Below are 56255 nucleotides of genomic sequence, written 5' to 3'. Positions count from 1 at the left end.
TGCACCGCAAGGGCATTCACCCGGTGGTGGCGTTTGAGCTGGAGTTCTACCTGTTCGACAGAAAACTCGCCGACGGCCTGCCGCAATTTGCCCGCGACCCATTGAGCGACGACCCCGACGACCAACCGACCCTGCATATCGAGCGGCTGTCGCGTTTCGCCCCGGTACTCGATGACATGGTGCAGACCGCCCAGGCGCAGGGGATCGACATTACGGTGATCACTGCCGAGTTGGGCCCTGGCCAGTTCGAAATCAATTTCGGCCACCTCGACGACGGCCTGCGCGCCGCGGACTGGGCCGCGCTGTTCTGCCGCAGCACCCGTGGCGTGGCGCTCAAGCATGGCTATCGCGCCAGTTTCATGGCCAAGCCCTACCTGCAACATCCCGGCAGTGGCATGCATGTGCATGTCAGCCTGTACGATGCCGCCGGCAACAACCTACTGGCAGCGCACCAGCAGCAACCACTGCGTCACGCAGTGGCGGGCTGCCTGGAACTGCTGCCCCATTGCATGCCGATTTTCTCGCCCAACCACAACGCCTTCCGCCGCCTGGGCGGTACCGTCAATGCGGCTACCAAGGCCTGCTGGGGCTATGAAGACCGGGATGCCTGCGTACGCATTCCCGAGTCCGACCCGCGCAACCTGCGAATCGAACACCGTCTGGCCAGTGCCGACGCCAATCCGTACCTGGTGCTGGCGGCGATCCTGGTCGGGCTTGAACATGGCCTGGATGCAGCGCGTGAACCTATCGCACCACTGAACGAGGACCGCGACAGCGGCCACGACTTCCCCCTGGAAATGCTCGAAGCCGTACGCGCCATGCAGCAACAACCGGCCCTGCGCGAAGGCTTGGGCGCGGAGTTTGTCGACGTCTATTGCGAAAACAAACGCCAGGATCACCTGGCTTTCCAGCAGGAGATCAATGCGCGGGAATATCGCTGGTATCTCTAGCGACCGTCCCTTTGTAGGCGCTGGCTTGCCAGCGATGGCCATAGGTATCGACACAACGCTCAGAAACTCACGAACTCCCCTGTGGCAAGCCCGCTCGCCACAGGGGAGTTCTATCGCTTCATGCCGGCTCCTGCAAAGCTGTTACCTTGCAAAGGTCTTATGACCACCCTCTCCTGCGGACTACCCATGACCGACCAAAGCCCCCCTGCCCTCAAGGAAATCTTCAACCTCCAGCGCCTGCAGCACATCGCCGATGAGATGAGCGCGGTGTACCCGCCGTTCGATGCCAAGGGGTTTCTCCAGCACGCCAGCCAGGACCTTGCCGGGTTGTCGGTGATGCAGCGCATGGCCCGCGTCAGTGAAAGCCTGCACGCGGTGATCCCCCTGGACTATGCACAGACCCTCAAGCTTCTGTATGCCCTGGCCCCGCGCCTGAACAGTGGTTTTGTCAGCCTGTTCCTCGGGCACTATGTGGCCAGCTACGGCCTGGATGATTTCAAGCGCTCGATGGCGGCGCTCAAGTACTTCACCACCTTTGGCTCTGCCGAGTTTGCCGTGCGGGCTTTTCTGCTCCAGGATTTGCAGCGCACGCTGGCGGTGATGCAACAGTGGTCGCTGGACGATAACGAACACGTGCGCCGCCTCGCCAGCGAAGGCTCGCGGCCCAGGTTGCCGTGGTCGTTTCGCCTGGCGCAGGTGCAGGCCGACCCGCGTCTGTGCGCATCAATCCTGGACAACCTCAAGGCCGACAGCAGCCTGTATGTGCGCAAGTCCGTGGCCAACCACCTCAACGACATCACCAAGGACCATCCTGAGTGGGTGCTGGATGTGATCGAGAGTTGGTCCCTGGACAACCCCCACACCGCCTGGATCGCCCGCCACGCCCTGCGCAGCCTGATCAAGCAAGGCAATAGCCGCGCGCTGACGATCATGGGCGCCGGCGCCCGGGCCGAGGTGAAGATCCATCAGTTCAAGGTCGAGCCAGCGGCGATTCGCCTGGGCGAGCGGATCAATCTGTCGTTTACCCTCGAATCCACGACCAGTGCCCCACAAAAACTGGTGGTGGACTACGCCATCGAGTATGTAAAAAGCGCCGGCCATAGCGCCGCCAAGGTGTTCAAGCTCAAGGCGTTCACCCTCGGCGCGGGTGAACGACACACCGTGCTGCGTGGCCAACACATCCGCGACATGACCACGCGCAAGCATTACCCCGGCCAGCATACGGTGCACGTACTGGTGAACGGCGAGCGCCTGGCGAGCAGCGGATTTGAGCTGATCGGCTGACCCATCCTACCGAACAAAAGGCTCTATCTCGGGCCTTTCAGCGATATTTATTGTCCTACAATGCTGGTTTTTGGTGTTGCGATCCATTATCATCTGGCGCCTCTTGGTACCCGCACGGGTATCTGTGTCAACGTTCCACCTGAGGCGCCCATGCACCGTTTCTCGTTTTACCGCCCTTTGATTTGCGCCAGTCTGGGGCTTGTTTCGCACACTGCTCATGCCGCGTTGCAACCCATGGCCGAAGCTGCACTTGCCAACGAATCCGAGCTGCACTGCCACTTCAACCGTGACGCCAGCACCGATTGCACGACCACCTACCGCTACACCATCCTCCAGCCCAGCGGCCGGGAAATACTGTCGCGCATCGACTTCAACTACGCCGAAGGCGATGGGTTTGAAGTGCTGCACGCCGAGTCCACCCAGCCCGGCGGCAAGCCGCAGGCCCTGGCCGAGTCGCAGATCGATACGCGCACCGCGCCCAACCCCGACCAGGGCTTTTCCCGCGTGAAACAGACCTCCCTGGCCTTCCCCAACCTGCGGGTCGGCACACAGATCCGCTACACCGTGCGCGAACATCACCCGGCCAAGCCGCTGATGACCGAGTTCCACTACGCCCTGCAGTTTGGCCCCAGCAACGCCCGTCGCGACCGGCTTAAGGCGCGCTTTACCGCTGAACGGCCAATCGAGTGGCGCGCGGAGTTGATGGACGGCTTCACCATCACCCCCTCGGTCAATCGCAAGACCCTGGATATCGAGCAAAAAGCGCCGAGCTACCTCAACTACATCAACGAATCGGGTCATGCCTATATGCGGCTGATCCCGCGTATCGAAGTGGGCAGCAGCCTTGATGTGCAAAAGCACTTCGGTGGCTTTGCCCAGCGCTACAACCAGATCCTCGCGGCCAAGCTGCCGGCGGGCAGTGCCGCCGCCGTTGCCGCCGTGAAGGGGCTGGCCCCCGCGCAGCAGGTGGCGGGGCTGATGCAGCACATCAACGATCACTACCGTTACCTGGGTGACTGGCGTGCCACGGATCGCGGCTATGTACCGTTTAACCTGGCGGAGATCGAGCAGCATGGTTATGGCGACTGCAAGGACCTGGCGATCCTCCTGACCGCCATGCTCAAGGCCAGCGGGATCAAGGCCGAGACCGCCTGGGTCAGCCGGGGGGATGTGGTGGACTCATTGCTGGTTCCGGGCACTGGCGCGCCCAACCATGCCATCGTGCGTGCCGAGGTGGCCGGCCAGGTGTGGTGGCTGGACCCGACCAACCCGGTGTTCGCCCCGGGCCAGACCATGCCCGATATCCAGGATCGCTGGGTACTCGTCAACGATGCGCAGGGCCAGGTGCGCGAGGAACATATCCCCCTGGCGCGCCCTGACACCAGCATCCGCCTGGACAAGCAGGTGCATTACGACAAACAGGGCAACGGCACGACCCGCGCCAGCGTCACCTTCAGCCGCCTGACGCTGATGCAGTTGAGCATGGCTGACCGTGAACAGGGGGCCACCGCCACTGACCAGAACATCTGCGACAACTTCGGCCGCGAGATCAGCGATTGCCAGGTGACCCGCCAACCCACTGGGTTCGTGCAGCCCGATAGCTACACGGTCAAGGCCAGCATGACCGACCTGCGCGCCCTGGAAAAACTCGATGAAGGCTACGTCTACACCGACCAGTCGCTCAAGGAGAAATGGGACGGCCTGCTCAACTACCGCCGCAATGGGCAACGGGGCGACCTGTACCTGGGCAACCCGGACACCGTCGACTACACCTTTACCTTGACCGGCGGGAAGATGGACAAGCCGGTCCAGGGCTGCAAGATTCACTCGCCTTGGTATGACCTGGAGCTCGATGGCGAACAGCTCAAGGATGGCTTGCGCTACCACTACCGGTTGACCCAGAAAGTGCGCTGGTTGGGCCATGACGAAATCGTCAGTGCACCGTTTGAAAAGATGATCAACGATGCTCGTGCATGTGGTGAACAGGTACACCAGACGGTAAAACTCTAAACCCACGCACAGTCCCATGTGGGAGCTGTCTCGCCCTGCGAGGCTGCGATGACGAAGGTATTGCCAGCATTGAGTTGACTGACCTGCCGCCATCGCAGCCTCGCAGGGCGAGACAGCTCCCACATTTGATCTCTGTAGACCCTCACACCTGATTGGCTCCCCCGGCTTGAGCGTTGTACATCCTCCTCATTTTGATCATCGCGCCCTTCGCTACTCGCCCAACAGCAGCCCCTGCTCCTTGGCGCACAACTCCACCACGTAATCCCACAACACCCGCAACCGCACCGACTTGTGCAACTCGCGCCGGGAGCTGATCCAGTAGCTGCGCTGGATGCTTTCCTCCGGCAATAACGGCACCAGGTCCGGGTCGCCTGCGGCCATGAAGCACGGCAACACCGCAATTCCCAAGCCCGAACGCGCTGCCTGTTGCTGGGCAATCACGCTGGTGCTGTGGAACACCACCCTGGGGTTGCGACAAAAACTGCTGAGCAGCTTCAACTCCTGACTGAACAGCAGGTCGTCGACGTAGTCGATCCAGGCATGGGCAGCCAGGTCTTCGCGCTTCTCGATGGCGGGCGTGCGCGCCAGGTAGCTGCGGCTGGCATACAGGGCCAGGCGGTAGTCGGTGAGTTTGCGCGTGACCAATTGATCGACGCTGGGCCGCTCCAGGTGGATGCTGATCTCGGCCTCGCGGTTGAGGATGCTGACAAAGCGCGGCACCGCCACCAACTCCACTTCCAGCCCCGGATAACGCTCGAACAGGCCGCCCATGCGGCTGGCCAGGAACATCACCCCCAGCCCTTCGGCCACTCCCAGGCGGATCTTGCCCAGGGGCGCGGCGGAGTGGGTCAGTTCTTCTTCGGCCAGCAGCGCAACGTTCTCCATGGCTTCGGCATGTTTGAGCAATGCCTCGCCCGACGGCGTCAGTTCATAACCCTGGGCGTGCTGTACAAACAACGCGGTGCCGAGGCTTTTCTCGATGGCCTCGATATGCCGGGCCACGGTCGCATGGGTGGTCTTCAGGCGCTGGGCAGCGGTGAGCAGGCGCCCGCTGCGCTGCAACTCCAGAAAATACCGCAGGTCATTCCAGTCGAACATGTCGCCTCCCCTCCCGGCCATGAGAACAGCGCTGTTTAAAAACGCACAGCAGCTGGGTAAAAACTAACATTTTTAAGACGAAAACTAACAACTAGGATGGAGCCAATAAGAAAAACAAGCGAGACCCCAGATGACTATTGCACCTGCGCAATACGATTACGTGGTAGTAGGCGCCGGCCCTGCGGGCTGCCTGCTGGCCAATCGACTGTCCGCCAACCCCGCCCATCGCGTGCTGCTGCTGGAAGCCGGCGGCCGCGACAATTACCCCTGGATCCACATTCCCGTCGGCTACCTGTTCTGCATCGGCAACCCGCGCACCGACTGGTGCTTCAAGACCGAAGCCCAGGAAGGCCTGCAAGGCCGCGCCTTGAGCTATCCACGGGGCAAGGTGCTGGGCGGCTGCTCGTCGATCAACGGCATGATCTACATGCGTGGCCAGGCCAACGACTACGACGGCTGGGCCGCCGAAGGCAACCCGGGCTGGGCCTGGGACGATGTGCTGCCACTGTTCAAACAAAGCGAAAACCATTTTGCCGGCGCCTCGCCCCTGCATGGCGACAGCGGCGAGTGGCGCGTGGAGCAACAGCGCCTGAACTGGCCGATCCTCGACGCCTTCCGCGAAGCCGCCAAGCAGAGCGGGATTGCCAGCATCGATGACTTCAACCAGGGTGATAACGAAGGGTGTGGCTACTTCCAGGTCAACCAGAAAGGTGGCGTGCGCTGGAATGCGGCCAAGGCGTTTCTCAAGCCCATCCGCCAGCGTGCCAACCTCACGGTGCTGACCGGGGTCGAAGTCGACCGCGTCCTCCTTGAAAACGGCCGTGCCAGTGCCGTAGTGGGCCGCCAACTGGGGCAAGCGGTGACGTGGAAAGCGCACAAGGAAATCATCCTGTGTGCCGGCGCCGTGGGTTCGCCGGGCATTCTGCAACGCTCCGGTATCGGCCCTTCCAGCGTCCTTGGGCCACTGGGCATCGAGGTGCTGCACGAACTGCCCGGGGTCGGTGGCAACCTGCAGGATCACCTGCAACTGCGGCTGATCTACAAGCTGGAAAACGCCCGCACCCTGAACCAGATCGCCGGCTCCGTATGGGGCAAGATGGGCATGGGCCTGCAGTACCTGTATGACCGCAGCGGCCCGCTGTCCATGGCGCCCAGCCAACTCGGCGCCTTCGCCCGCTCGGGGCCGGAACAGACCTCGGCCAACCTCGAATACCACGTGCAGCCGCTATCGCTGGAGCGCTTTGGCGAGCCGCTGCACGCGTTCCCGGCGTTTACCGCATCGGTCTGTGACTTGCGCCCGCAGAGTCGCGGGCGCATCGATATCCGCTCGGCCGATCCGTCTGCGCCGCCGCTGATCCAGCCCAACTACCTGAGTCATCCAGAAGATTTACGCGTGGCCGCCGACGCCATCCGCCTGACCCGACGGATTGTCGGCGCCCAGGCCCTGCGCCCGTTCAACCCGGTGGAGTACCTGCCCGGTGAAGCGTTGCAGAGCGACGAACAATTACAGGAAGCCGCGGCGCGGATCGGCACCACGATCTTTCATCCGGTGGGCACCTGCCGCATGGGCCAAGACAAAGACGCCGTGGTCGATGCCCAGTTGCGTGTGCACGGGGTTCCCGGCCTGCGTATCGCCGACGCCTCGATCATGCCGCGCATCACCTCCGGCAACACCTGCTCACCCACGCTGATGATCGCGGAAAAAGCCGCGCAACTGATCCTGTCCCCTTCAACGAGGAACCTCACCCCCCAACGAGAACAGACAACACCGGCATGACCTGTAGGAACGAGCTTGCTCGCGAGAATCGCCAACGATAACGCGGGCATTCTGGATAAACGCGTTGCTCTCAGGCTTTTCGCGAGCAAGCTCGCTCCAACAGGGTAAGAGCGGCGCTGAAGTTGGCGCCGACAGTGGAACAACAATAAATAATCACTGTGAGGGCTACCCCATGTCAGAACGTGCTCAACCCCTGGACGCCACACCTGGCGCCACTGTTACCAGCAAGGAGTCGCAAAAGGTCATCTTCGCCTCGTCCCTGGGGACGGTGTTCGAGTGGTATGACTTTTTCCTCTATGGCGCCCTCGCGGCGGTGATCAGCAAGCAATTCTTTGCCGGGGTCAACGACACCACGGCCTTTATCTTCGCCTTGATGGCCTTTGCCGCCGGCTTTGTGGTGCGGCCGTTCGGCGCGCTGGTATTCGGGCGCCTGGGCGACATGATCGGGCGCAAATACACCTTCCTCGCCACCATCGTCCTGATGGGTGTGGCGACCTTCTGCGTGGGCCTGTTGCCCACCTACGCCAGCATCGGCATCGCCGCGCCAATCATCCTGGTAGTGCTGCGCATGCTCCAGGGCCTGGCCCTGGGTGGTGAATACGGGGGTGCCGCAACCTATGTCGCCGAGCACGCCCCGGCCGGCAAGCGCGGCTTCCATACCAGCTGGATTCAATCCACCGCCACCCTCGGCCTGCTGCTGTCGTTGCTGGTGGTGCTGGCCTGCCGTTACTTCACCGGCGATCAGTTTGAAGTCTGGGGCTGGCGCCTGCCGTTCCTGCTGTCCATCGTGCTGCTGGGGATTTCCACCTGGATCCGCATGAGCCTGCACGAATCACCCGCGTTCCTGAAAATGAAAGAGGAAGGCAAGGCCAGCAAGGCGCCGATCCGCGAGTCGTTCGGCAACTGGGAAAACCTCAAGGTGGTGTTGATCGCGCTGTTCAGTATCAACGCCGGCCAGGCCGTGACCTTCTATGCCGCGCAGTTCTACGTGCTGTTCTTCCTTACCCAGTTCCTGAAGATGGACCCGGCCCTGGCCAATATGCTGCTGATCATCAGCGTGGTAATTGGCGCGCCGTTCTTCATCTTCTTCGGCTGGCTCTCGGACAAATGGGGGCGCAAGCCCGTACTGATGGTGGGCCTGTTGCTGGCCACTGCACTGTACTTCCCGATCTTCAAGGGCCTGGCCCACTACACCAACCCGGCAATGGACCAGGCCAGCCGCCAGGCTCCGATCACCGTACTGGCGGACCCGGCCACCTGCACCTTCCAGTTCGACCCGGTGGGCAAGGCGCGGTTTGACAGCCCCTGCGACAAGGTCAAGACCTTCCTGGTCAAACAGGGCCTGCCCTACAGCAGCGAAGCCGCACCGGCCGGCAGCGCGGTACAAGTCAGCATCGGCGATGTGCGCATCGACGGCTACGACGAAGACGCCCTGCGCGGCGCCGTGACCCTGGCCGGCTACCCGAAATCGGCGGACGTGGCCCAGGTCAACAAAACCATGGTGGTGGTGCTGATCGTCGCCCTGATCCTGATCGCTGCAATGTGCTACGGCCCCCTGGCCGCGTTGATGGTCGAACTGTTCCCGACGCGCATCCGCTACACCTCCATGTCCCTGCCCTACCACATCGGTAACGGCTGGTTTGGCGGGTTCCTGCCGACCGTGTCGTTTGCGTTGGTGGTGTATACCGGCGATATCTTCTACGGGCTGTGGTACCCGGTGGTGATTACCGGGGTGAGCCTGATTGTCGGGCTGGTATGCCTGAAGGAAACCAAGAACGTGGACCTGGATAACAACTGATATCCCCTTGTGGGAGCGGGCTTGCCCGCGATGACGCTGTGTCAGTCACTAGATGTATTGACTGATCCACCGTTATCGCGGGCAAGCCCGCTCTCACATTGGTTTGCGGCGCCCACACAAATTGCTGTATATCCATCCAGATAAAGGTTGCTCAATTCCCTTCTTTTGCCCATCCTTCTCCCATTCAACTGCGTAACGAATGGGCTGACCATGCGGCTGTTCCTCTGTGAAAAACCCTCCCAGGCCAAGGATATTGCGGCCGTGCTCGGTGCCAGGCGCCGGGGCGATGGGTGCTGGCTGGGAACCGACGTCACAGTCACCTGGTGCATCGGCCACCTGCTGGAAACCGCCCCGCCCGATGCCTACGACGCCAAGTACAAGCGCTGGGTGCTGGCCGACCTGCCCATCGTCCCGGAAAAATGGAAGATGACGGTAAAACCCAAGACGGCCAGCCAGTACAAGGCGGTCAAGCGCCTGCTGGGCGAAGCCCGGGAACTGGTGATTGCCACCGACGCCGACCGCGAGGGCGAGATGATCGCCCGGGAGCTGGTGGAGCATTGCCGCTATCGTGGGCCGATCCAGCGTTTGTGGCTGTCTGCACTGGATGACGCCTCGATCCGCAAGGCCCTGGCTTCGTTGAAGCCGGGTGCGGACACCTTCAGCCTCTATCATTCGGCCCTGGGCCGTTCCCGTGCCGATTGGCTGATCGGCATGAACATGAGCCGCCTGTTTACGTTGCTCGGCCGCCAGTCCGGCTATCAAGGCGTGTTGCCGGTGGGCCGGGTGCAAACCCCGACCCTGCGCCTGGTGGTGGACCGTGACCGCAGCATTGCCGACTTCGTCCCGGTGGCGTACTGGGCAATCGATGTGCAATTGCTGCATTCGCAGATGAGCTTTATCGCGCAATGGCGCGCCGCCGACGATATCTGTGACGACCAGGGCCGCTGCCTCAACCATGAACGGGCACGGCAGGCGGCGACCGCCATGAATAACGCGGCCAGCGCACGCCTGGTGAAGCTGCGCACCGAACGCATGCGCGAAGTGGCGCCCCTGCCCTTTGACCTGGGCACCCTGCAGGAAATCTGCTCGAAGAAACTCGGCCTCGGCGCCCAGGAAACCCTGGACATTGCCCAGTCCCTCTACGAAACCCACAAGGTCATCACCTACCCACGCAGTGACTGCGGCTACCTGCCCGTAAGCCAGCATGGCGACGCGGCAACGATTCTTGCGGCGTTGGGGCGCGCCGATCCAGCAGTGAGCGCGCTGCTGCCGCACCTCGATGCGCAACGCCGCTCGCGGGCCTGGAACGACGCCAAGGTCAGCGCCCACCACGGCATCATCCCCACCGGCGCCGGCAAGGATCTGGCGCAGTTGACCGGCAAGCACCGCGCCGTCTTCACCTTGATCCGCGCCCGGTACCTGGCGCAGTTCCTGCCCAACCACGAATACGATCGCACCCAGGCGGATTTCGACTGTGCCGGCGAAGCCCTGCGCGCGGTAGGCAAAGTGGTGGTAGAGGCCGGTTGGAAACGCGCCTTGCCCGAAGCCCTGGCTCCGAGCAAAGGCCGCGAAGCACCTGCACCACAGCCTTTGCCAACCCTGGTACAGGGTGAGGATTACGGGGTGGCGCAGGTCAACCTCAAGGACCTGTGGACCCAGCCGCCCAAGCCCTTTACCGAAGGCGACCTGATCAAGGCGATGAAAAACGTCGCCAAACTGGTGCAAGACCCGCTGCTCAAGCAAAAGCTCAAGGACACCACCGGCATCGGCACCGAGGCGACACGGGCCGGGATTATCCAGGGCCTGCTGGACCGTGGTTACCTGGTAAAGAATGGCAAGGCATTGTCCGCCACACCGGCAGCCTTCAGCCTGATCGACGCGGTGCCCAGGGCGATTGCCGACCCGGGCACCACCGCGATTTGGGAGCAGGCCCTGGACATGGTGCAAAGTGGTGAGATGAGCCTGGAGGAGTTTGTCGCCAAGCAGGCGGCCTGGATGAGCAAGCAAGTGGCCCGCTGCAATGGGATGCAAATGACCATCAGCGGCCCTGCCAGCCCGGCAGGCCGTGGTGCCACCCCTTGGAAAAACAAACGCAAGCCGGCCAAGCGCAAGACCGGCGCCGGCCCGAAACGGGCGGCAACACCGGCAAACAAGGGCTGAAATACCGAAAAAAAGGCGCTAATGACGTTTTTCGAGCGGATATACGCCGCTTTGGCTCTTGCTCTGGCGCCAACGGTCTAGGATTCTGTAGGAACTGCCTAATAACAAAACCGGGGTGGCCACCATGAAGACCGTCGCACAGTTGCTCAAGTCCAAGGACCAGAAGAATCAGGAAGTGCATACCATCCAGTGGAATCACACCGTGTTTGAAGCGCTGGTGGTGATGGCAGCGAAGAACGTCGGCGCTTTGCCGGTGGTCAAGGAGGACAAAGTCGTCGGCATCATCAGTGAGCGCGACTACGCGCGCAAACTGATTCTCCATGGACTGTCCTCGACGAGCACACAGGTACACCAAGTGATGAGCTCACCGGCGATCACCGTGGACACCCACAAAAGCGTCGAAGACTGCATGGGCATCATGACCGACGGCCACCTGCGCCACCTACCGGTGGTGGAAGACGGACAACTGCTAGGCCTGCTGTCCATCGGCGACCTGGTCAAGGAAGCCATTGCTGAACAGGCGGCCCTTATCCAGCAGTTGGAGCAGTACATCCGCGGCGAATGACACTCCCAAGCCCCACAAATCCAATGTAGGAGCCGGCTTGCCGGCGATGGCATCACCTCGGTTTCAATCACACACCGTGGTCATGCCATCGCTGGCAAGCCAGCGCCTACAGAAGGGCAAATATCCGACCTGCCAGCACAAAAAATGACGCCCAAGTCACTTTTCCCCGCCCCACCCCCCGCACCGGAACATTTATGTAGTGAGCAAAAATAATCACTACATAACCGTTGACGTAACCATTTTGACCTTGCATGATTCAGACGTCTCCCGGATCGGGAGCGTTGGTAACAAGCGTTTTGAACAAGCTCGTCTGACCGCCGAGCTGTTTTTCCGGATGTGCACTGCCCACAAGGCAGATTGATGAAGCTGACCGAACCGAAAGGCACGGTACAAGAAGCTCAAATGCTACTTGTCTTCGTTATGAAACCATTGCGTAGCAGTTCATCAGAAACACTACATGCATCAGGTTCAAGACCCTGCCCGTATTTGGCAGACCGTTTCTGACGCCCGGTTTTCGCAACCGGAGACAACTAACGTGGATTAACGAATCAACTGAAGATCGCCAACTGGTCAAGGGGCTTACAATGAATCTGAACAACCAACCAACTATCGATGAATTGGCTGAGATGTTCGCAGCGCAGAAAGACACACTCGACGACCATATCCTGTGGATTGGCAAATCGGGCGAAGTGCAAATTGACTGCCTGGCGCCCCATACCGAAGAAGCCGAGTTCGACCGCAATAACCGTGAACTGGCGGCGCGCCTGAAGATGTACCGCCGTGGCCAGGGTTATGTCGGCAAAAAAGCTGCTGCCGATCGCAACTTTATCGAGCAAGTGTTCGACACACTTAACAATGCCTGGGAGTCCTTCAAGGACAACTCGCAAGTTAAAGTAATCGACCGCTACTACTAAGAACTACTCACCCTCTGTAGGAGCTGGCTTGCCAGCGATGACGGTTTAACGATCAACACGGTTGATTGTTAAATAGCTATCGCCGGCAAGCCAGCTCCTACAGTTGTTTGTGCCGACTTAAATACCGGGAAACCGTCCCTTCGCTGCTTCGTCACGGAAGATATCGAACAGCGCTTGCGCCGCCGCCGACAGTTCATGCCCAGGCTTGGTCAGAACGCCAATCGGTCGCTCGATCACCGGGTCACGCAAGGTGATGCAATGGGCGCCCGCCTCTTCCATCTGCGGCGCGCACAACGCGGGCACGGCGCTTACGCCCAGGCCACTGGCAACCATCTTGCCCACCGTTGCCAATTGATGGCTCTCCAACGCCACCGGCAGCTTCATCTGCAATGCACCCAAGTGCTCTTCCAGCATCACCCTTACCGTAGAAGGCCGCTGCAAGGTGATGAAAGGTTGCGCCAGCAGGGTTTTCCAGTCGATTTCGCTCATGTGCGCCAACGCTGAATCACCGGGCACTACCGCAACAAAGCGGTCCAGATACAGCGGGGTAAAGGCCAGCGACGAGCCCGGCGAGGGCTCGAATGCCACGCCCAGTTCAACCTGGCGATCGCGGACCATCTCCAGCACCTGTTCATTGATCAGGTCGTGCACCGTGACATTGACCTGGGGAAACCGTGCCCGAAAGATCTTCAGGATCGGCGGCAGCAGGTTGCCAGCAAACGACGGCATCGCCGCCACCGTCACGCGCCCACGCTGCAAGGTAAAACGCTGGCGCAATTCATCCTCGGCATTGTCCCAGTCGGCAATCAACCGGCGGGCCAGGGGCAACAGGGATTCGCCTTCCGGGGTCAGTGCGACGTTGCGCGTATTGCGGCTGAAAAGCCGCCCGCCCAGGCCCTCCTCCAGGCCTTTGATCGTCAGGCTCAGGGCCGACTGGGACAAATGCAGGCGCTCACAGGCGGCGGCAAAACTCAGGGTCTGGGCCACGGCCAGAAAGGCCCGCATCTGTTTAACTGTCATGGCTGTGCTCCGCTACCCACTCTATTGTCCCGTTTTTTAAATCAATCAACCTTAAAAAACAACTTAACAAATCAATCCACCGGCGCAACACTCGGGTCACTGGCTGGACCACAAACAATAAAAGAGGTGCATATGGCAGGTTTCGATAAACGCGTGGCGTCCTATGAAGAAGCGCTGGCAGGCCTGGAAGACGGCATGACCGTACTCTCCGGCGGCTTTGGCCTGTGCGGCATCCCGGAAAACCTCATCGCCGAAATCAAGCGCAAAGGCACCCGCGACCTGACGGTCGTCTCCAACAACTGCGGTGTGGATGGCTTTGGCCTGGGTGTACTGCTCGAAGAAAAGCAGATCAGCAAGGTCATCGCCTCCTACGTCGGGGAAAACGCCCTGTTCGAGAAGCAACTGCTCAGCGGCGAAATCGAAGTGGTGTTGACCCCCCAAGGCACCCTCGCAGAAAAAATGCGCGCAGGCGGCGCCGGCATTCCCGCGTTCTTTACCGCCACCGGTGTGGGCACGCCCGTCGCCGAAGGCAAGGAAACCCGTGAATTCAACGGTCGCCCCTACCTGATGGAAGAGTCCATCACCGGCGACTTCGCCATCGTCAAAGGCTGGAAAGCCGACCATTTCGGCAACGTGATCTACCGCCACACCGCCCAGAACTTCAACCCGCTGGCCGCCACCGCGGGCAAGATCACGGTGGTCGAAGTCGAGGAAATCGTCGAACCGGGCGAGCTGGACCCGGCGCAGATCCACACCCCTGGTATCTACGTCGACCGGATCATCTGCGGCACCTTCGAGAAGCGCATCGAACAGCGCACTGTCCGCAAATAATCTGCCTCCAGCCCGAACAATAAGGACTCATAAAATGGCTCTTACCCGCGAACAAATGGCTCAACGCGTCGCCCGCGAAATGCAGGACGGCTTCTACGTCAACCTCGGCATCGGCATCCCGACCCTGGTGGCCAACTACATTCCCGAAGGCATGGAAGTGATGCTGCAGTCGGAAAACGGCCTGCTGGGCATGGGACCGTTTCCTACCGAAGACACCATTGATGCCGACATGATCAACGCCGGCAAGCAGACCGTCACCGCACGCATCGGTGCGTCGATCTTCTCTTCGGCCGAATCCTTCGCGATGATTCGTGGCGGTCACGTAGACCTCACCGTCCTCGGCGCCTTTGAAGTAGACGTGCACGGCAATATCGCCTCGTGGATGATCCCCGGCAAGCTGGTCAAGGGCATGGGCGGTGCCATGGACCTGGTGGCGGGCGCAGAAAACATCATCGTGATCATGACCCACGCCTCCAAGGACGGTGAGTCCAAGTTGCTCAGCCAGTGCAGCCTGCCGCTGACCGGTGCCAACTGCATCAAGCGCGTGCTCACGGACCTGGCCTACCTGGAAATCGAAAATGGCGCTTTTGTCCTCAAGGAACGCGCACCTGGCGTCAGCGTTGAAGAGATTGTGAGCAAGACCGCCGGTAAACTGATCGTCCCGGACCACGTTCCAGAAATGCACTTCCAGTGAGGACAGATTCCATGCAAGACGTCGTGATTGTTGCTGCCACCCGCACCGCCGTGGGCAGTTTTCAAGGGGCCCTGGCCGCCATCCCGGCACCGGAACTGGGAGCCGCGGTAATCCGCCGCCTGCTGGAGCAGACGGGCGTGGACCCAGCGCTTGTAGACGAAGTGATCCTTGGCCAAGTGCTGACCGCAGGCTCAGGCCAGAACCCGGCGCGCCAGGCATCGATCCTCGCCGGCCTGCCGCACGCGGTGCCGAGCCTGACCTTGAACAAAGTCTGTGGCTCGGGCCTCAAGGCCTTGCACCTGGGCGCACAGGCCATCCGCTGCGGTGACGCCGAAGTGATCATCGCCGGCGGCATGGAAAACATGAGCCTGGCGCCCTATGTGTTGCCCGCCGCCCGCACCGGCCTGCGCATGGGCCATGCGAAGATGGTCGACAGCATGATCAGCGACGGCCTGTGGGACGCGTTCAACGACTACCACATGGGCATCACCGCCGAGAACCTGGTGGACAAGTACGGCATCAGCCGTGAAGCCCAGGACGCCTTTGCCGCCGCTTCCCAGCAGAAAGCAGCTGCCGCCATTGAAGCCGGGCGCTTTGCCGACGAAATCACGCCGATCCTGATCCCCCAGCGCAAAGGCGACCCGATTGCCTTTGCCGTGGACGAGCAACCTCGCGCCGGCACCACCGCCCAATCCCTGGGCAAGCTCAAGCCAGCCTTCAAGAAGGACGGCAGCGTCACCGCCGGCAACGCGTCGAGCCTCAACGACGGTGCCGCTGCGGTGCTGCTGATGAGCGCCGATAAGGCCAAGGAACTGGGCCTGCCAGTGCTGGCACGGATCGCCAGCTACGCCAACGCGGGTGTCGATCCGGCGATCATGGGCATCGGCCCGGTGTCCGCGACCCGGCGCTGCCTGGACAAGGCCGGCTGGCAGTTGGCCGAGCTGGACCTGATCGAGGCCAACGAAGCCTTCGCCGCACAGGCGCTGGCAGTGGGCAAGGAGCTGGAGTGGGACGCGGCCAAGGTCAACGTCAACGGTGGCGCCATTGCCATCGGCCACCCGATTGGCGCATCAGGCTGTCGCGTGCTGGTGACCTTGCTGCATGAAATGATCAAGCGCGATGCCAAGAAAGGCCTGGCCACCTTGTGCATCGGCGGCGGCCAGGGCGTGGCATTGGCCCTTGAGCGCGACTGATTCAACGAGCAACATGGAAAAGGCCCGGCTCCACGAAAAGCCGGGCCTTTTTTTGCCTATCTGATTTGCGCTGTCGCGCAGCAAACTGGCCCCCTTGTGGCGAGCGGGCTTGCCACAAGGGGGACGCGCACGACTCGACAATGTACATAAAACAGCGCTGTAACAGCTTTGCGGCTAGCTACGCAGCGGCCTGGGGCACGGCGAATACCGCATTGGCTCGCACTACGACCTTTTCCCCCACCTGCAGGCTGACCGTGGCAAACGCCATCTGCCGTCCGCGTTTGTGATGTTCCAACCGTACTTCGATCCAATCGCCAACCTGCACCGCCCCCAGATAATCGAGGGTCATGCTCGCGGTGATCAGCGGCAACGGCGGATCGCTGGAGAACGCCATGGCATAGCCCATGCCGACATCCGCCAGGGTTGCCAATACGCCACCGTGCACCGTGCCGCGCCCGTTGGCATGGCGGTGGTCGGCACGCAGGCCCAGTTGCAACTGCAGGCCCTCGCCGCGGCAATATACCGGGCCCAGCAAGTCAAGGAGCGGGCTGCTGCGAGATAAGGGGGCAAAACCTTCAGGGGTATCCGTCATGGTGGATCTTCCTTGTGATAAGGCATGAGGTTTAACCCGCGCCGGTCGATGCAGCCAGCATGATCAACCGGGTAAATCTGTGCCGATAAGCCCACGCCCACTTTGCGTTCGCCGGGCAAACCGGCTTTAATCGCCGCGCACTTTATCCCGCACACTGAAGGAGACGTAATGCGCCATCTGGAAGGCAGATCTACTGCGTTGATGTTTTTGGCCGCCCTGCTGCTTGGCGGCTGTTCGCCCAAGGAGTATTCCGAAGCCACACAGATCAATGGCGAACAGGGCCGGGCCGGCGCGCAATTGGCCTATGAACACGAGCTGAGCCTGGCGATGCCGGTTGCCCTGCTGGCACCGCGCATGCAGGCCACGCGCCAAGCCTGTGAGTCGGCGCAGTTCGGCGCCTGCAACATCCTGCGTATCGAAGAAAACAGCGACGGCGGCATGATTGTGTTGCGCATCGCCCCCAGCGGGGTCGAGCCGTTGGTGAGCATGGCGGCCGAGGGCGGGCAACTGGGCCAGCGCATCACCAGCGCCGAGGACTTGGCCGACGCAGTGGCCGATGTACGCCGCCGCCAGGAGCGTTTGCAGGCCCAGCAGAAACGCCTGGATGAGCTGGCCGCGCGCAAGGACATCACCGTGGGCGACTTGATCACCCTCACCAAGGAACAAGCCGCCATCGAAAACGAGCTGCAGGAACTGGCGCAGATCGCCGCCGGCCAGCAGCGACGCCTGGACACCAACCGCGTGACCCTGAACTTCCGCCCATCCGACGGCGAGCATCAGCAATCACGTTTCGCGCGCATGTTCGGCAACCTGGGCGACAACCTGGTCGACGGCACCGCCGACGCCCTGGAGCGCTCAAGCTACGTGCTGCCGTTCGTGATCCTCGCGTTCCCGGTGTTGTGGCTGTGGGTCTGGCTGTGGCGCAAGCTGGTCAAGCGCCGCCCTTGACCTTAGCGTTTCATGCAGCGTTGGTACCGCTCATCCACGCGCTGGGCGAACCAGGCTGTGGTGAGGTTGCGGGTGATCTTCGGGCTCTTGAGCACAATCCCTGGCAGGATCGCCCGTGGCAAGGGCTTGCCTTCGGCTTTCTCGGCCAGGGCAAAGACCCGCTGATACAGGGTGGTCTCTTCAAAGTCCAGGCGATCGCCCTGCTCCAACTGGCTGCGGATGCTCGGGTTGCGCATGTCCAGCTTCTTGCCCAATGAGCGCACCGCCAGTTCGGTGGTGCCGGGCATGATCGAACCGTAGCGGATCAAATCGCCATCCAGCGCCAGGCGGGTCCCGGAAGCACGGCTGACAGCGGCCTGGAACGCCGCATTGCGGCTGGCGTACCAACCAGCATTGAAGTCGGCAAAGCGGTACAGCGGCTGCTCGTAGCTCACCGGATAACCGAGCAAATGGGCAATACCGAAGTACATCCCACCACGCCGGGTGAACACTTCCCGACGAATACTTCCATCTACGGTGTAGGGATAATCCCGGGCCTGTTTCTCGGCGAAGGCAATGCTCACCTGCATCGGGCCTGCGGTATGCACCGGGTTGAAACTGCCAAACAAGGTGCGGCCCAACGGCACGGTGCCGATAAAGTCGTCAAAGATCCCACTCAGGTCCTTCTCGGTACGCGCAGCACTCAGCCGGTCGGCGTAGGACTTGCCGGTGGGCGAACGCAGTTGCAGCGCGGTGCGCACCAGCACGGCCGGCACATGCACCTTGGCCGCACGCTTGAGGATTTCATCCTGGGCGATCTTGCCCATGTTCGGCACTGGCGGGTCGACCTGGTAGGTGGACTCTTGCTCAGTCACCGCCAGTACCGCACAGATATTCTCGGTGCTGGGGTAGATCTTCTGGCTGTCGAACGCCGTGTAGATATCCTGGGCCCAGCCGGCGCGATCCGCCACCTTGGCCGGCATCAGCCGCACGATCTGCGCCTTGACCTCGGTTTCACTGCGTTCTGGAAGTGGCTGGCTGCGTTGGGTTGAGCAGCCGGCCAGCACCAGCAAGGTGGTCAGGCAGAGAGTCAGCCGGGATGAAAGCATGCGGGGGGTGTCCTGTGAGTCGGTGGATCTGACCACTATCTCACAACCCCCCACCCCATGTAGGAGCCGGGATCAGATGCCGGCGAGCGCCAGGTCCATCGCAAAGTAGGTGAAGATCAGGTCCGCACCGGCGCGCTTGATCGAACCCAGGGTCTCGCGCACCACACGGGCTTCGTCGATGGCACCGGCTTGGGCGCCGAACTTGATCATCGCGTACTCGCCACTGACCTGGTACGCCGCCACGGGCAAGCGCGAGGCTTCGCGGATGTCGCGGATGATGTCCAGGTACGCACCGGCCGGCTTGACCATCAGCGAGTCGGCACCTTCCTGCTCATCGAGCAGGGATTCGCGCACGGCTTCGCGGCGGTTCATCGGGTTCATCTGGTAGCTTTTGCGGTCGCCCTTCAGCGCGCTGCCGCCCGCCTCGCGGAACGGGCCATACAGGGCCGAAGCGAATTTGGTGGAGTACGCCATGATCGGGATATGGGTGAAGCCCGCCGCATCGAGTGCCCGGCGAATGGCCTGGACCTGGCCGTCCATCGCTGCCGAAGGCGCGATCACATCGGCGCCGGCGCGGGCTGCCGCTACGGCTTGCTTGCCCAGGTTGGCGAGGGTGCGGTCGTTGTCCACTTCATTGCCGTGCATCACGCCGCAATGGCCATGGTCGGTGTATTCGCAGAAGCAGGTGTCGGACATCACGATCATCTCCGGCACCGCATCCTTGCAGATCGCCGACATGCGCGAGACCAGACCGCGCTCGTTCCAGGTGTCGCTGCCGCTGGCATCCAGGTGATGGGACACGCCAAACGTCATCACCGACTTGATCCCGGCGCGGGCGAAGCGCTCGATTTCACTGGCCAGTTTCGATTCGGGGATACGCATCACACCGGGCATGCTGGTAATGGGCACGAAATCGTCGATTTCTTCTTCGACGAAGATCGGCAATACCAGGTCGTTGAGGGTGAATTCGGTTTCCTGGAACAGGCTGCGCAACTCGGGGGAACGGCGCAGGCGGCGGGAGCGGGCTTCGGGGAACTGGCTGGACATGGGTTTTCCTACAATTTCCTACAAAAAGGGCCATGGCACGTGGCAAGGCCGCTAGCTTAAGGGCGAAAGCTTATGCCTGGATTGACCGAGAGCACAAATACCGTGGCCATAACGGTGTTTTGCCATTCCCGTAACAATATGCCTTCGGCTTTGGGATCAAGCTGGCGGCCCATAACCGTTAAAGGCTCAGGCTGCCTTCGATACACACCGAGACGGCGCCGCCAATCCAGATCTCATCCCCTTGTTGCTGTACCCGAATACGCCCGGCGCGGCCCATGGCCGTGCCCTGGCTGACCACGTACTGGCTGGGGGCCAAGCCTTCACCCAACAGCCATTGGGCCACGCCGGCATTCAGGCTGCCGGTGGCCGGGTCCTCAGGCGCCCCGTCGCCGGCAATAAACCCGCGCACTTCAAACTGCGCATCCACATCGTCGCGGCTCGGATCGCACGGGGCAACCACGCCCACTGCCAACCCGAGCAGCTTCGAATAGTCCGGCTGCAAGTCCAGCACCGCCTGCCGGTCCGCCAACATCAGCGCCAGCCAGCCGGCACCGTTATCGACCCATTGGCTGCGTACAATCGCCTCGGGTTCAAGGTTGAGGGCCACGCGCACACGCTCCAACAGCTCGGCATCCAGCGGCCCTGAGCGCAGCAAGGGTGGTGCGATGAACGCCAGTTCCTGGCCCTGGCGGCGGATGCGCACCAGGCCGATCTCGCACTCCTGGATGATCTCGCTGCCCCGGGGCACGCCACCGGCTTGCAGCCACGCATGGCAACTGCCCAGGGTCGGATGGCCGGCGAAGGGCAATTCCTGCGTGGTCGTAAAAATACGCACCCGGTAGTCAGCGCGCGGGTCGCGCGGTTGCAGCAGGAACGTGGTCTCGCTCAGGTTGGTCCACTGGGCGAAGTCCGCCATCTGCTGGTCGCTGAGGCAATCGGCGCCCAGCACCAGGGCCAATGGGTTGCCCTTGAGGGCCACGCTGCTGAAAACATCAAGTTGCTTGAAATCGAAAGTCGGCATGGGTCAGCTCGGAATATTCAGGCCACGAATCACCGCCGGTCGGGCAACAAAGCCGTCCAGCGCGCGCAGTACATTGGGGAAGTCGCTGATGCCCACCAGATCGCCTGACTCATAAAAACCGATCAGGTTGCGGATCCAGGGGAAGGTCGCGATATCGGCGATGGTGTACTCATCGCCCATGATCCAACTACGGCCCAGCAGGCGTTTTTCCAGGACTTCCAGCAAGCGCCGGGCTTCAGCCGCATAGCGGTCGCGAGGGCGCTTGTCTTCGTAGGCCTTGCCGGCAAATTTATTGAAGAACCCCACCTGGCCGAACATCGGCCCGATCCCGGCCATCTGGAACATCAGCCATTGCAGGGTTTCGTAGCGCGCGGCAGGCGCCTGGGGCAGCAGTTGCGCGGTTTTCTCCGCCAGGTAGATCAGGATCGCCCCCGACTCGAACAACGCCAGCGGTTCACCGCCCGGGCCGTTGGGGTCGATGATCGCCGGGATTTTGTTGTTGGGGTTCAACGACAGGAACTCGGGCGAGAACTGGTCCTGGGTGTCGAAGCTGACTTTATGCGCCTCATACGCCAGGCCCAGTTCTTCGAGCATGATCGAAACCTTGACGCCATTGGGGGTGGGCAGCGAGTACAACTGCAGGCGCTCGGGATGCTGGGCTGGCCATTTGGTAATAATCGGAAACGCAGCGAGTGAAATCATCGATATACCCCAAGCTGAGAAAAACCCATGATAGCGATCTAGCGGCCAGGCTGCATTGGTCTTCAATCCGCAACATCGGGTCGCTAATCTCGGGTCCCAGCGAACCAAAACGCTATGGCGCACTCTTAAAAGCGCTTGAACGGTTGAATGGAGGCATACCGCCACACTCATGGAAACCGCACGATGCTTGGAGCGTCGCTGTGGCTGGGCCTTGCGGTCTTGATCCGAAGCACTGAAGACTCGAAAACTAATGAAAATCAAGCCTTTGTGCCTTGGCAAACGTTTCAAACAATATGCTTATTACGTGTTACCGATGTTCTTTGTAGGCGGCGCCTTGATGCTGGCCTTCGAAGCCCGCGAGAGCAGTGCCGAGCCGAAGAACGGCGTACAGACCCTGGTGTTCCTGCGCCATGGCGAAAAACCCGCTGGCGGCCTGGGCCAACTCAATTGCCAGGGCCTCAACCGCGCGATGAACCTGGCCACCGTACTGCCGGAAAAATTCGGCGCCGCCGATTTTGTATTCGCGGCCAACCCGACGCGTAATGTCGAGGAAGGCGAATTCGATAATTCCTACAGCTACATCCGACCATTGATGACCATCAGCCCCAGCGCGATCAAACTTGGGTTGCCGGTGAACATCGAGTTTTCGGCCAACGATACCAGCGACCTGGCGGACGAGCTGATGGAGGACAAGTACCACAACTCCACCATCTACACGGCCTGGTCCCACGGTTACCTGCCGGAGCTGATCAACAAGGTGGCGAGCGAAGCGGTCGGCGAGAAGTACACCATCACCGAAGACTGGTCCGGCGGCGACTTCGACACCCTGTACGTGTTGACCCTGACCTGGCAGAACGGCAAGGCCAGCCTGCTCAGCCGTAACTACAAGCAAGGGCTGGATAACGGCTTGCAGACCTGCCCGGATGCGACGCACGTAAACGCTGACAGCTGACCTTACCGGCGACTGCGTCCCGCGTGACACACCGCGATCGCCGGCAAGCCGGCTCCTACTGGGGGCGGGACCGCGTATGATGCGTCGCTATCGACTTATCTGCGGATCCTGACCATGTCTAACCTCACCTCTGCCAGCCCTGTACGCGGCTGGTCCTTCTGGTGGAAGCCGGCGCTGTTCCTGTTGGTCGCCTGCGTCGGCCTGTATTACGTGAAGTGGTCGCCCTACTACTTCAAGGCGTTCGTTGCGGCAGACAGCCACAGCATCGGCAACTCGATCCTCAACGATCAACAAGGCTCGCCATTGGCGGCGGCCCTGGCCTATGCCCAGGTGTATTTCCTGGCAATCTGGAAAGCCGCCGTGCTGGCGGTGATTCTCGGATCGTTGCTGCAAGTGTTGATTCCACGGGACTGGCTGTTACGCCTGTTCGGGCGCGCCGGGCTTGGTTCCACGGTACGCGGAGGGTTGTTCGCCCTCCCGGGCATGATGTGCAGTTGCTGCGCCGCCCCCGTGGCGGCGGGGATGCGTCGTCAGCAAGTGTCGGTGGGCGCAGCCCTGGCGTTCTGGATGGGCAACCCGGTACTCAACCCGGCGACCCTGGTGTTCATGGGCTTTGTCCTGGGCTGGGACTTTGCCGCACTGCGGCTGGTGGCCGGGATCGTGTTGGTGATCGGTGTGGCGCTGATCGCCCAACGCATCGCACGCCCGGAGCAGGTGCCGGAAGTGGCGCTGGAGGCCGTGGCCAACGTCAGCGGCGCCGACAGCCAGCCCTTCCTCACCCGCTGGCTGCGCACCTTGTGGCAGTTGTTCTGGAGCACCATCCCGGTGTACATCCTGGCGGTGTTGCTGCTTGGCGCGGCACGGGTATGGCTGTTCCCCCATGTGGACGGGGCGATGGCCGACAGCCTGGTTTGGCTGGTGCCCCTGGCGATTGTCGGCACCCTGTTTGTGATTCCCACCGCGGCGGAAATCCCGATTGTGCAGACCATGATGGCCCTGGGCATGGGGACCGGGCCAGCGGTGGCCCTGTTGATGACCCTGCCGAGCGTGAGCCTGCCGTCGCTGTTGATGCTGCGCAAGGATTTCGATACACGGGTGCTGGTGACAGTGGCCGGGCTGACCATGTTGATGGGTGTGGTGTGTGGGTTGGTGGCGGTGGTCGTGCTGTAGGGTTGGGCATCGCCGCATAGGTGTGCTGCTGAAAGGGCTCCTGTGGCGAGCGGGCTTGTCGGAACGCCGCATCGCCACGGGGACAGTCGTCAGCACCCGCGCCGGGCACCGCGCTCGCGCAAATACTCCAGCACCGCCCCCTGCTCCCCTGCGAACTCGATGCGGGCGCCCTTCTTCTCACGCTGGAAGGCATACATCGGGTCGTAATATTCGCGCAGTAACCCTTCGATCCACTCACGATGCAGATCCACCGCGCCGCTGCGGGCCTGTTCTTCCAGGGCCTGCTGCAGGATGCCCTGCAACCGCTGGAACCGTTCGCCCCCCAGGCGCTTGTGGATATTGCCCAGGCTCTCGGTCAGGCGCTGCGCAAACACCTGCTGGCCCGACTCACCAAACACGCTGACAAACTCGGCGCACAGGTCCACCACATAATCGCCCAGGATTCGCTCGACCCGCCCCGCCAGGCTATCTTCTAACCACACCATCGGGAATGCCTGCATGCCTTTGTGCAAGGCCAGGGGCAGCGCACAACTGCCAATCATGCGGCTTTCATCCTCGACCACGAATTGCTCGATACCCTGGTCGCGCTTTTTCAGCAGATCAACCCCCAGGCGGTTCTCGAAATCGATGTTGGAGGGCTGTGCGGTAGCGCGCTTGCCGAAGCTGGAACCCCGGTGATTGGCGTGTCCTTCCAGATCCAGCGCATTGCGCAACTGGCCGAGGACTTCGGTTTTCCCAGTGCCGGTCATGCCGCCCAGCAGGACGAAGTCGCACTCGCGGGTAGCGCGCTCGACCGTATCGAGCAAAAAGCTGCGCATAGCCTTGTAGCCACCACCGACCCGCGGATAGTCGATACCCGCCTCGCGTAGCCATTGCTGGACAATCTGCGAGCGCAAGCCGCCGCGAAAGCAATACAGGTAGCCCTCAGGATGGGCATGCGCGAACTGTGCCCACTGCTCGACACGTTCAACCTTTGTCGCCCCGGACACCAACTGATGGCCCAGTACAATCGCCGCCTGTTGCCCCTGCTGCTTATAGCAAGTGCCCACCCGCTGGCGTTCGTCATCGTTCATCAACGGTAGATTGACCACCCCGGGGAACGCACCCTTGACGAATTCAACCGGCGCGCGGGTATCCATCATCGGGCGGTCGTTGAGAAAGATGTCGCGGTAATCGGTGATGTCGCTGGGCATCAAGACACCTCTACCGCGTTGCTCTGTCGCTCGACCAACTGGCCAATGGGCGCCAGGTTCAAGCCCAGTTCGACCGCTGCCGCAAGAAACTCGGCTTCGCCTTCTGGCGTGACAGCCACTAGCAGCCCGCCACTGGTCTGCGGGTCGCACAACACACGCTTGTGCAACTCATTGATACGGCCCAACTGGCCCGAATAGCTGTCGAAGTTGCGCAACGTACCGCCCGGCACACAGCCCTGGTCCAGGTAGTACTCGACCCCCGGCAGGCGTGGGACTTTTTCGTAGTCGATCAGGGCAGTCAAACCGCTACCGTCCGCCATTTCCACCAGGTGCCCGAGCAGGCCGAAACCGGTCACGTCAGTCATGGCGCTGACCCCGGCCAGTTTGCCAAAGCGGCTGCCGGGTTTGTTGAGGGTGCACATCCAGTCCCGCGCCAGCCCGATATCGGCTTCGCGCAATTTGCCCTTCTTCTCGGCGGTGGTGAGGATGCCGATACCCAGGGGTTTGGTCAGGTACAAGCGACAGCCAGCGGTGGCGGTGTCGTTGCGCTTCATATGGCGCTTGTGCACCAGACCGGTGACGGCCAGGCCGAAGATCGGCTCCGGGGCGTCGATGGAATGGCCACCGGCCAGGGGAATGCCGGCCGCGTCGCACACCGAGCGGCCACCGCGGATCACTTCCCGGGCGATTTCCGGGGCCAGTACATTGACCGGCCAACCGAGAATGGCAATGGCCATCAACGGGTCGCCACCCATGGCGTAGATATCGCTGATGGCGTTGGTGGCAGCAATGCGCCCGAAATCGAAGGGATCGTCGACGATAGGCATGAAAAAGTCAGTGGTGGAAACCACGCCGCGCTCGTCGTCGATCGCGTACACCGCGGCGTCGTCACGCGAGGCATTGCCCACCCAAAGGTTGGGGTCGAGGTTCTGCGCGCCGCTGCCGGCGAGGATCACTTCCAGCACCTGCGGCGAAATCTTGCAGCCGCAACCGGCACCGTGGCTGTACTGGGTCAGGCGAATCGGCTCGTTCATGGTGGACCTCAAACTATCAAGTGCGCGAAGTCTAACAGACAGCAAAAAGCCGGCTGGGCTCTTGGGAGCACAGCCGGCTTCTGGGTTTGAGCGGTTACTGGCGGGCAGCGAGCAAACGCTTGTGGCGATTGCGCCGCGCGATGTTCAAGCACTCGATGGCAGCCGAGAACGCCATGGCCGCGTACACGTAGCCTTTAGGCACATGGGCACCGAAACCTTCGGCGATCAAGGTCATACCGATCATGATCAAGAAGCCCAGGGCCAGCATCACCACGGTCGGGTTGTCGTTGATGAACTTGGCCAGGGGTTCAGCCGCAACCAGCATCACGATCACCGAGGTCACCACGGCAATGATCATGATCGGCAAATGCTCGGTCATGCCGACGGCGGTGATGATGCTGTCGATGGAGAACACCAGGTCGAGCAGCAGGATCTGCCCGATGGCCGCAGCAAAGCCGATAGCCACAGTATTGCCCACGCTTGCCTTCTCTTCGGGCTCCGGGTCCATGCTTTGGTGGATCTCGGTCGTCGCCTTCCACACCAGGAACAGGCCACCGGCGATCAGGATCATGTCCTTCCACGAAAACGCCTGGCCGAACACTTCAAACACCGGCGCCGTCAGTTGCACGATAAACGCGATGGTGCTCAACAGGCCCAGGCGCAGGATCAGCGCCATGCTGATGCCGATGCGCCGTGCCTTGGCCCGGTGTTGTTCCGGCAGTTTGTTGGTGAGGATCGAGATGAAGATCAGGTTGTCGATGCCCAGCACGATTTCCATGACGATCAGGGTCGCCAGGGCTACCCAGGCGGTGGGGCTGGCGGCCAGTTGTAAAAGGTATTCCATAGGTCAGTCCTGACGTTGTGCTGGGAAATTAGGTTTCTTTGGTGTTCGATTCAGACTCTTGCTCGGGCTGATCGTCCTTTTTTTCTGGACTGATCAGGCCTTGCGTCGCTTCACTCAATGCCTGCTCGGCGGCCTTGTGGGTGTCATCGATCGCTTGCTTGGCCGATTCGGTGGCTTTGCCCAGGACCTGCTGCGCGCTTTTCTCGACCTGATCGCAGCCGCTGATCATCACCAATGAAAGCGCAAGCAACGAAGCTGCGCCGAGAGAATTGAGTTTCATGATGTATTCCTCGTTAGAACCATTGGGTCCAAGTAGTGGCCCCGCGATAGCGACGCATTCTATGCAGGTGAACACTTCAGTAAAATTCGTATTTTTCTCGCGTATACTTCGGCTTTTACGAACTGACGGCCGCCATGCTCAATTACCGACAACTGCATTACTTCTGGGTGGTGGCCAAGACAGGCAGCATCGTGCGCGCCTGTGAGCAACTGAACCTCACCCCGCAAACCATCAGTGGGCAAATCAGCCTGCTCGAACAGACATTCGGCGTTGCCCTGTTTCAACGGGTGGGGCGCCAGTTGGAACTGACCGAGGCCGGGCGCCAGGCCCTGCCCTATGCCGAGCAGATGTTCCAGACCGGCAATGAACTGGAAGCGATGTTGCGCGCCCAGCCCAATGAACAGCAGATCGTGTTTCGCGTCGGCGTGGCGGATGTGGTGCCCAAGTCCATTGTCTATCGGCTGATCGCGCCGACCATGGAGCTGAACGAGCCGCTGCGTATTACCTGCCGTGAAGACAAACTGGAGCGGCTGTTGGCCGACCTGGCGATCCAGCGCCTGGACCTGGTAATTTCCGACAGCCCCATGCCCAGCCACCTCGACATCAAGGGCTACAGCCAGAAACTGGGGGAATGCGGCATCAGTTTTTTCGCCACCCAGGCATTGGCTGACCAGCACCCCGGTGATTTCCCACAGTGCCTGCACGGCGCGCCGTTGTTGATTCCCGGCGCGGAAACCGTAGTGCGCAGCCGTTTGCAGCGCTGGTTCGCCGAGCAAAAGATCCAGCCGAAGATCATCGGCGAGTTCGACGACAGTGCCTTGATGCAGGCGTTTGGCCAATCCGGCAGCGGGATTTTCATCGCCCCCAGCGTGATTGCCGAGGAAGTGCTACGCCAGTACGGCGTGGCACTGGTGGGCCAGACAGATGCAGTCACCGAGTCGTTCTATGCGATTTCGGTGGAACGCAAGGTCAAGCACCCCGGTATCGTTGCGATAACCGAAGGCGCCCGCCGCGAACTGTTTACTGCGTTGCCGACCTAGGCGCAGGCGACCCGGGTCTTGGCGGTCATCAGCCACAGGGCCAGGAGAATCGACAGCAGGATAAAGCCCGACGCCGCGAACCCCAGGCTGCCCAGGCCGAGGGTGTCGATCACATGCCCGCCGACCATCGCCCCCAGGCCAATGCCCAGGTTGGCCCCGGCAATGTTCAGCGACGCCGCGAATGCCGGCGCATGGGGCGCGGCCTTCATCAGCCGCACATGGCTGACCAAAAACAGCGCCGCCTGGGTCACGCCCCAGATGCCCATGGCCGCGGCCAGGCCGAGGGTGGAGTGGATCGCCGGCACCAGCGCCACCATGCCCGCGATCATAAAGCCACAGAACACCATCGAGGCGATCAGCGGGTGCTTGTCGACCATGCGCCCGCCCAACGAATTGCCGATCAGGCCCACGGCACCAAAGCCCATCAGGCACCAGCCCACCAGCGTGCCATCGAAGCCGGCCAGGCGCTCAAGAATGTCTGCCAGGTAGGTATAGGCGGTGAACATGCCGCTAAATACCAGAATCGACAGCAACACGTGGCCCTGCATCAAGGGGTTGCGCAGGATCTTGAACTGCGAGCGCAACGTCACGGTTTCCTTCTTCACCGTGGTCGCCGGCAGGTAAATCAACAGCAGCAGTGCCTTGAGTAGCGCCACCCCGGCCAGGATGCCAAAGGCGGTGCGCCAGCCGAACATGTCAGAGATCAAGGTGCCCACCGGAATCCCGAAGACCGTCGCGCAGACGATGCCAAAGCCGATCTTGGCAATCGCCCGGCCGGCGTAGTCCGGCCCGACAATATCCACGGCGGTTTCACTGGCCAGGGCCCAGAACACCGGCAACCCGAGGGCCGGAATCAGCCTTGCCACGGCCATCACCCAGATATTCGGCGCCAGGGCCGCCAGGGTATTGGCCGCGCCGAACATCAACAGGATGCTGATAAACAGGCGCTTGCGCTCGAAGCGTGCGAAATACGCGGTAAGGAACGGCCCGAACGCCGCCACGGTGAAGGCAAACAGCGTCACCAGCAAGCCAGCCTGGGACACGCTCACATCCAGGTCACGGGCGATGGAAGGCAACAGGCCCACGATGACAAATTCGGTGGTCAACACCGTAAAACCGGCTGCGGACAGCAGCAGGATGGGCAACAACATGCATAACTCCAGAAACGGCGACGCCAGCGTCGGCCCAAGGGCCCGCTGACAGAGAGGTAAGAAGAGGATGGCCAAGGTTAACAGAATGTAACCGGACCACGCACGGCTTTGGCGACTGAATGCCGCAGCAAATGGGATGTGTCCTACGGCATGTTAGACTTCGCGCCTTGCACAGTGCTGCACACATTAAAAAAACTAGAGACAACTCTTTATGACTGCTGCCCCTTCGCTGTTTCAACGCCTGCTGCGCGTCAGCCTGGTGACCCAAATTGTCATTGGCCTGGTCGCAGGCATCCTGCTGGCCCTGCTGTCGCCCAGTGCAGCCCTGTCCACCGCGTTTATCGGCAAGGTATTTGTCTCGGCGCTCAAGGCCGTCGCGCCGATCCTGGTGTTTGTGCTGGTGATGGCCTCGATCGCCAACCACAAGCATGGCCAGGAAACCCATATCCGGCCGATCCTGTTTCTGTATCTGCTGGGCACCTTTTCTGCGGCGGTTGTGGCAGTGATTGCTAGCACCCTGTTCCCCTCAAGCCTGGTGCTTTCCACCCATGATGTGGCCATCAGCGCCCCGGGCGGGATCGGCGAAGTGATGCAGAGCCTGCTGCTCAGTGTGGTGGACAACCCCGTCAGCGCCCTGATGAATGCGAATTTCATCGGCATCCTGGCCTGGGCTATCGGTATGGGCATCGCAATCCGCCATGCCGGTGAAACCACGCGCACCGTCCTGGACGACCTGTCCAACGGCGTCACGCTGATCGTGCGTGTGGTAATTCGTTTCGCGCCGCTGGGTATCTTCGGCCTGGTGGCCTCGACCCTGGCGGCCTCTGGTTTCGATGCGCTGTTGGGCTATGCGCACCTGTTGCTGGTGCTGATCGGCTGCATGTTGTTCGTGGCACTGGTGATCAACCCGGCGATCGTGTTCTGGAAACTGCGCCGTAACCCCTACCCGCTGGTGCTGCTGTGCCTGCGTGAGAGCGGGATCACCGCCTTTTTTACCCGCAGTTCGGCGGCCAACATCCCGGTCAACCTGGCATTGAGCGAGCGCCTGGGCCTGCACGAAGACACCTATTCGGTCTCGATCCCACTGGGGGCGACCATCAACATGGCCGGCGCCGCCATCACCATCACCGTGCTGACCCTGGCCGCCGTGCATACCCTGGGCATCGCCGTCGACCTGCCGACCGCGGTGTTGTTGAGTGTGGTTGCCGCGATCTGTGCTTGTGGCGCGTCGGGTGTGGCTGGGGGGTCGTTGTTGCTGATTCCGCTGGCGTGCAGCCTGTTCGGGATTCCGAGTGAAATCGCCATGCAAGTGGTGGCCGTGGGCTTCATTATCGGGGTGCTGCAGGATTCGGCGGAAACCGCGCTCAACTCGTCTACCGACGTGTTGTTCACTGCCGCGGCGTGCCTGGGCCAAGAAGACAAGAACCCGGTCTGATACAACAGTGGGCGCTGGCTTGTGTGGGAGCTGGCTTGCCTGCGATGGCCATGAGTATCTACACAACTCGCTCTTCTGAGTATGTGTACATATCCGTTGCCGCGGTCGCGGCGGGTATGGGTTCCGCCCTTACGGCGGCTCACTTTTGAACAGCGCAAAAGTAAGCAAAACGCTCTTGCCCCACCACTCGGTGCCTCGCCTAGGCTCGGCATGCCCGCAGTCAGGCATTGCTCCGTGGGCCCGCCGCGATCGGCCATCCATGGCCGTGTCGCGGCTACCCCGGCATCCTGCCGGGGTGCCCACTACGCAATACCTGCCTGCGGCCATCGTGGTTTAACGGGGCGCCTAAGATCAAAAGCCAGATCAAAAACAGAGCAACAGCAACGCCAGAGCGCGAAGCTGCATTACCCTATGGGAGCGGCGGTGCGACTTGCTCGCGAATGCGGTGTATCAGTCAATATATCCATCACTGACCCACCGCATTCGCGAGCAAGCCCGCTCCCACAAGGGGGACGCGCACGCTTCGACGATCAGGTCGGCTGTCAGGCCGCCTCGCTCTGCTTGTGATTTTGATCTTAGGCGCCCCGTTAAACCACGCTGGCCGTAATCCGATATTGATTTGGGGGGTAAACCGGCAGGACGCCGGTTTAGCCGCGCTGGGCCATGGATGGCCCATCGCGGCGGCCCCCCAAATCAATGTCGGATTACGGGCACACCGAGCCTAGGCGAGGTGCCGAGTGGTGGGGCAAGAGCGTTTTGCTTACTTTTGCGCTGTTCAAAAGTGAGCCGCCGTAAGGGCGGAACCCATGGCCGCCGTTACCGCAGCAATGGATATGCCCCCTACATCAGCCCAAAACCCAGAGCCCAGAAGTATCAGAGAGTTGTGTAGATACTCATGGCCATCGCAGGCAAGCCAGCTCCCACATTTGTTTTGCGGTGTTACTCAGTAATTAGAACGCGCCCATATAGTCGCGCTTGCCCACTTCCACACCGTTGTGACGCAGCAAGGCGTAGGCGGTGGTGACGTGGAAGAAGAACTGCGGCAGGCCGTAGGTCAGCAGGTAGGACTGGCCGCTGAAGCGCTTCTCTTTAGGAGTGCCCGGACGGGTGACGATCTCGATGCCTTCTTTGCCATCGATCTGCGCCGGGGTGATGGTGTCGATGAACCCCAGAACCTTGGCGATCAGCGCTTGCAGGTCAGCGAAGGTGACTTCGTTGTCTTCGTATTTCGGCACTTCAATCTCGGCCAGACGCGCGGAAACGCCCTTGGCAAAATCCACGGCGATCTGCACCTGGCGCACCAGCGGGAACATGTCCGGGAACAGGCGCGCTTGCAGCAAGGCGTTTGGGTCGATGTTCTTGGCGGTGGCGTGGGCCTCGGCCTTGTTCAGCACATCGCTCAAAGCGTTGAGCATTTGCTTGAAGACCGGAAGGGAAGCGGCGTACAGGGAAATAGTCATGACAGTCTCGACAGTGGTGGCAGGGTTTGAACAGCCGCGATTATAGACATGAGCGCTGCTTGTCTTTTATTTTTTCGGGATTAGGCTAGTGGGTTCACTGCATAGGGAAAGCGCGATGACCGCCGAGCACGACACCACCTCCTCCGAGCCGCGCCTCAACAGCACGGAAATCCGTGTTCTGGGCTGCCTGATCGAAAAGCAGGCCACCAACCCGGAAACCTACCCGCTGACCCTCAATGCCCTGGTCCTGGCCTGCAACCAGAAAACCAGCCGGGAACCTGTGATGAACCTCAGCCAGGGCCAGGTTGGCCAGAGCCTGCGGGCCCTGGAAGGCCAGGGGTTTACCAAACTGGTGATGGGCAGCCGTGCCGACCGCTGGGAACACCGGGTGGACAAGGCCCTGGAACTGGTGCCGGCGCAGGTGATTCTTACTGGCCTGTTGTTCCTGCGTGGCCCGCAGACGGTCAATGAATTGCTGACCCGCAGCGGGCGCATGCATGACTTTGAAGATGCCGAGCAGGTGGTACACCAACTCGAACGCCTGATCGCCCGCGACCTTGCCGTGCTGGTCCCCAAGCAAGCCGGCCAGCGTGAGGACCGCTACACCCACTCCCTGGGTGACCCGGCGGATATCGAGGCGATCCTGGCCGCCCGTGGCAGCCCGGTGGAGCGCAGCAGCGCTGGCAGCGGGGTTTCTCTGGAGCGCATCGAGGAGCTGGAGGCGCGGATTGCGGCGCTGGAAGAACGCCTCTCACGCCTCGAATAACCGCCCCTTTGTAGGAGCCGGCTTGCCGGCGATAAGGCCCTTGCCGCCATCGCCGGCAAGCCGGCTCCTACAAGGCCTGCCTTAGCCCTGTCGGGCAAACGCTACGGCTTTCTGGAACTGCTCATCCGTCGGGCGGATGCCGGTGTACAGCACGAACTGCTCCAGTGCCTGGATCGCGATCACTTCCAGGCCGGTAATCACCCGCTTGCCCTGGGCCCGGCCACGCACGATCAGCGGCGTTTCGGCGGGGATCGCCACCACATCGAATACAGTCTCTGCCGCATCAATGGCGTCGGCCTCGAATGCCAGGTCCTCGGCCTGGGCGCCGCCGGTCATGCCGATGGGCGTTACGTTGACCAGCATCTGCGGCCGCGCGTTACCCAATGTCGCCTGCCACTCATACCCCAGGTTGTGCGCCAGGGCCCGGCCTGCTCCTTCGTTACGGGCAACGATCAGGCCATTGGCGTAGCCACCGTCACGCAGGGCACTGGCCACGGCCTTGGCCATGCCGCCACTGCCGTGCAGGGCAAAGGTCGAGTCCTTGGGCACCGCGTGCTTTTGCAGCAGTTGCTCGATGGCGATGTAATCAGTGTTGTAGGCCTTGAGGTGGCCAGCGGTATTGACGATGGTGTTGATTGAAGCGATGGCGCGGGCCGAGTCGTCGAGTTCGTCCACCAGTTCGATACAGGCTTCCTTGAACGGCATCGACACCCCACAGCCACGAATGCCCAAGGCGCGGATCCCGGCTACAGCGCCGTTCAAGTCCTGGCTGCTGAAAGCCTTGTAGTAAAAATTCAGCCCCAACTGCTCATACAAATGGTTATGAAAGCGCAGGCCGAAATTACCCGGGCGGGCCGACAACGACATGCACAACTGGGTGTCCTTGTTGGGGTTCATCAGCATCGGTAACTCCTCTTCAAGTAAGCAAATCGGTACAGACCTTACACAACCTTTACCTAGCTGCAGTGCTGTTTTGCTGAAATACGTTGTCTTAAAAGTATCCCCGCGACAATCCTTGAGTCTATTGATTGCAGACCACAAGCGCAGGGGCCAACCGAGGAAAGACCATGATGCGTAAAATCCCCAGGATCGCCTTGCTGATCGGTGCACTCGCTGTAGCCGGCCAAGCCTCCGCCCATGGTGGTGGTTGGGGTGGCCCGGCCGTTTTGGGTGCGGTTGTCGGCGCAGCCGTGGTGGGCTCAGTGATCGCCAGCCATGATCGGCCGGTGTATGTGCAGCAACAACCTGTGTACTACCAGCCGCAGCCGGTGTATGCCGCCCCGCCACCGGTCTATTACCAGCCACCACCGGTGTACGTGCAGCAGCCGGTTTATTACCGCCCGGCGCCGGTGTATTACGGGCCACCACGCGGCTACTACGGCCCGCCCCGAGGCTATTACGGGCGCGGCTGGTAAGCCCGGTATACAAAGCCCCGCATTCCAGGCGGGGCTTTTTTGTGGGTGCAGGGTCTGAATAAATCTCGCCGGGGTCGTTATGGAGACATCGCCGACCGTTAAATCCGACATTATTAAGGCCAAAGTGTACTTGCCCAACCGGGGGGCGCGCTGTCATGTTTGTGTCACGCGGCACTCTCACTATCGAAACGGTCCCCCATAACAGGTCATAACAACAAGGACGCCCCAGCATGCCCACACAAAACCCGCACCGCACCGCCGGCCTCTGCACTTCCAGCAAGGTCTACAGCGCCTTGACTGAACTCAAGCACCTTGAAGGCCACCGTAGCGCCAAGTTTCTCTCGTTGCTGGCAGAAAACCTGGTCCACAAGGGCCTGCTCAATGAACAAGAAGTGCTGCACATGCTGGACCAGGTGGTGGACTGAGCCCTGTCGGCGCAGCCTCGATGGCAGTGATGTTGACTATCGAGCAGGGTGATTTTCCCTCGCCGCCCGGCCGCCGTAAGGTGAACTCCATCAGCAATGGAGGTACATATGCCCACTATCCAGATCATGTCCGTCGTTGGCAGTGCCGTCCCCGGCCCCCTGCGCAAACTGGGTTTGCTCGCCTGTTGGTACCTGGTACGCGACGGTGAAGCCATCAGCGGGCCCCTGGCCTCGTTGCCCGACGCCCAGGCCCTGTCCCGCAAGATGGCCCACTGCTTCTCAGCCTAGGGCAATGGCAGCCGCACCCGGGGTTTGGTCTCGACAAACAGCGCCCAGCTGGAGATAAACAACGCGGCGATCAACGGGCCGATGACAAAGCCATTGAGGCCGAACACCGACAGCCCGCCCAGGGTCGAGATCAGGATCAGGTAATCCGGCATCTTGGTGTCCTTGCCCACCAGGATCGGGCGCAGCACATTGTCCACCAGGCCAATCACAAATACCCCGAACAAGGCCAGCACCACTCCTTGCCAGATTGAACCGCTGAGCAGGAAGTACGCAGCCACCGGCCCCCACACAATCCCCGCCCCCACCGCAGGCAGCAACGACAAGAACGCCATCAATACCGCCCAGAGCAACGCGCTGGGAATGTCCAGGAACCAGAAAATCAGGCCACCCAGTGCGCCCTGAGTCACCGCTACCAGCACATTGCCTTTGACGGTCGCGCGCACCACGCGGTTGAACTTCAGTTGCAGGCGACGCTTCTGCGGCTCGGCCAGCGGCACTGCCGTGCGCACTTTGCGCACCAGTTCGGGACCGTCGCGCAGCAGGAAGAACAGCAAGTACAGCATGATGAAAAAGCTCACCAGGAAATCAAAGGTGCCCTGGCCGAAGCTGAACGCCTGGCTGGCGAAGAACTGGCTGCCCTGCATCGCGCCCTTGACGATTTTCTCGCGCAGGCCCTCCAGGTTGCCCATGCCGAAGCGGTCCAGCAGGTGCTGGAAGTACGGCGGCAGGAAGTTCTTGAATTGTTCGATGTAGCCCGCCACATCCAACTTGCCACTCTCGACGTTCTTGTACAGCGTCGCCCCCTCCTGCACCAGCAAGGCGCTGGTGATGATCACCGGTAAAATCGCGATCACCAGGCACACCATCAAGGTGCACAGCGACGTCAGGTTGCGGTTCCAGCCAAACTTGAGCTGCAGGCGCCGCTGCATGGGCGCAAAAATGATCCCGAGGATGATCGCCCAGAACACCGCGCCATAGAACGGCAACAGGATCCAGAAGAAGCCGATAGTCACCACGACCAGCAGCAACAGCAGGGTTTTGAATTGCAGATTCGTTTGGTTCATGTCCGATCCGTACCAGAAAAACGCCGGGCGCCCAGCGCGCCCTGTTGCTTAGTCCACCGCGCATCCGGCGAGTGCCATCTTTATTTCTACAGCGTAGACCCAGATCAATAAGCGCCCGGCCCAGCTCGGCTACCCTGCCGCCCTTTTGCGACCTGAATCCCCATGCCCCCTGTCCTCGCTCCCGAATTGCTCGCCCCCGCTGGCACCCTGAAAAACATGCGCTACGCCTTTGCCTACGGCGCCGATGCGGTCTACGCCGGCCAGCCGCGCTACAGCTTGCGGGTGCGCAACAACGAGTTCGACCACGCCAACCTGGCCCTGGGTATCGCCGAGGCCCAGGCCCAGGGCAAGCGCTTTTATGTCGTGGTCAACATCGCGCCGCACAACGCCAAGCTGAAGACCTTTCTCAAGGACCTCGAACCGGTGATCGCCATGGGCCCGGACGCGCTGATCATGTCTGACCCCGGCTTGATCATGCTGGTGCGCCGGCACTTCCCGCAGATGCCGATCCACCTGTCAGTACAGGCCAATACGGTGAACTGGGCCAGCGTCGAGTTCTGGCAACAGCAAGGCATCTGCCGGATCATCCTGTCGCGGGAACTGTCCCTGGAAGAAATCGCCGAAATCCGCCAACAAGTGCCGGCCATGGAGTTGGAAGTGTTTGTGCATGGCGCACTGTGCATGGCCTATTCCGGGCGCTGCCTGTTGTCGGGCTATATGAACAAGCGCGATGCCAATCAGGGCACCTGCACCAACGCCTGCCGCTGGAAGTACCAGGCCAGCCCCGCCGTCGAAAACAGCGTGGGCGATATCGTCCAGCAGTATCAGCCCGAACCGACCCTGGGCCTTGGCGCGCCCACCGACCAGGTGTTCCTGCTCCAGGAGGCCAACCGCCCCGATGAGCAGATGCCGGCCTTCGAGGACGAGCACGGCACCTACATCATGAACGCCAAGGACCTGCGGGCGGTGCAGCACGTCGAGCGCCTGACGCAGATGGGCGTGCACTCGCTGAAGATCGAGGGCCGCACCAAATCCCACTTCTATGTGGCACGCACCACCCAGGTGTACCGCCAGGCCATTGATGACGCCGTGGCCGGGCGCGCGTTCGACCGTGGTTTGATGACCAACCTCGAATCCCTGGCCCAACGCGGCTACACCGAAGGCTTCCTGCGCCGCCATGTGCATGACGAGTACCAGAACTACCAGAACGGTAGCTCGGTTTCCGAGCGCCAGCAGTTTGTCGGCGAGTTGACCGGCGAGCGGCGCGGGGAACTGGCCGAGGTCAAGGTGAAGAACCGCTTTGCGCTGGGCAACCACCTGGAGTTGATGACCCCGGCGGGGAATTTCCATTTTGACTTGGGGAGGATGCATAACGCCAAGGGCGAGGCGATCGAGGTGGCGCCTGGGGATGGGCATACGGTGTATGTGCCGGTGCCGTTGGAGATGGATATCGGGTTTGGGTTGTTGATGCGGGATGTGTAGCAGGCTTTAAAGATAGCGCTCTGTGGCGAGCGGGCTTGTCGGAACGCCGCATCGCCCGCGCTGGGCTGCGAAGCAGCCCCAGTGAGCCGAATGCGGTCTATCAAATACTACGCAGCGGCTGGATTTGGGGCTGCTTCGCAGCCCAGCGCGGGCGATGCGGCGTTCCGACAAGCCCGCTCGCCACAAAGGCCAGAACAAGCACCGCAATTGCCAGGTCAGATCCTGAACTGCCCCACCAACTGCCCCAATCGCTGCCCCAGATCCGCCAGGCTGCGTGAAGTCTGCGCGCCCTGCTGGGTTTCGTCCGCCACACTGTCCACCGCCACCGCAATCTGATGCACGCTGCGGTTGATCTCTTCCGCCACGGCGGTTTGCTCTTCCGCGGCGCTGGCGATCTGCGCGTTCATCGTGTTGATGGTGCCGATCAACTGCGCCATGGTATCGAGGGACGCCCCGGCCTCATTGGCCTGGGCCGAGGTGCCGTCGCCGGCATCGCTGGAGCGGCGCATGGATTCCACCGCCGCCTCGGTGCCCTTTTGCAGGCGGTCGATCATGCCCTGGATTTCCTGGGTGCTTTGCTGGGTGCGGCTGGCCAGTGCGCGCACTTCATCGGCCACCACCGCAAAGCCACGTCCGGCTTCACCGGCGCGGGCCGCTTCGATGGCGGCGTTGAGGGCCAGCAGGTTGGTCTGCTCGGCAATCGAGCGGATCACCCCGAGCACACTGACAATCGACGATACGTCCTGTTGCAGGCTGTCCAGAGACACGCCGCTGCTGCGGATGTCATTCACCAGTGCATGAATCTGCGCGATGCTGCCATCCACCACGCGTTTGGCGGCCTGGCCTTCGGCGTCGGTCTGCTGCGCCGCCACCGCAGCGCCCTGGGCACTGCGCGCCACTTCATGGGCGGCAGACGACATTTCGTTGATCGCCGTAGCCACCTGGTCAGTCTCCTGGCGCTGGCGCTCCATGGCCTGCTCCGAACGGTGGGCCTGCTCGGATACCTGGCTGACCAGGCCGGTCAGTTGCGAAGTCATGTCGGTGATCTGGCGCACCAAGCCATGGATTTTGTCGACAAAGCGGTTGAACGAACCCGCCAGTTCACCCAACTCGTCCTGGCTGGTGATTGCCAGGCGGCGGGTCAAATCACCCTCGCCGGCGGCGATGTCGTCGAGGTTGGCCTTCATCAGGTGCAAGGGGCGCAGGATGGTATTGGCCAGCACCATGCCCACTGCCGCAATCAGCAACAGCAGGACCACGGCGATACCGACGATGCTCAACAACACCCCTTCCATACGTTCGTTGACCTTGGCTTCCACCTCACTGACCAGGGCGTCGATACCGTCGAGGTTGACCGACGTACCGATCACCATGTCCCACTTGGGCAAGTATTCGGTGTAGCCAAGCTTGGGCACCAGTTCGGTTTGCCCCGGCTGGGTCGAGCTGTATTGCAGGTAGTGGGTGCCGTCCTTGCCGACCTTCACCAGGTCGCGGTTGACGTAGACACCGTTGGGGTCACGGTTGTCCTTGAAGCTTTTGCCCACGCCATCGGGGCTGTTGCCCTTGAACAGGCGGATGGTCTCGGAGTCGTAGCCAAAGAAATATCCGTCCTTGCCGTAGGTGGTGTTGGACAACAGCTTGACCACCTGCGCCCGCGCCTGCGTATCGCCAGGAGCGGCGGCGTCGTACAGCGGCTTGATGGTGGTCATCGCCACTTCCACGTAACTCTGCAGGGTGGCCTTGGCATTGTTGAGCAGCCGCTCGCGGGTTTCAGCCACCTCGCTGCGCGCCTGTTCCTTGAGGATCCATACCGTGGTCAGGCTGATGACCACGGCAAACAACAACACCGGCAGTACGGCGAGGGACAGGACTTTGGCCTTCAGACTCAGACGCATGGATCTTCTCTCTTATAGGGCAACGTTAAGAGGTTAACGGCCCTGAGAGAAAAAACTGTAGGAGCGAGCTTGCTCGCGAAAGTCGTCGGCAATAACACGGGCATCCTGGATGGACGCGGTGCCCTTGAATCCTTCGCGAGCAAGCTCGCTCCTACAGGAGAGGTCAGAGGGTCATCGCGGCAAACCAGCCGAACACCAGCAGCGGCAGGTTGTAGTGCAGGAAGGTCGGGACCACGGTGTCCCAGATATGGTGGTGCTGGCCGTCGATGTTCAAACCCGAGGTCGGCCCCAGGGTGGAGTCGGACGCTGGCGAACCGGCATCGCCCAGGGCGCCAGCGGTGCCGACGATGCAGACAATGGCCAGGGGGCTGAAGCCCAGTTGCACACACAGCGGCACGAAAATCGCCGCCAGGATCGGTACCGTGGAAAATGACGAGCCAATCCCCATGGTCACCAGCAACCCCACCAGCAACATCAACAGCGCGCCCACGCCACGGCTATGGCCGATAAACGCCGCAGAGGCCTGCACTAGCGTCTGCACCTGGCCGGTGGCCTTGAGCACTTGGGCAAACCCGGAGGACGCGATCATGATGAAGCCGATCATCGCCATCATCTTCATGCCTTCGGTGAACAGGTCATCGGTGTCGCGCCAGCGCACGATGCCCGACACCGAGAAGATCAGGAAACCCGCCAGGGCACCGATGATCATTGAGTCCAGCCACAGTTGGATGATAAACGCCGAGGCAATGGCCAGCCCGGCTACCAGCAGGGTCAGCGGGTTGTATTGCACCGCCACTTGCTCGACCCGCTCGATTTTCTCCAGGTCGTAGACGCGCTTCTTGCGGTAGCTGATAAACACCGCCACCAACAGGCCGAACACCATGCCCAGCGCCGGGATGCCCATGGCGTGGGTCACATTGACCTGGCTGATATCCACCCCACTCTTGGCGACGTTGGCCAGCAGGATCTGGTTGAGGAAGATGTTGCCGAAGCCCACCGGCAGGAACATGTACGGGGTGATCAGGCCAAAGGTCATGACACAGGCGATCAGGCGCCGGTCAATCTGCAACTTGGTCAGCACATACAGAAGAGGCGGCACCAGCAGCGGGATAAAGGCGATATGGATCGGCAGGATGTTCTGCGAGGCAATCGCCACCGCACCCAGCAGGCAGATCAGCAGCCATTTGACATGACTGCCGCCCGTCGCTTCCTGGCGATCCACCAGCAACAGCGCCTTGTCCGCCAGGGCGTGGGCCAGGCCGGACTTGGCGATCGCCACGGCGAAAGCACCGAGCAATGCGTAAGACAGCGCCACCGTGGCACCGCCGCCCAGGCCGCTGTTGAATGCGCTGAGCGTCGCGTCGATGCCAAGACCTCCGGTCAAGCCGCCGACCAGGGCGCCGACGATGATCGCGATGACCACATGCACGCGGGACAGGCTCAGCACGAGCATGGTGCCGACCGCGGCGATTACTGCGTTAATCATGGTTACCTCAGGACAGAAACATAAAAACAACACGCGCCGGCACCCTGGCCAAATGGCGACCACGGCACACGCAGAAAAGGAGTTTTATTAGAGGGCGCGCACTTTGCAGCAGCCGACACGCCATGTCAAAGCGCGACGTCGCAAACAGAATTCAATTGATCGTATGAATAAAGAAAAAAACCGTGCGGCCGATACAACGGATCATCTCTGTCGTAACGAAGGTTAAAAGATCTCCATGTCGCTCAGGCAGCTGTCCATTCAATGGAAAATCACCCTCCTCGCCGGCCTTTGTCTGTTGGGGATCGTGACCCTGCTAGTGGGTCTTTCGCTGTATCGCATGGATCAGAGCTCACATAGGGTCCAGACCTCCAGCACGCAGATGCTCAATGTCGCGGCTCAATCGCGCATCGAAGCCCAGGGGGAAGTCCAGGCGCTGGGCATCCGCCAACAGTTTATGGACGCTTACCAGTACGGCCATGGTTTTTCGCGCCAGGTGCTGTTTTTGCGGGAACAGGCCGAGAAGCGCTTCCTTGATGCCTTTGACCTGCGTGAAGACCTGACCCGCCAAGTCAAGGCCGCGCTGCAGGCCAATCCGGACCTGCTGGGCCTTTCCCTGGTGTTCGAAGCCAATGCCCTGGATGGCAAGGATGAGTTGTTTACCGGCCAGGACGAGCTGGGCAGTAACGAGAAGGGCCGCTTCGCCCTGTACTGGTCGCAGCCGACACCCGGCAAGCTGACCTCGATGGCACTGCCGGAAAGCGACATGTCCGACACCAGCGTCGGCCCCAGCGGCGAAAAGGCCAACACCTGGTTCACCTGCCCGCGCACCACCCTCAAACCGTGCGTGATCGAACCGTACTTCTATGTGATCGACGGGCAAAACGTGTTGCTCACCAGCATCGTGTTCCCCCTCACGGTCAATGGCAAAGTCATCGCCTCGCTGTCGGTGGACATCAACCTCAACAGCCTGCAGGCGGTCAGCCAGAATGCCAGCCGCAAGCTGTATGACGGCCAGACCAAGGTCAGCATCATCAGCCCGGTAGGTTTGCTCGCCGGCTACAGCCCGGATGCAAGCAAGCTCAGCCAGCGCCTGGACAGCGTCGACACCACCAGCGGCGCACAACTGATCAGTGCCATGGCCAACAGTACCCAAACCTACAGCCTGCGCACCGGCCAGCAACTCAAGGTGCTGGCGCCGTTCCAGCCAATTCCCGATGGCAAGTCCTGGGGCGTGTTGCTGGACGTACCGGAACAAGTCCTGATCGGCCCCGCCCAAGCCCTCAAGGCCGAACTGGATGCCGACAACACCAAAGGCACCTTGCTGGAACTGGGCCTGGGCTTGCTCGCCGCGATTGTCGGTTTGCTGTTGGTGTGGCTGATGGCCCGTAGCGTCACCCGGCCAATCCTCGGCGTGGCCCGCATGCTGGAGGATATCGCCAGCGGCGAAGGCGACCTGACCAGGCGCCTGGCCTACGACAAGCGCGACGAACTCGGTGAACTGGCCAGTTGGTTCAACCGTTTCCTCGACAAGCTGCAACCGATCATTGCCGAGGTCAAACGCTCGGTGCAGGACGCACGCAGCACCGCCGACCAATCGGCGGCGATTGCCAGCCAGACCAGTGCCGGCATGGACCAGCAATACCGCCAGGTCGACCAGGTGGCCACCGCCTCCCACGAGATGAGCGCCACCGCCCAGGACGTCGCACGCAGCGCTGCCCAGGCCGCACACGCCGCCCGCGATGCCGATCAGGCCACCCGCGAAGGCCTGACCGTGATCGACCGCACCACCACCAGCATCGGCCACCTCGCCGCCGATATGAGTACGGCGATGACCCAGGTCGAAGGCCTGGCGGCCAATAGCGAGCAGATCGGCTCTGTGCTGGAAGTGATCCGCGCGATTGCCGAACAGACCAACCTGCTGGCCCTCAACGCCGCCATCGAAGCTGCCCGTGCCGGTGAGGCCGGGCGTGGTTTTGCGGTGGTCGCCGATGAAGTGCGCAACCTCGCACGGCGCACCCAGGAGTCGGTGGAAGAAACCCGCCAGGTGATCGAGCAGTTGCAAAACGGCACCCAGGAAGTGGTGAGTTCCATGAGCAACAGCCATCGCCAGGCCCAAGGCAGTGTGGAACAGGTCGGCCAGGCAGTAACGGCATTGCGCCAGATCGGCGATGCGGTGACGGTGATCAGCGACATGAACCTGCAGATCGCCAGCGCCGCCGAGCAACAAAGCGCGGTGGCCGAGGAGATCAACAGCAACGTGGCGACGATTCGCGACGTGACCGAGTCGCTGTCGGGTCAGGCCAATGAGTCGGCGCGGGTCAGCCAGACACTCAATAGCCTGGCCAATCAGCAACAAGGCTTGATGGATCAGTTCCGGGTTTGATGGCAATCTGAAATGCACTGGGTTGGGCGCCGTACGTCGCCAGCTCACAACTCCAGAGCTCCAACGCCGGCTGGCTCGCCTGTGGCGGGCCAAGCCAGGTACTCATCCAGTGGCAGTGCTGGTTGAAACACAGTTGATAATCCCCGGCCTCAGGGGTTCGCCCCAAGCGCAGGGGTTGCAACGGGGGCAACTGACGCTGGTAATGCCAGCTGCCCTCGCGCAGTTGGGCGCCGTCCGGAATCTCCATACCGGCCCCCGAGCCCTTGACCCGTGCCTCACCCAGCACCAGCCCCTCCGGGGTTACGCGGTAATCCTCTTCCCAGCGCACTTTCTCGATCGTATGCGTCCAGGCCAGGGTGAAGGCCGGCGTGGGAACCTGCGCCCACACCGTCCCCGCCAAGCCCAGGCACAAACCGATCACACCGCAGCCACCTGGGCGCGATGGGCACGCCAGCAGTGCTGCGCAATCAACAGCGCTGCCAGGACGAAGCCGATTTCATCGCTTAACGGCGTTGCCAGAATCAAACTGGCACCGGCGGCAAAGCCCACCACCCGCTCCCACCCACTGAGCCTGGTCAGCAGGTAGCCGGTGAACACCGCGCCCCAGATGCCGATGGCCAGCAGCGCCTTGGCCACCACATACAGGGTCGCCAGCAGGCTGTCGCCCTGCAGCATCAACGCCGGCTCGTACACCGCCATGAACGGCACGACAAACCCGGCCACGGCGATGCGCACCGCCCACAGGCTGATTTTCAGGCCGCTTGCCCGGGCAATCGGCGCCGCCGCGAAACAGGCTAGCGCTACCGGCGGCGTGAGGTCGGCCATGATGCCGAAATAGAACACGAACATATGCGACACAATCAGCGGCACGCCCAGGTCCAACAAGGCCGGCGCGGCAATCGAGCTGGTGATGATGTAGTTGGGAATGGTCGGTATGCCCATGCCCAACACCAGACAGGTAAGCATGGTGAGCACCAGCGAAAGGAACAGATTGTCCTGGCCGATAGCGAGGATGTAGCCGGCAAAGGTCGAGGCCACCCCGGTCAGCGACACCACCCCGATGATCACCCCCACCAGCGCGCAGGCGATGCCCACCGGCACGGCATGGCGTGCGCCTTCAACCAGGGCATGCAGGCAGATTGTCAGGGTGTCGCGGCCGCCCTTGATGAACCAGCACACCGCCACCAACAGCGCCACGACTCCAAACACCATGCCGATACCGAGCCGGAAGAAGCCCGCACACAGCACGCCCAGGACGATCCAGAAAACCAAACGCAGGGCCGTGGACGATACCCGCAGGATGATCGCCGAGCCCAGGATGACGATGGAGGTCAGTGCCAGGCCGACCATGCCGGAGAACAACGGGGTGCGTCCGGAGAACAGCAGGTGGATCAGCACGAATAACGGGATCAGCAAATACCAGCGCTGCTTCACCGCAGCCCAGGGGTTCGGGCATTCGCTCTTGGGCAAGCCGCACAGGTTGGAACGCTTGGCTTCCAGGTGAACCATCCAGAACACCGAGCCAAAGTACAACATGGCCGGAATCAACGCGGCCTTGGCCACTTCGAAGAACGGCACGTTGATCGTCTCGGCCATGATAAAAGCCACCGCACCCATGATCGGCGGCATGATCTGGCTGCCCATCGACGAGGTCGCTTCCACGCCGCCGGCAAACGCCGACTTGTAGCCAAAGCGCTTCATCAACGGGATGGTGAATTGGCCGGTGGTGACCACATTGGCCACCCCCGAACCGGTGATGGTGCCCATCAGCGCCGACGACACCACCGACACCTTGGCCGGACCACCGAGCTTATGGCCGAACAGGCCCATGGCGAAGTCGGTGAACAGTTTGATCATCCCGGCTTGTTCGAGGAACGCGCCGAACAGGATAAACAGGAAGATGTACGTAGCCGAGACATAGGTCGGCGTGCCGTACAGCCCCTCGGTGCCAAAGGCCAGTTGGTTGACGATCTGGTCGATGGCATAGCCGCGGTGCATCAGCTCGCCCGGCAGGTACTGGCCAAACAGGCCGTAGGCCAGGAACAGCGCACAGATCAGCGGCAAGGCAATACCCATCACCCGCCGCGCGGCTTCGAACACCAGCACGATCAGCACCAGGCCGACGACCATGTCGCTGCCGGTCAGGTCGCCGGAGCGTTGAATCAGCGCGGCTTCGAAATACCACTGGTAGAACGCCGTGGCCATCCCGGCCAGCCCCAATAGCCAGGCCAGCGGTTGCCAGGGCTGGGCCTTGCCCCGCGCCGGAAAGCACAGAAATACCACCAGCAGCAGAAAGCCCACGTGCACGGCCCGCAGAATCTGGCTGGAGACCGGATGGAAGGCTGCGGTGATGATTTGGAACACGGAAAATAACAGCGCGACATAAAACAGTGCTCGGGGCCAATCCCTGGGATTGGCGGCGAGGCTTTGGTCTTGCTCACTCATGCGGGTACTCCCACGTTACAACGTCGATAGACCAACAAAACCCGATGCGCGATGTACGAAGGTTTTATTCGCAGCCCAGGCAAGTGCGCGCAGCGGTGGGTGCTGCACACAGCACCCACCTGCCGCCTACAGGACGCCTGCCTCCGTATAGAAGCGCTCGGCGCCCGGATGCAGCGGGATCGGCAGGCCCTTGGCCGCGCCTTCCAACTGGATATCCTTGGCGGCCGAGTGGGCATTGCCCAGGCGATCGAGGTTGTCGAACATGAGTTTGGTCATCTGGTAGGCCACGTCATCGGGCACACCGTCATGGCTGACCAGGAGGTTGGTGATGGCCACTGTGGGTACATCGCTGGCCTGACCGTCGTAGGTGCCTGCCGGGATCGTGCCGGCCTGGTAGGCCGCGTTGTCGATCTTGGCGATGACCTCTGGGGGAATGGCAACGAAGGTGACCGGCATCGTTGCGGCCAGGTCACGGATCGCCGCCATGCCCAGGCCCGAAGACTGCAAGGTGGCGTCCAACTGGCGGTTCTTGATCAATTCGACCGACTCGGCGTAAGGCAGGAACTCGACCTTGCCCAGGTCTTCATAGCTCAGGCCAGCCGCCTTGAAGATCGCGCGGGCGTTGAGCTCGGTGCCGGATTTCGGCGCGCCGACGGAGATGCGCTTGTTTTTCAGGTCGGCCAGGGTGGTGATGCCGGACTCCTGGCTGGCAACGATCTGGATGTAGTTCGGATAGGTGCCGGCAATCGCCCGCAGTTTTTGCAACGGGGCTTTGAAGCCGGCCTCTTCGACTCCATTCCACGCATCGGCTACCGAGTCACCCAGGGCAAAGGCCAGCTCGCCGCGACCGGCTTGTAGCAGGTTGAGGTTTTCTACCGACGCTTTGGTGGCCTGCACCGAGGTCTTCGACCCTTCGATGCCATTGCTGTAGAGCTGCGACAGGCCCACGCCGATCGGGTAATACACGCCGCTGGTACCCCCCGTCAGCACGTTGATAAATGTGGGGGCGGCGAGTGCTGCAGTACTTGTGGCAAAGGCTGCGGCAGCAGCAAACACACTGAAACGCTTGGTCATTCGCATGGGAGTCACCTTTTATCTTTCTTATTAGGTACCGAGCAAGCGAGTGCCCGGCTGGCAAGTGCTCTGACAGACACCATGCCTTGAGCGAAAAAAACGCTCGGCATGGTCAGCCAGGTGGCTGTTATAAGCGAAATGGTTGCGGCCAGGCGTTACAAGGAAAAGCCTTGTTGCAAATCCCTACAAATCGAAAACAAAGTGCCATCAGCCCTGGCGTCGGGGTAACTCGATCAGCACCTTGAGGCCGCCGAACTCACTCTCATGCAACTGCAAAGTGCCACCCCACACCTCAACGATATCCCGCACGATCCCTAACCCCAGGCCATGGCCATCGGTCTGCTCATCCAGGCGAGTGCCTCGGCTGAACACTTGGCTACGCTGAGCCTCGGGAATCCCCGGCCCGTCATCCTCGACCCGCAGCTGAAAACTATGGGGCGCCTCGTCAATGCTCACGCGCACCTCGGCATCCGCCCATTTGCAGGCGTTGTCCAGCAGGTTGCCCAGCAGCTCCAGCAGGTCTTCACGGTCCCATGGCAGTTGCAGGCCGGGACGTACGTGGTAGCTCAGGTCCAGGTGCTCGCCGTGGATCATGTTCAGGGTCGCCAGCAGGCCTGGCAGTTCGCTGTCGCAGTCGAACAGTGCGCCGGGCAGGGTTTCACCGGCCAGGCGCGCGCGGTTGAGTTCGCGGTTGAGCCGTTGCTGCACCTGCTGCAACTGCTCGCGCAACAACTTGGCCAATTGCGGCTGGTCCTTGAGCTGCTCGCTGGAGGCCACACTCAACAGCACTGCCAGGGGCGTCTTCAAGGCGTGGCCGAGGTTGCCCAGGGCGTTGCGCGAGCGTTTGAGGCTGTCTTCGGTATGGGCCAACAGGTGATTGATCTGTGCCACCAGCGGCTCGAGTTCCACCGGCACCTGGGTGTCCAGTTGCGAGCGCTGGCCTTGCTGCAACTGCGCGATCTGCTCGCGGGCGGTCTCCAGCGGGCGCAGGGCCCGACGCACAGTGACCCGTTGCAGCAGCAGGATCAGCAGCAACGCCGCCATCCCCAGGACCAGGCCGACCTGGCGCATCAGGCGAAAACTCTCGCGCACCGGTGTGTAGTCCTGGGCCACGCTGATGGAAATCGCCTGGCCAAACCGTTTGTAGTCCGAGCGCAGTATCAGCAATTGCTGGCCTTCCGGGCCCAACTGCAGATTGCCCTGCAGGCCGGCCTGGGGCAGCTGCGGCAGTTCCTGGTCCCACAGGGAGCGGGAGCGCCAGTGGTTGTCGCTGAAGTCGATACGAAAATAATGCCCGGAGAACGGCCGCTGATAGGCCGGCGACAAGCGCTGTTCATCCAGTTGCACGCCACCGGGGCCACGCACCAGGGCCACCAGCAGGTTTTCACTGTCGTTGCGCAGGCCCGACTCCAGGTAGCGCTGCAAACCCATTTCGAACAGCCACAGGCTGGTTTGCGCCAGCACCAGGCCGACGATCACCATCACGCTGATCAGCCCCAGGCTCAAACGTCGCTGGATCGACCTCACGAGGGGCTGGCGCCAAAGCGATAACCCTGGCCGCGCCGGGTTTCAATCACGCTACGCCCCAGCTTGCGGCGCAGATGATTGACGTGCACTTCGAGGACGTTGGAGTCGCGCTCGGTTTCACCATCGTACAAGTGCTCGGCCAGGTGGCTTTTGGACAGGATCTGCTCGGGATGCAGCATGAAGTAGCGCAGCAGTCGGAACTCGGCAGCGGTCAGTTGCACCTCGGCACCGTCGCGCATCACACATTGGCGGCCTTCATCCAGATGCAGGCCGGCGGCCTGCAGCGTCGGCTGGTTGGCCTGGCCATGGGAGCGGCGCAACAATGCCTGGATGCGCAGGTACAACTCTTCGGGGTGAAACGGTTTGCTCAGGTAATCGTCGGCTCCGGCCTTGAGCCCTTCGATGCGTTCGGCCCAGGAGTCACGGGCGGTGAGGATCAGCACCGGGGTCGCCAGGGCGGCGGCGCGCCATTGGCTCAACACCTCAAGCCCCGGCAACCCGGGCAAGCCCAGATCGAGGATGATCAGGTCATACGGCTCGCTGCGCCCCTGATACACCGCGTCACGACCGTCCGCCAGCCAATCCACGGCGTACCCCTGGGCTTTGAGCCCGGCCAGCAATTCATCGGCCAGGGGCACATGGTCTTCCACCAGAAGCAGGCGCATCAGTCATCTTCCTCGTCTTTAAGCAGCGCGCCCGTGGTCGCGTCCAGTTTAATTTCCCGAACCACGCCATCGGTGGTCACCAGCTCTACTTCATAGACGTAGCGGTCGTGCTTGCTCTCAAGCTCGGCCTCCAGCAACCGGGACCCGGGATGCCGCGCCATGGCCTGCTGCAGCAGTTGCTCAAGGGACAGGATCACCCCTTGCTGGCGCAGCGCCAGGGCTTCGTCCTGATTGAGGTCTCGGGCAGCCACCACCGAGCAAAAGGCCAGGAGCACCAGCGCCAGTCGACTGCCGGTGCGTAGATTTACCTTCATTACGTATCCTGATGATCCTTGAGAACTTGCCCGGTGACAGCGTCCAATTCCACGTCCCACTCGACGCCCTGGGCATCGCGCAGGTCAACCTGGTAAATGTATTTGCCGTACTCCTGCTCCAACTCGGTCTCATGCACAGTGCCACCGGGATGTTTGGCCAGGGCGGCAGCGTTGAGCTTCTCGAACGACAGGATGGTACCAGCGTCACGCAGTTTCAGCGCTTCATCCGGTCCCAGGTCCCGGGCCTGGGCCAGGCCGGTGGTGAGGGCGATGATACTGGCGGCGATAACGGCTGTGAGGTATTTCATGATGATTCTCCATTTCAGGATGTTTTGCCTACGCTCCCTACAGTACGGATCGCAACTTAACTGAAACTGAATTGCCACCATGGCAATTGTCCCACAACACCTTGCCAGGCCCCCGGGAAGATTTCCTATACTGCCCTGCTCGCCTGCACAGAGATCGGTATGACCGCCATCCACATCAAGTTTCCAGCCCTGACGCTCAAGGCTGGCCAGCGCGCCTTTGCACGCATTCGCGAACAAGGCCTGCAGCCTGCCGACGTAGGAATTTTGCCCGGCGCAGCCGGGGGCCCCAAGGCCTTGGGCATACAGGGCCTGGACCTGGCGTTGTTCGGTGACTGGCTGGCACGCGCGCCCCGCGAGCGCTCGCTGATCGGTGCCTCCATCGGTTCCTGGCGCTTTGCCAGCGCCTGCCTGCCAGACCCTGTACAAGGCCTGCTCGACCTTGGTCGCTTGTACAACGAGCAACGCTTTGCCAAGGGCGTGACCATGGCCGAAGTCAGCCAGAGCTGCCAGCGCATGCTCGATGACCTGTTGGCCGGGCGCGATGCGACGCTGCTGGATAACCCGCACTATCGCCTGAATATCGTGGTCGTCAAAAGCCATGGCCTGCTGGCCGACGATCACCGTGGCCGCCTGGGCCTGGGCCTGTCCTCGGTAATCGCCGACAACCTGCGTGGCCGTGCGCGGCTGTCCCGGCATTTTGAACGACTGATCATCCACGACCCGCGCCAGGCGCCGCCATTGCACCCGCTCAAGGATTTCCCTTCGCGCTTCCTCGACCTGGAACTGGGCAACCTGCGCCAGGCACTGCTGGCGTCCGGCTCGATCCCCATGGTCATGCAAGGCGTGCGCGACCTGCCGGGCGCCGGTGCCGGCACCTATCGCGATGGCGGCCTGCTGGACTACCACCTCGACCTGCCCTACCACGGCGATGACATCGTGCTGTACCCGCACTTCACCGACCGGGTCATCCCCGGCTGGTTCGATAAGGGCCTGCCGTGGCGGCGCAGCAACCCCCAGGGTTTGCAGGATGTGTTGCTATTGGCGCCCTCACGGGAGTACCTGGCTCGCCTGCCCTACGGCAAATTGCCAGATCGCAGCGACTTCAAGCGCTTTGTGGGGGATGACGCCCGACGCAATCAGTACTGGCAAACCGCAATGAGTGAAAGCCAGCGGCTGGGTGATGAGTTCCTCGAACTGGCCGATAACGGCCGATTGGGTGAGCGCCTGATTGCCCTGTGACTCGATTTGATTCCTACCCCGAACGTTTAAGGATGCAGAGGGCGCCATTAATTTTCTGGAAAAAATTATTGTAATTCGATAATTATTCATGGATTATTCGCCCCATCAACTGCGTTTGGAACGACACATGGACAACAATCTGGATTCCGTCTCCACCAACAGCCGCCTGCGCTCCATCGGAGCCTTTGCCGCGTTGCTGGCGTGGGCCGTGGCACTTGTCGAGTTCGGCTGTACCCCATTGCTCTGGATCTTCGACTATTCGAATATCCTGGCCAGTCACCTGAGCACCTATGGCAGCCAGATGCCTTTGCTGTTGGCCCCGGACTATCAGCCATCGTCCCTGGCAACCGGCCTGCTTCTGGTATTGGATATGCTGCCTGCCGACCTGATGGTGGTTGCGCTGTTACTGACCGGCATTTTTTTCATGCGTCTTTCCAAAGGACAGATCTGGATCGAATCAAATATAAAGATGCTGTGGTGGATGGGACTTCTTTTTATTATCAGCCCACTGTTGGCACCTGTGATTTACACCCTCCAGGGTTTGGCCCTGGCGATAGACATGCCTTCCGGAGAGCGCGCCATCAGCATCGACATTGGTATTTCATCCACCGCGATCTATGAAATCATCCAAGGCATATTTCTGTGTGCGTTCTCATTAATAGTGGCTGAGTCCAAGGCTATTAACGATGAAAACAAAAGCATCATATAAACTATGACGATCATTATTCGTTTGGACGTCATGATGGCGAAGAAAAAGATCCGCTCCAATCAGCTTGCAGAAGCCATTGGGATTACGGAAGCCAATCTATCGCTATTGAAAAACGGAAAAATCAAAGGTTTTAAACTCGAAACCCTGAACAAGCTATGTATCGCTCTGGATTGCCAGCCCGGCGACTTGCTGGAATTCGAGAGTGAAGAGGCCTAGGCCTTGGACCATGCTGCGCGGCTTCTGGGCAGCGCTGTAGAACACTGATCAACTTAAAACGGATTACCCCCTATGAACCCCATAAAGCTCCTGGGCCTCTTTACTGTTGCCCTGATTACCAGCGGCTGCAGCACCGGTAGTTTCAACCCGTCCTCGTTCAAGGTTTATGAACCAGGCACGCAGTTCGGCAACCGCTACGGCTCTTCTTTCTGGTTGGACACTCCATGCCCTAAACGCGGTTGCGATAACAACAAGTTGTTCTTCAATCCAGCCCATCAAGAATCAACCATGGAAAGATACAATCATGGGTTCTGAGCGCCGAATAATGTATGGCCTTGGTTTGTTCCTGCTCCTGGCAGTGGGCCCAGCAAGCGCACAAGACTTGCCCAATCTCTCGCTGCTCAAGCGGTATGGTGTTACCGAAGATCAACTGCCAGCCGCCCCTGCCGACCTGGCACTGAACATCGAGCCGACGAAAAGCCGGTTTGAAATCAAGCCCGAGCGGCCATTGATCCGGGTCGAGAAAAACGGCGACCTTGTGTCTGAAACCACCGGCAACATCAGCATTGATAACGCGGCGGCCCAAGGCCAGGTGCAGTGTGCCCGTGCACTCGCAGAGTTGCAGCGGCGAGGGTCGCAGTACTCACTGCCGTGTGGGGACGGGGTCAAGGTCAGTACAACGTTGTGGTCCCAGGAATAACCACGCTTGATACACGCCACCAGGTCGGCCCTTAAAACAGGTTAGAATGCGCGCCAAGTCGGTCGCCTGGGCCCATCAAGCGCCCACCCGACACTGACAACCGCACGCCGCCCTAGAAACTCCTGCCTTACAGGTCATACCGTGGAAATTTTCAAAGAGTTCACATTCGAGTCCGCCCACCGCTTGCCTCACGTCCCCGAAGGCCATAAGTGCGGGCGCCTGCATGGTCACTCCTTCAAGGTGGCCATCCATCTGAGCGGCGACCTTGACCCGCATACCGGCTGGATCCGTGACTTTTCGGAGATCAAGGCGATTTTCAAGCCGCTCTATGAGCGCCTCGACCACAACTACCTCAACGACATACCCGGCCTGGAGAACCCGACCAGCGAAGTGCTGGCCAAGTGGATCTGGAACGAGTTGAAGCCCTTGCTGCCGGAACTCAGCGCCATTCGTATCCACGAGACCTGCACCAGTGGCTGTATTTATCGCGGTGAGTAAATCCTGGAATTGATTGCAGGATCGAGCTAGCAAAATGTAAAGCGAGCTTGACACTCGACATTTGCCCTCCTAATGTAAAGCTCCCTTTACTTACGGAACGCGCGCATGCCAATCAAACGTTATTTGGTGGAATTCTTCATCGCCCTGGCCGCCTATGTGGTTGCCGTGCTTGTCAGTACCCACTTTCTGGCCGACGCCCCCGAGGGCGCTGGGAAAATCTCCCTCGCCCTGGTCCCGGTCATTCCCCTCGTCGCCATGGCCTTGGTAGCGATCCGCCAATTGGGGCGAATGGATGAGATGGGCCGCAAGATTCAATTGGAAGCCCTGGGCATTGCATTTATCTGCACGGCGCTGATCACCTTCAGCTATGGCTTCCTGGAAACCGCCGGCCTGCCCCGCCTGTCGATGTTTTTTGTATGGCCCGTCATGGGCGGTATCTGGGCAATAGCCACGGTGATCGGCGCAAGGCGTTATCGATGAACAACCTGATGCGCCAATTGCGCACTGAGCGAGGCTGGTCCCAGGCGGATCTGGCGGCACAACTTGAAGTGTCGCGCCAGACCGTCAACGCCATCGAAACGGGCCGCTACGACCCCAGCCTGCCATTGGCCTTCAAAATAGCCAGGCTGTTTGAACGGCCGATCGAGGCGATTTTTGAGGCACCCTCGGCGTAAGGGTTTGCGTTCGAGGATCACAGCGATTAAAACCAGACTTCACCGCAACTCAAGGAACCAAACCATGGAATCCACCTGGCTGGCTCAGGCCAAGCGCCTGCAGGCATTGGCATCCACCGGGCTGCACTTCTGCACTGATGACTTCGAGCGCGAACGCCTGGAAGAGATCGCCCATATTGCCCACAGTATGCTTGCGCAGTTGGGACAAGTGCCTCTGGAGCGCATTACCGGCCTGGTCTCGGACTTCGCGCAGCGCTATTCAACACCGATGATCGATGTGCGTGGCGCGCTGATTGAAGACGAGCGGATCCTGCTGGTACGCGAAGCAACGGATGGCTGTTGGGCATTACCGGGGGGTTATGCCGATATCGGATTGTCGGCTGCAGAAAACATCGTCAAGGAGCTTCGCGAAGAAGCTGGCTTAAGCGTCACCGCACGCACGCTGTACAGCGTGACCCACAAAGCCAAGGGCCTGTACCGGCCCGACGTGCGTGACTTCTATAAGTTGTACTTCCTCTGCGAGCGCACCGACCAGGCCGCCCCCACGGCGGGCTTTGAAACCACCGACGTCGGCTTCTTCCGCCTCGACGAACTGCCGCCCCTGTCACGCGGCCGCACCATCGAGAGTGATCTTGAAGCAGCCTTCGCCTTTCACCGCGGCGAAATCACCCAGACCCTGTTCGACTGACACCCCGGCACGGTGATCCAATTTGTATCACCGCTGCACCGCTATCGCGCCTGACTGGGCATAACCAACAAGCAATCCCCTCTATCTGCCCCGCCCACCCCCTGAATAGTGTGCAACCTGCACAGTGTCCACCGTGCAGCCGTCACTGCCCGGCAGTTGGCACGCCGGCTGCAACGGGCCCTGGGTCACTCACAGGGGAACGGCACATGACGCAGCACGAACCGGGCAACGATTACCCTCTCAGCGAAGTACCCATGCATGCACGCAAGGGCCTTGGCTCCACGGCCATGGTGTTGCTGGGCTTCACCTTTTTTACCGCGACCATGTTCGCCGGCGGCAAACTGGGGGTGGCCTTCAGTTTTACCCAGATGCTCGGTGTCGTGGCCCTGGGTAACCTGCTGTTGGGTATCTACGCCGCAGGCCTGGGTTACATCGCCTTCAAGAGCGGCTTGAACTCGGTGCTGATGGGGCGGTTCTGCTTTGGCGAAGTGGGTAGCAAGTTGAGTGACCTGATCCTGGGTTTCACCCAGATTGGCTGGTACGCCTGGGGCACCGCCACGGCGGCCGTGGTACTGGGCAAATATTTCGAGCTGGGCCAGGGCAGCGTGCTGGCACTGATGGTGCTGTTCGGCCTGGTGTTCTGCGCCACGGCCTACGTGGGCTATCGCGGCCTGGAAATCCTCTCTTACATAGCAGTCCCGGCCATGGGCCTGCTGCTGTTGCTGTCGATGTGGGTGGCCACGGTGCACATCGGGGGGCTGGAAGGCTTGCTTGCCGTGGTACCCAGCGGTGAGTTGGATTTGTCCACGGCCATTACTCTGGTATTCGGCACCTTTGTCAGTGGCGCAACCCAGGCTACCAACTGGACGCGCTTTTCCCGCTCGGCCAAGGTGGCAGTCCTGGCCAGCCTGATCGGCTTTTTTATCGGCAACGGCCTGATGGTGCTGATTGGGGCCTACGGCGCTATCGTCTATCAACAGCCGGATGTGGTGGAGGTGTTGCTGCTGCAAGGTTTCGCCATGGCTGCAATGGCCATGTTGCTGCTCAATATCTGGAGCACCCAGGACAACACCATCTACAACTTCGCCGTCGCCGGCTGCAACCTGCTGCGCACCAAACGCCGCAAGACTGTGACCCTGGTCGGCGCCGTGATCGGCACCCTGCTCGCCTTGCTGGGGATGTACGACATGCTGGTGCCCTATCTGATTTTGCTGGGCACCGTGATTCCACCGATTGGCGGGGTGATCATGGCCGACTTCTTCTATCGCTATCGCGGCCAGTACCCTCGGCTGGCGGAGGTGCGTTTGCCCGCGTTCAATTGGCCGGGGCTGATTGCCTATGGGGTGGGTACGGTGCTGGCGTTCAGTTCGCCATGGGTCGCGCCGCTGGTGGGAATTATCGCCGCGGCCGCCACCTACATCTTGCTCACCGCGGTCCTGCGGGTGCGGGTGCCCTTGGCTGACGCCCAGGCATGAGCCTGACCGTGGCGGATGTGCTGGCCCTGCCCGGGCTGGAGTCCATGACCCTGCGAGCCGGTAGCGCAGGCCTGGACAATGGCGTGCGCTGGCCTTATGTGGCCGAGAACAGCGGCATTGCAGACTGGGTGCTGGGCGGCGAACTGGTGTTCATCACCGGTATCAACCACCCGCGTGATGAGGCCAATCTCCTGCGCCTGCTGGATGAAGCCTGCTCGCGGCGTGTCGCCGGCCTGGTGATCCTGACCGGTGCGGATTACATCCAGGG

General features: G+C 61.3%; 55 protein-coding genes and 3 pseudogenes (2 of these 58 cut by a window edge). 33 read left to right on the top strand and 25 right to left on the bottom strand.

Annotation, left to right across the window (positions count from 1 at the left end; genetic code table 11):
• From HKK57_RS20070 to HKK57_RS20060, 3 genes are all read left to right on the top strand, one after another.
• Positions 1–950 carry the 3' portion of a glutamine synthetase family protein gene (locus tag HKK57_RS20070; RefSeq protein WP_169390623.1) on the top strand. The gene continues 397 nt to the left of window position 1, outside the view, so 950 of the gene's 1347 nt are visible here — the last part of the coding sequence; its start codon lies off the left edge, out of view; its stop codon occupies positions 948–950.
• Positions 951–1136: 186 nt separating this feature from the next.
• A complete protein-coding gene (locus HKK57_RS20065) occupies positions 1137–2234 on the top strand; it encodes a DNA alkylation repair protein (RefSeq protein WP_029296566.1) in 1098 nt (365 codons plus the stop codon).
• A gap of 150 nt (positions 2235–2384) precedes the next feature.
• Entirely contained in the window at positions 2385–4244 is a 1860-nt protein-coding gene (locus HKK57_RS20060; protein ID WP_029296568.1) for a DUF3857 domain-containing transglutaminase family protein, read from the top strand.
• Positions 4245–4454: 210 nt separating this feature from the next.
• Here HKK57_RS20060 and HKK57_RS20055 read toward each other — a convergent pair whose 3' ends face one another.
• The gene (locus HKK57_RS20055; RefSeq protein ID WP_070995673.1) at positions 4455–5342 is read right to left on the bottom strand and encodes a LysR family transcriptional regulator; all 888 of its coding nucleotides are present in this window, start codon (positions 5340–5342) and stop codon (positions 4455–4457) included.
• A gap of 130 nt (positions 5343–5472) precedes the next feature.
• Between HKK57_RS20055 and HKK57_RS20050 the strand changes: the two genes are divergently transcribed.
• From HKK57_RS20050 to HKK57_RS20030, 5 genes are all read left to right on the top strand, one after another.
• Positions 5473–7119 carry a GMC family oxidoreductase gene (locus HKK57_RS20050; RefSeq protein ID WP_169390622.1) on the top strand — a complete coding sequence of 549 codons (1647 nt, stop codon included), beginning with the start codon at positions 5473–5475 and terminating at the stop codon, positions 7117–7119.
• A gap of 172 nt (positions 7120–7291) precedes the next feature.
• The gene (locus HKK57_RS20045; RefSeq protein ID WP_029296574.1) at positions 7292–8917 is read left to right on the top strand and encodes an MFS transporter; all 1626 of its coding nucleotides are present in this window, start codon (positions 7292–7294) and stop codon (positions 8915–8917) included.
• 210 nt (positions 8918–9127) lie between these two features.
• Positions 9128–11077 (top strand): DNA topoisomerase III, encoded by a 1950-nt coding sequence (locus HKK57_RS20040; RefSeq protein ID WP_029296576.1) that lies wholly within the window; start codon positions 9128–9130, stop codon positions 11075–11077.
• 124 nt (positions 11078–11201) lie between these two features.
• The gene (locus tag HKK57_RS20035) at positions 11202–11642 is read left to right on the top strand and encodes a CBS domain-containing protein (RefSeq protein ID WP_029296577.1); all 441 of its coding nucleotides are present in this window, start codon (positions 11202–11204) and stop codon (positions 11640–11642) included.
• 584 nt (positions 11643–12226) lie between these two features.
• Positions 12227–12556: a hypothetical protein gene (locus HKK57_RS20030; RefSeq protein ID WP_029296579.1), complete on the top strand. Its 330-nt coding sequence runs from the start codon at positions 12227–12229 to the stop codon at positions 12554–12556.
• 117 nt (positions 12557–12673) lie between these two features.
• Here the strand turns inward: HKK57_RS20030 and HKK57_RS20025 are convergent, their stop codons facing one another.
• Positions 12674–13576: a LysR family transcriptional regulator gene (locus tag HKK57_RS20025; protein ID WP_029296581.1), complete on the bottom strand. Its 903-nt coding sequence runs from the start codon at positions 13574–13576 to the stop codon at positions 12674–12676.
• 132 nt (positions 13577–13708) lie between these two features.
• Here HKK57_RS20025 and HKK57_RS20020 point away from each other — a divergent pair, with 132 nt between their 5' ends.
• Genes HKK57_RS20020 through HKK57_RS20010 form a run of 3 tightly spaced genes read left to right on the top strand, consistent with a single transcriptional unit; the run spans position 13709 to position 16294 of the window.
• Entirely contained in the window at positions 13709–14407 is a 699-nt protein-coding gene (locus HKK57_RS20020; RefSeq protein WP_010211319.1) for a CoA transferase subunit A, read from the top strand.
• Between the two features lie 34 nt (positions 14408–14441).
• Positions 14442–15101, top strand: coding sequence for a CoA transferase subunit B (locus HKK57_RS20015; protein WP_027603173.1), 660 nt, complete (start codon positions 14442–14444; stop codon positions 15099–15101).
• Positions 15102–15112: 11 nt separating this feature from the next.
• Positions 15113–16294: an acetyl-CoA C-acetyltransferase gene (locus tag HKK57_RS20010; protein WP_029296588.1), complete on the top strand. Its 1182-nt coding sequence runs from the start codon at positions 15113–15115 to the stop codon at positions 16292–16294.
• Between the two features lie 178 nt (positions 16295–16472).
• On the opposite strand, the gene HKK57_RS20005 is transcribed toward HKK57_RS20010, so the two are convergent.
• Complete coding sequence (locus HKK57_RS20005; RefSeq protein WP_133715882.1) at positions 16473–16886, bottom strand: PaaI family thioesterase; 414 nt, start codon at positions 16884–16886, stop codon at positions 16473–16475.
• 168 nt (positions 16887–17054) lie between these two features.
• On the opposite strand from HKK57_RS20005, the gene HKK57_RS20000 reads away from it, so the two are divergent.
• On the top strand, positions 17055–17834 hold the full coding sequence (locus tag HKK57_RS20000; protein ID WP_029296591.1) for a DUF4349 domain-containing protein: 780 nt from the start codon (positions 17055–17057) through the stop codon (positions 17832–17834).
• Positions 17835–17836: 2 nt separating this feature from the next.
• On the opposite strand, the gene HKK57_RS19995 is transcribed toward HKK57_RS20000, so the two are convergent.
• The 4 genes from HKK57_RS19995 to HKK57_RS19980 all read right to left on the bottom strand — a co-directional run bounded on the left by HKK57_RS19995 (position 17837) and on the right by HKK57_RS19980 (position 21692).
• Positions 17837–18922, bottom strand: a complete 1086-nt coding sequence (locus tag HKK57_RS19995; RefSeq protein ID WP_029296593.1) for a DUF1615 domain-containing protein — start codon at positions 18920–18922, stop codon at positions 17837–17839.
• Between the two features lie 72 nt (positions 18923–18994).
• Complete coding sequence (gene hemB, locus HKK57_RS19990) at positions 18995–19969, bottom strand: porphobilinogen synthase (protein ID WP_029296595.1); 975 nt, start codon at positions 19967–19969, stop codon at positions 18995–18997.
• Between the two features lie 178 nt (positions 19970–20147).
• Positions 20148–20990 carry a PhzF family phenazine biosynthesis protein gene (locus tag HKK57_RS19985; protein ID WP_169390621.1) on the bottom strand — a complete coding sequence of 281 codons (843 nt, stop codon included), beginning with the start codon at positions 20988–20990 and terminating at the stop codon, positions 20148–20150.
• 3 nt (positions 20991–20993) lie between these two features.
• Complete coding sequence (locus tag HKK57_RS19980) at positions 20994–21692, bottom strand: glutathione S-transferase N-terminal domain-containing protein (protein WP_029296598.1); 699 nt, start codon at positions 21690–21692, stop codon at positions 20994–20996.
• 250 nt (positions 21693–21942) lie between these two features.
• On the opposite strand from HKK57_RS19980, the gene HKK57_RS19975 reads away from it, so the two are divergent.
• Both HKK57_RS19975 and HKK57_RS19970 read left to right on the top strand, forming a co-directional pair.
• Positions 21943–22644, top strand: coding sequence for a hypothetical protein (locus HKK57_RS19975; protein WP_029296600.1), 702 nt, complete (start codon positions 21943–21945; stop codon positions 22642–22644).
• Positions 22645–22758: 114 nt separating this feature from the next.
• Positions 22759–23814, top strand: coding sequence for a permease (locus HKK57_RS19970; protein ID WP_169390620.1), 1056 nt, complete (start codon positions 22759–22761; stop codon positions 23812–23814).
• Between the two features lie 89 nt (positions 23815–23903).
• On the opposite strand, the gene mnmH is transcribed toward HKK57_RS19970, so the two are convergent.
• The 4 genes from mnmH to HKK57_RS19950 form a co-directional block, all read right to left on the bottom strand.
• Positions 23904–25007: a tRNA 2-selenouridine(34) synthase MnmH gene (gene mnmH / locus HKK57_RS19965; protein WP_169390619.1), complete on the bottom strand. Its 1104-nt coding sequence runs from the start codon at positions 25005–25007 to the stop codon at positions 23904–23906.
• Complete coding sequence (selD, locus tag HKK57_RS19960) at positions 25007–26041, bottom strand: selenide, water dikinase SelD (RefSeq protein WP_092238924.1); 1035 nt, start codon at positions 26039–26041, stop codon at positions 25007–25009. Before selD ends, mnmH begins: the two co-directional genes overlap by 1 nt.
• A 94-nt stretch (positions 26042–26135) precedes the next feature.
• On the bottom strand, positions 26136–26885 hold the full coding sequence (locus tag HKK57_RS19955) for a TerC family protein (RefSeq protein WP_169390618.1): 750 nt from the start codon (positions 26883–26885) through the stop codon (positions 26136–26138).
• 28 nt (positions 26886–26913) lie between these two features.
• Positions 26914–27165: a hypothetical protein gene (locus HKK57_RS19950; protein ID WP_029296611.1), complete on the bottom strand. Its 252-nt coding sequence runs from the start codon at positions 27163–27165 to the stop codon at positions 26914–26916.
• Between the two features lie 134 nt (positions 27166–27299).
• On the opposite strand from HKK57_RS19950, the gene nhaR reads away from it, so the two are divergent.
• Positions 27300–28205 (top strand): transcriptional activator NhaR, encoded by a 906-nt coding sequence (nhaR, locus tag HKK57_RS19945; RefSeq protein ID WP_070995681.1) that lies wholly within the window; start codon positions 27300–27302, stop codon positions 28203–28205.
• Here the strand turns inward: nhaR and HKK57_RS19940 are convergent.
• Positions 28202–29356 carry an MFS transporter gene (locus HKK57_RS19940; RefSeq protein WP_029296615.1) on the bottom strand — a complete coding sequence of 385 codons (1155 nt, stop codon included), beginning with the start codon at positions 29354–29356 and terminating at the stop codon, positions 28202–28204. The two genes, nhaR and HKK57_RS19940, sit on opposite strands and share 4 nt — an antisense overlap.
• Positions 29357–29567: 211 nt before the next feature.
• On the opposite strand from HKK57_RS19940, the gene sstT reads away from it, so the two are divergent.
• The gene (gene sstT / locus HKK57_RS19935) at positions 29568–30791 is read left to right on the top strand and encodes a serine/threonine transporter SstT (RefSeq protein ID WP_169390617.1); all 1224 of its coding nucleotides are present in this window, start codon (positions 29568–29570) and stop codon (positions 30789–30791) included.
• A 950-nt stretch (positions 30792–31741) separates the two neighbouring features.
• Here the strand turns inward: sstT and HKK57_RS19930 are convergent.
• Entirely contained in the window at positions 31742–32251 is a 510-nt protein-coding gene (locus tag HKK57_RS19930) for a DUF1993 domain-containing protein (RefSeq protein ID WP_070995567.1), read from the bottom strand.
• A 115-nt stretch (positions 32252–32366) separates the two neighbouring features.
• On the opposite strand from HKK57_RS19930, the gene HKK57_RS19925 reads away from it, so the two are divergent.
• Positions 32367–33017: a YceH family protein gene (locus tag HKK57_RS19925; protein WP_029296621.1), complete on the top strand. Its 651-nt coding sequence runs from the start codon at positions 32367–32369 to the stop codon at positions 33015–33017.
• A gap of 81 nt (positions 33018–33098) precedes the next feature.
• On the opposite strand, the gene HKK57_RS19920 is transcribed toward HKK57_RS19925, so the two are convergent.
• A complete protein-coding gene (locus tag HKK57_RS19920; RefSeq protein WP_029296623.1) occupies positions 33099–33920 on the bottom strand; it encodes a shikimate 5-dehydrogenase in 822 nt (273 codons plus the stop codon).
• Positions 33921–34084: 164 nt separating this feature from the next.
• On the opposite strand from HKK57_RS19920, the gene HKK57_RS19915 reads away from it, so the two are divergent.
• The 3 genes from HKK57_RS19915 (at position 34085) to HKK57_RS19905 (ending at position 35145) form a co-directional block, all read left to right on the top strand.
• Positions 34085–34432 (top strand): hypothetical protein, encoded by a 348-nt coding sequence (locus HKK57_RS19915; protein WP_029296625.1) that lies wholly within the window; start codon positions 34085–34087, stop codon positions 34430–34432.
• A 230-nt stretch (positions 34433–34662) separates the two neighbouring features.
• Positions 34663–34857: a hypothetical protein gene (locus HKK57_RS19910; protein ID WP_029296627.1), complete on the top strand. Its 195-nt coding sequence runs from the start codon at positions 34663–34665 to the stop codon at positions 34855–34857.
• Between the two features lie 108 nt (positions 34858–34965).
• A complete protein-coding gene (locus HKK57_RS19905) occupies positions 34966–35145 on the top strand; it encodes a hypothetical protein (protein WP_029296629.1) in 180 nt (59 codons plus the stop codon).
• Here the strand turns inward: HKK57_RS19905 and HKK57_RS19900 are convergent.
• Complete coding sequence (locus HKK57_RS19900; RefSeq protein WP_133715037.1) at positions 35142–36209, bottom strand: AI-2E family transporter; 1068 nt, start codon at positions 36207–36209, stop codon at positions 35142–35144. The genes HKK57_RS19905 and HKK57_RS19900 overlap by 4 nt on opposite strands.
• A gap of 162 nt (positions 36210–36371) precedes the next feature.
• Here HKK57_RS19900 and trhP point away from each other — a divergent pair, with 162 nt between their 5' ends.
• Positions 36372–37691, top strand: a complete 1320-nt coding sequence (gene trhP, locus HKK57_RS19895; RefSeq protein WP_029296634.1) for a prephenate-dependent tRNA uridine(34) hydroxylase TrhP — start codon at positions 36372–36374, stop codon at positions 37689–37691.
• Positions 37692–37906: 215 nt separating this feature from the next.
• Here the strand turns inward: trhP and HKK57_RS27410 are convergent, their stop codons facing one another.
• The 3 genes and pseudogenes from HKK57_RS27410 to HKK57_RS19885 all read right to left on the bottom strand — a co-directional run bounded on the left by HKK57_RS27410 (position 37907) and on the right by HKK57_RS19885 (position 41069).
• Positions 37907–38662 (bottom strand): methyl-accepting chemotaxis protein, encoded by a 756-nt coding sequence (locus HKK57_RS27410; RefSeq protein WP_371128921.1) that lies wholly within the window; start codon positions 38660–38662, stop codon positions 37907–37909.
• Positions 38663–38764: 102 nt separating this feature from the next.
• A pseudogene (locus HKK57_RS27405) lies at positions 38765–39586 on the bottom strand (cache domain-containing protein); the annotation flags it as partial.
• A gap of 163 nt (positions 39587–39749) precedes the next feature.
• Positions 39750–41069: a Na+/H+ antiporter family protein gene (locus HKK57_RS19885; RefSeq protein WP_169391222.1), complete on the bottom strand. Its 1320-nt coding sequence runs from the start codon at positions 41067–41069 to the stop codon at positions 39750–39752.
• A gap of 238 nt (positions 41070–41307) precedes the next feature.
• Here HKK57_RS19885 and HKK57_RS27400 point away from each other — a divergent pair.
• Both HKK57_RS27400 and HKK57_RS27395 read left to right on the top strand, forming a co-directional pair.
• Positions 41308–42597 (top strand): annotated as a pseudogene (locus HKK57_RS27400) (HAMP domain-containing protein); the annotation flags it as partial.
• A 102-nt stretch (positions 42598–42699) separates the two neighbouring features.
• Positions 42700–43455, top strand: a complete 756-nt coding sequence (locus HKK57_RS27395; RefSeq protein ID WP_442962269.1) for a methyl-accepting chemotaxis protein — start codon at positions 42700–42702, stop codon at positions 43453–43455.
• Between the two features lie 34 nt (positions 43456–43489).
• On the opposite strand, the pseudogene HKK57_RS19875 reads toward HKK57_RS27395, so the two are convergent.
• The 7 genes and pseudogenes from HKK57_RS19875 to HKK57_RS19845 form a co-directional block, all read right to left on the bottom strand.
• Positions 43490–43876: pseudogene (locus HKK57_RS19875) on the bottom strand (DUF1850 domain-containing protein); the annotation flags it as partial.
• Positions 43873–45900: a TRAP transporter permease gene (locus HKK57_RS19870; protein WP_169390615.1), complete on the bottom strand. Its 2028-nt coding sequence runs from the start codon at positions 45898–45900 to the stop codon at positions 43873–43875. The pseudogene HKK57_RS19875 and the gene HKK57_RS19870, both read right to left, overlap by 4 nt.
• A 126-nt stretch (positions 45901–46026) precedes the next feature.
• Positions 46027–46980 (bottom strand): TAXI family TRAP transporter solute-binding subunit, encoded by a 954-nt coding sequence (locus HKK57_RS19865; protein ID WP_070995559.1) that lies wholly within the window; start codon positions 46978–46980, stop codon positions 46027–46029.
• Between the two features lie 201 nt (positions 46981–47181).
• Positions 47182–48501, bottom strand: coding sequence for a sensor histidine kinase (locus HKK57_RS19860; RefSeq protein WP_070995558.1), 1320 nt, complete (start codon positions 48499–48501; stop codon positions 47182–47184).
• Entirely contained in the window at positions 48498–49166 is a 669-nt protein-coding gene (locus HKK57_RS19855; RefSeq protein ID WP_104910466.1) for a response regulator transcription factor, read from the bottom strand. Before HKK57_RS19855 ends, HKK57_RS19860 begins: the two co-directional genes overlap by 4 nt.
• Entirely contained in the window at positions 49166–49480 is a 315-nt protein-coding gene (locus HKK57_RS19850) for a PepSY domain-containing protein (RefSeq protein WP_029296649.1), read from the bottom strand. The genes HKK57_RS19855 and HKK57_RS19850 overlap by 1 nt, the downstream gene beginning before the upstream one ends.
• Complete coding sequence (locus HKK57_RS19845; RefSeq protein ID WP_029296650.1) at positions 49480–49788, bottom strand: PepSY domain-containing protein; 309 nt, start codon at positions 49786–49788, stop codon at positions 49480–49482. Before HKK57_RS19845 ends, HKK57_RS19850 begins: the two co-directional genes overlap by 1 nt.
• Before the next feature lie 159 nt (positions 49789–49947).
• Here HKK57_RS19845 and HKK57_RS19840 point away from each other — a divergent pair, with 159 nt between their 5' ends.
• The 10 genes from HKK57_RS19840 to HKK57_RS19795 form a co-directional block, all read left to right on the top strand.
• Positions 49948–51027, top strand: a complete 1080-nt coding sequence (locus HKK57_RS19840) for a patatin-like phospholipase family protein (protein ID WP_169390614.1) — start codon at positions 49948–49950, stop codon at positions 51025–51027.
• Positions 51028–51154: 127 nt separating this feature from the next.
• A complete protein-coding gene (locus HKK57_RS19835) occupies positions 51155–51736 on the top strand; it encodes a hypothetical protein (protein ID WP_029296654.1) in 582 nt (193 codons plus the stop codon).
• A gap of 3 nt (positions 51737–51739) precedes the next feature.
• A complete protein-coding gene (locus HKK57_RS19830) occupies positions 51740–51952 on the top strand; it encodes a helix-turn-helix domain-containing protein (RefSeq protein ID WP_029296656.1) in 213 nt (70 codons plus the stop codon).
• 382 nt (positions 51953–52334) lie between these two features.
• Positions 52335–52652, top strand: a complete 318-nt coding sequence (locus tag HKK57_RS19825) for a hypothetical protein (RefSeq protein WP_175581909.1) — start codon at positions 52335–52337, stop codon at positions 52650–52652.
• A gap of 141 nt (positions 52653–52793) precedes the next feature.
• Entirely contained in the window at positions 52794–53150 is a 357-nt protein-coding gene (queD, locus tag HKK57_RS19820; protein WP_003190259.1) for a 6-carboxytetrahydropterin synthase QueD, read from the top strand.
• Between the two features lie 105 nt (positions 53151–53255).
• Positions 53256–53630: a hypothetical protein gene (locus HKK57_RS19815; protein WP_133715043.1), complete on the top strand. Its 375-nt coding sequence runs from the start codon at positions 53256–53258 to the stop codon at positions 53628–53630.
• On the top strand, positions 53627–53824 hold the full coding sequence (locus tag HKK57_RS19810) for a helix-turn-helix transcriptional regulator (RefSeq protein WP_092238715.1): 198 nt from the start codon (positions 53627–53629) through the stop codon (positions 53822–53824). The genes HKK57_RS19815 and HKK57_RS19810 overlap by 4 nt, the downstream gene beginning before the upstream one ends.
• Before the next feature lie 64 nt (positions 53825–53888).
• Positions 53889–54512, top strand: coding sequence for an NUDIX hydrolase (locus HKK57_RS19805; protein WP_029296670.1), 624 nt, complete (start codon positions 53889–53891; stop codon positions 54510–54512).
• Between the two features lie 206 nt (positions 54513–54718).
• Positions 54719–55987, top strand: a complete 1269-nt coding sequence (codB, locus tag HKK57_RS19800; RefSeq protein ID WP_133715045.1) for a cytosine permease — start codon at positions 54719–54721, stop codon at positions 55985–55987.
• Positions 55984–56255, top strand: the start of a protein-coding gene (locus HKK57_RS19795; protein WP_169390613.1) for a PucR family transcriptional regulator. Its footprint extends 931 nt past the window's final position; the window shows 272 of its 1203 coding nt (coding positions 1–272); the start codon lies at positions 55984–55986; its stop codon lies beyond the right edge, outside the window. Before codB ends, HKK57_RS19795 begins: the two co-directional genes overlap by 4 nt.

Source organism: Pseudomonas sp. ADAK21 (genome assembly GCF_012935735.1).
GTDB classification, from domain to species: domain Bacteria; phylum Pseudomonadota; class Gammaproteobacteria; order Pseudomonadales; family Pseudomonadaceae; genus Aquipseudomonas; species Aquipseudomonas proteolytica.
Note: the sequence above shows the minus strand (reverse complement) of the source record. Positions and strands in the feature narration are given on the sequence as shown.

Excerpts from the sequence above, each read along its gene's own strand:
- HKK57_RS20065 (WP_029296566.1), top strand. The coding sequence starts at position 1,137 with ATGACCGACCAAAGCCCCCCTGCCCTCAAGGAAATCTTCAACCTCCAG.
- HKK57_RS20060 (WP_029296568.1), top strand. The coding sequence starts at position 2,385 with ATGCACCGTTTCTCGTTTTACCGCCCTTTGATTTGCGCCAGTCTGGGG.
- HKK57_RS20055 (WP_070995673.1), bottom strand. The coding sequence starts at position 5,342 with ATGTTCGACTGGAATGACCTGCGGTATTTTCTGGAGTTGCAGCGCAGC.
- HKK57_RS20050 (WP_169390622.1), top strand. The coding sequence starts at position 5,473 with ATGACTATTGCACCTGCGCAATACGATTACGTGGTAGTAGGCGCCGGC.
- HKK57_RS20045 (WP_029296574.1), top strand. The coding sequence starts at position 7,292 with ATGTCAGAACGTGCTCAACCCCTGGACGCCACACCTGGCGCCACTGTT.
- HKK57_RS20040 (WP_029296576.1), top strand. The coding sequence starts at position 9,128 with ATGCGGCTGTTCCTCTGTGAAAAACCCTCCCAGGCCAAGGATATTGCG.
- HKK57_RS20035 (WP_029296577.1), top strand. The coding sequence starts at position 11,202 with ATGAAGACCGTCGCACAGTTGCTCAAGTCCAAGGACCAGAAGAATCAG.
- HKK57_RS20030 (WP_029296579.1), top strand. The coding sequence starts at position 12,227 with ATGAATCTGAACAACCAACCAACTATCGATGAATTGGCTGAGATGTTC.
- HKK57_RS20025 (WP_029296581.1), bottom strand. The coding sequence starts at position 13,576 with ATGACAGTTAAACAGATGCGGGCCTTTCTGGCCGTGGCCCAGACCCTG.
- HKK57_RS20020 (WP_010211319.1), top strand. The coding sequence starts at position 13,709 with ATGGCAGGTTTCGATAAACGCGTGGCGTCCTATGAAGAAGCGCTGGCA.
- HKK57_RS20015 (WP_027603173.1), top strand. The coding sequence starts at position 14,442 with ATGGCTCTTACCCGCGAACAAATGGCTCAACGCGTCGCCCGCGAAATG.
- HKK57_RS20010 (WP_029296588.1), top strand. The coding sequence starts at position 15,113 with ATGCAAGACGTCGTGATTGTTGCTGCCACCCGCACCGCCGTGGGCAGT.
- HKK57_RS20005 (WP_133715882.1), bottom strand. The coding sequence starts at position 16,886 with ATGACGGATACCCCTGAAGGTTTTGCCCCCTTATCTCGCAGCAGCCCG.
- HKK57_RS20000 (WP_029296591.1), top strand. The coding sequence starts at position 17,055 with ATGCGCCATCTGGAAGGCAGATCTACTGCGTTGATGTTTTTGGCCGCC.
- HKK57_RS19995 (WP_029296593.1), bottom strand. The coding sequence starts at position 18,922 with ATGCTTTCATCCCGGCTGACTCTCTGCCTGACCACCTTGCTGGTGCTG.
- hemB (WP_029296595.1), bottom strand. The coding sequence starts at position 19,969 with ATGTCCAGCCAGTTCCCCGAAGCCCGCTCCCGCCGCCTGCGCCGTTCC.
- HKK57_RS19985 (WP_169390621.1), bottom strand. The coding sequence starts at position 20,990 with ATGCCGACTTTCGATTTCAAGCAACTTGATGTTTTCAGCAGCGTGGCC.
- HKK57_RS19980 (WP_029296598.1), bottom strand. The coding sequence starts at position 21,692 with ATGATTTCACTCGCTGCGTTTCCGATTATTACCAAATGGCCAGCCCAG.
- HKK57_RS19975 (WP_029296600.1), top strand. The coding sequence starts at position 21,943 with ATGAAAATCAAGCCTTTGTGCCTTGGCAAACGTTTCAAACAATATGCT.
- HKK57_RS19970 (WP_169390620.1), top strand. The coding sequence starts at position 22,759 with ATGTCTAACCTCACCTCTGCCAGCCCTGTACGCGGCTGGTCCTTCTGG.
- mnmH (WP_169390619.1), bottom strand. The coding sequence starts at position 25,007 with ATGCCCAGCGACATCACCGATTACCGCGACATCTTTCTCAACGACCGC.
- selD (WP_092238924.1), bottom strand. The coding sequence starts at position 26,041 with ATGAACGAGCCGATTCGCCTGACCCAGTACAGCCACGGTGCCGGTTGC.
- HKK57_RS19955 (WP_169390618.1), bottom strand. The coding sequence starts at position 26,885 with ATGGAATACCTTTTACAACTGGCCGCCAGCCCCACCGCCTGGGTAGCC.
- HKK57_RS19950 (WP_029296611.1), bottom strand. The coding sequence starts at position 27,165 with ATGAAACTCAATTCTCTCGGCGCAGCTTCGTTGCTTGCGCTTTCATTG.
- nhaR (WP_070995681.1), top strand. The coding sequence starts at position 27,300 with ATGCTCAATTACCGACAACTGCATTACTTCTGGGTGGTGGCCAAGACA.
- HKK57_RS19940 (WP_029296615.1), bottom strand. The coding sequence starts at position 29,356 with ATGTTGTTGCCCATCCTGCTGCTGTCCGCAGCCGGTTTTACGGTGTTG.
- sstT (WP_169390617.1), top strand. The coding sequence starts at position 29,568 with ATGACTGCTGCCCCTTCGCTGTTTCAACGCCTGCTGCGCGTCAGCCTG.
- HKK57_RS19930 (WP_070995567.1), bottom strand. The coding sequence starts at position 32,251 with ATGACTATTTCCCTGTACGCCGCTTCCCTTCCGGTCTTCAAGCAAATG.
- HKK57_RS19925 (WP_029296621.1), top strand. The coding sequence starts at position 32,367 with ATGACCGCCGAGCACGACACCACCTCCTCCGAGCCGCGCCTCAACAGC.
- HKK57_RS19920 (WP_029296623.1), bottom strand. The coding sequence starts at position 33,920 with ATGCTGATGAACCCCAACAAGGACACCCAGTTGTGCATGTCGTTGTCG.
- HKK57_RS19915 (WP_029296625.1), top strand. The coding sequence starts at position 34,085 with ATGATGCGTAAAATCCCCAGGATCGCCTTGCTGATCGGTGCACTCGCT.
- HKK57_RS19910 (WP_029296627.1), top strand. The coding sequence starts at position 34,663 with ATGCCCACACAAAACCCGCACCGCACCGCCGGCCTCTGCACTTCCAGC.
- HKK57_RS19905 (WP_029296629.1), top strand. The coding sequence starts at position 34,966 with ATGCCCACTATCCAGATCATGTCCGTCGTTGGCAGTGCCGTCCCCGGC.
- HKK57_RS19900 (WP_133715037.1), bottom strand. The coding sequence starts at position 36,209 with ATGAACCAAACGAATCTGCAATTCAAAACCCTGCTGTTGCTGCTGGTC.
- trhP (WP_029296634.1), top strand. The coding sequence starts at position 36,372 with ATGCCCCCTGTCCTCGCTCCCGAATTGCTCGCCCCCGCTGGCACCCTG.
- HKK57_RS27410 (WP_371128921.1), bottom strand. The coding sequence starts at position 38,662 with ATGGAGCGCCAGCGCCAGGAGACTGACCAGGTGGCTACGGCGATCAAC.
- HKK57_RS27395 (WP_442962269.1), top strand. The coding sequence starts at position 42,700 with ATGGACCAGCAATACCGCCAGGTCGACCAGGTGGCCACCGCCTCCCAC.
- HKK57_RS19870 (WP_169390615.1), bottom strand. The coding sequence starts at position 45,900 with ATGAGTGAGCAAGACCAAAGCCTCGCCGCCAATCCCAGGGATTGGCCC.
- HKK57_RS19865 (WP_070995559.1), bottom strand. The coding sequence starts at position 46,980 with ATGCGAATGACCAAGCGTTTCAGTGTGTTTGCTGCTGCCGCAGCCTTT.
- HKK57_RS19855 (WP_104910466.1), bottom strand. The coding sequence starts at position 49,166 with ATGCGCCTGCTTCTGGTGGAAGACCATGTGCCCCTGGCCGATGAATTG.
- HKK57_RS19850 (WP_029296649.1), bottom strand. The coding sequence starts at position 49,480 with ATGAAGGTAAATCTACGCACCGGCAGTCGACTGGCGCTGGTGCTCCTG.
- HKK57_RS19845 (WP_029296650.1), bottom strand. The coding sequence starts at position 49,788 with ATGAAATACCTCACAGCCGTTATCGCCGCCAGTATCATCGCCCTCACC.
- HKK57_RS19840 (WP_169390614.1), top strand. The coding sequence starts at position 49,948 with ATGACCGCCATCCACATCAAGTTTCCAGCCCTGACGCTCAAGGCTGGC.
- HKK57_RS19835 (WP_029296654.1), top strand. The coding sequence starts at position 51,155 with ATGGACAACAATCTGGATTCCGTCTCCACCAACAGCCGCCTGCGCTCC.
- HKK57_RS19830 (WP_029296656.1), top strand. The coding sequence starts at position 51,740 with ATGACGATCATTATTCGTTTGGACGTCATGATGGCGAAGAAAAAGATC.
- HKK57_RS19815 (WP_133715043.1), top strand. The coding sequence starts at position 53,256 with ATGCCAATCAAACGTTATTTGGTGGAATTCTTCATCGCCCTGGCCGCC.
- HKK57_RS19810 (WP_092238715.1), top strand. The coding sequence starts at position 53,627 with ATGAACAACCTGATGCGCCAATTGCGCACTGAGCGAGGCTGGTCCCAG.
- HKK57_RS19805 (WP_029296670.1), top strand. The coding sequence starts at position 53,889 with ATGGAATCCACCTGGCTGGCTCAGGCCAAGCGCCTGCAGGCATTGGCA.
- codB (WP_133715045.1), top strand. The coding sequence starts at position 54,719 with ATGACGCAGCACGAACCGGGCAACGATTACCCTCTCAGCGAAGTACCC.